This window comes from Aquirufa salirivi (assembly GCF_045310485.1).
In the GTDB taxonomy this organism is placed as follows: Bacteria; Bacteroidota; Bacteroidia; order Cytophagales; family Spirosomataceae; genus Aquirufa; species Aquirufa salirivi.
Window position 1 is genome coordinate 1 of record NZ_JBEWZH010000004.1, and the last position, 57,671, is coordinate 57,671.

The 57,671-nt window shown below is 38.7% G+C and carries 48 protein-coding genes; 21 read left to right on the plus strand and 27 right to left on the minus strand.

All coding sequences use genetic code 11. The features are described 5' to 3' along the window. The first annotated feature begins 448 nt into the window (after positions 1 to 448). A complete protein-coding gene (locus U0R11_RS06100; RefSeq protein ID WP_406750588.1) occupies positions 449 to 4,069 on the plus strand; it encodes a family 78 glycoside hydrolase catalytic domain in 3,621 nt (1,206 codons plus the stop codon). Positions 4,070 to 4,156: 87 nt separating this feature from the next. Next, on the plus strand, positions 4,157 to 4,609 hold the full coding sequence (locus tag U0R11_RS06105; protein ID WP_406750590.1) for an SRPBCC domain-containing protein: 453 nt from the start codon (positions 4,157 to 4,159) through the stop codon (positions 4,607 to 4,609). A 52-nt stretch (positions 4,610 to 4,661) separates the two neighbouring features. Here U0R11_RS06105 and U0R11_RS06110 read toward each other — a convergent pair whose 3' ends face one another. From U0R11_RS06110 to U0R11_RS06155, 10 genes are all read right to left on the minus strand, one after another. Beyond that, positions 4,662 to 5,192, minus strand: a complete 531-nt coding sequence (locus U0R11_RS06110; RefSeq protein ID WP_406750592.1) for a DinB family protein — start codon at positions 5,190 to 5,192, stop codon at positions 4,662 to 4,664. A 316-nt stretch (positions 5,193 to 5,508) separates the two neighbouring features. Next, complete coding sequence (locus tag U0R11_RS06115; protein WP_406750594.1) at positions 5,509 to 5,937, minus strand: DUF7689 domain-containing protein; 429 nt, start codon at positions 5,935 to 5,937, stop codon at positions 5,509 to 5,511. Further along, positions 5,927 to 6,370 (minus strand): hypothetical protein, encoded by a 444-nt coding sequence (locus U0R11_RS06120; protein ID WP_406750596.1) that lies wholly within the window; start codon positions 6,368 to 6,370, stop codon positions 5,927 to 5,929. The genes U0R11_RS06115 and U0R11_RS06120 overlap by 11 nt, the downstream gene beginning before the upstream one ends. Next, positions 6,367 to 7,095, minus strand: coding sequence for a TIGR04255 family protein (locus tag U0R11_RS06125; RefSeq protein WP_406750597.1), 729 nt, complete (start codon positions 7,093 to 7,095; stop codon positions 6,367 to 6,369). The genes U0R11_RS06120 and U0R11_RS06125 overlap by 4 nt, the downstream gene beginning before the upstream one ends. Before the next feature lie 215 nt (positions 7,096 to 7,310). Next, positions 7,311 to 7,478: a hypothetical protein gene (locus U0R11_RS06130; protein WP_406750599.1), complete on the minus strand. Its 168-nt coding sequence runs from the start codon at positions 7,476 to 7,478 to the stop codon at positions 7,311 to 7,313. Positions 7,479 to 7,518: 40 nt separating this feature from the next. Further along, positions 7,519 to 10,134 carry a DEAD/DEAH box helicase gene (locus tag U0R11_RS06135; RefSeq protein ID WP_406750601.1) on the minus strand — a complete coding sequence of 872 codons (2,616 nt, stop codon included), beginning with the start codon at positions 10,132 to 10,134 and terminating at the stop codon, positions 7,519 to 7,521. A gap of 3 nt (positions 10,135 to 10,137) precedes the next feature. Beyond that, positions 10,138 to 11,787 carry a site-specific DNA-methyltransferase gene (locus U0R11_RS06140; RefSeq protein ID WP_406750602.1) on the minus strand — a complete coding sequence of 550 codons (1,650 nt, stop codon included), beginning with the start codon at positions 11,785 to 11,787 and terminating at the stop codon, positions 10,138 to 10,140. Positions 11,788 to 11,790: 3 nt separating this feature from the next. Next, positions 11,791 to 13,635 carry an ATP-binding protein gene (locus tag U0R11_RS06145; protein ID WP_406750604.1) on the minus strand — a complete coding sequence of 615 codons (1,845 nt, stop codon included), beginning with the start codon at positions 13,633 to 13,635 and terminating at the stop codon, positions 11,791 to 11,793. Between the two features lie 11 nt (positions 13,636 to 13,646). Further along, on the minus strand, positions 13,647 to 14,738 hold the full coding sequence (locus U0R11_RS06150) for a HigA family addiction module antitoxin (RefSeq protein ID WP_406750606.1): 1,092 nt from the start codon (positions 14,736 to 14,738) through the stop codon (positions 13,647 to 13,649). A 25-nt stretch (positions 14,739 to 14,763) separates the two neighbouring features. Beyond that, positions 14,764 to 15,096: a type II toxin-antitoxin system RelE/ParE family toxin gene (locus tag U0R11_RS06155; protein ID WP_406750607.1), complete on the minus strand. Its 333-nt coding sequence runs from the start codon at positions 15,094 to 15,096 to the stop codon at positions 14,764 to 14,766. Positions 15,097 to 15,323: 227 nt separating this feature from the next. On the opposite strand from U0R11_RS06155, the gene U0R11_RS06160 reads away from it, so the two are divergent. Both U0R11_RS06160 and U0R11_RS06165 read left to right on the plus strand, forming a co-directional pair. Continuing rightward, positions 15,324 to 17,417 carry an outer membrane protein assembly factor BamB family protein gene (locus U0R11_RS06160; RefSeq protein ID WP_406750609.1) on the plus strand — a complete coding sequence of 698 codons (2,094 nt, stop codon included), beginning with the start codon at positions 15,324 to 15,326 and terminating at the stop codon, positions 17,415 to 17,417. 5 nt (positions 17,418 to 17,422) lie between these two features. After that, complete coding sequence (locus U0R11_RS06165) at positions 17,423 to 17,830, plus strand: GNAT family N-acetyltransferase (RefSeq protein ID WP_406750611.1); 408 nt, start codon at positions 17,423 to 17,425, stop codon at positions 17,828 to 17,830. A gap of 13 nt (positions 17,831 to 17,843) precedes the next feature. Here U0R11_RS06165 and U0R11_RS06170 read toward each other — a convergent pair whose 3' ends face one another. The 5 genes from U0R11_RS06170 to U0R11_RS06190 form a co-directional block, all read right to left on the minus strand. Next, positions 17,844 to 18,974 carry an FG-GAP repeat domain-containing protein gene (locus U0R11_RS06170; protein WP_406751095.1) on the minus strand — a complete coding sequence of 377 codons (1,131 nt, stop codon included), beginning with the start codon at positions 18,972 to 18,974 and terminating at the stop codon, positions 17,844 to 17,846. Between the two features lie 58 nt (positions 18,975 to 19,032). Beyond that, positions 19,033 to 21,891 (minus strand): PVC-type heme-binding CxxCH protein, encoded by a 2,859-nt coding sequence (locus U0R11_RS06175; RefSeq protein ID WP_406750613.1) that lies wholly within the window; start codon positions 21,889 to 21,891, stop codon positions 19,033 to 19,035. Between the two features lie 18 nt (positions 21,892 to 21,909). Beyond that, positions 21,910 to 22,545, minus strand: a complete 636-nt coding sequence (locus U0R11_RS06180; protein WP_406750615.1) for a 3-keto-disaccharide hydrolase — start codon at positions 22,543 to 22,545, stop codon at positions 21,910 to 21,912. A gap of 171 nt (positions 22,546 to 22,716) precedes the next feature. Next, a complete protein-coding gene (locus U0R11_RS06185; RefSeq protein ID WP_406750617.1) occupies positions 22,717 to 24,207 on the minus strand; it encodes a nucleoside hydrolase-like domain-containing protein in 1,491 nt (496 codons plus the stop codon). A 74-nt stretch (positions 24,208 to 24,281) separates the two neighbouring features. Beyond that, positions 24,282 to 25,346: a DUF3500 domain-containing protein gene (locus U0R11_RS06190; RefSeq protein ID WP_406750618.1), complete on the minus strand. Its 1,065-nt coding sequence runs from the start codon at positions 25,344 to 25,346 to the stop codon at positions 24,282 to 24,284. A 115-nt stretch (positions 25,347 to 25,461) separates the two neighbouring features. Between U0R11_RS06190 and U0R11_RS06195 the strand changes: the two genes are divergently transcribed. From U0R11_RS06195 to U0R11_RS06205, 3 genes are all read left to right on the plus strand, one after another. Beyond that, entirely contained in the window at positions 25,462 to 25,908 is a 447-nt protein-coding gene (locus U0R11_RS06195) for a DinB family protein (protein ID WP_406750620.1), read from the plus strand. Beyond that, on the plus strand, positions 25,908 to 26,372 hold the full coding sequence (locus U0R11_RS06200) for a GNAT family N-acetyltransferase (RefSeq protein WP_406750621.1): 465 nt from the start codon (positions 25,908 to 25,910) through the stop codon (positions 26,370 to 26,372). Before U0R11_RS06195 ends, U0R11_RS06200 begins: the two co-directional genes overlap by 1 nt. A 95-nt stretch (positions 26,373 to 26,467) precedes the next feature. Next, complete coding sequence (locus U0R11_RS06205; RefSeq protein ID WP_406750623.1) at positions 26,468 to 26,668, plus strand: hypothetical protein; 201 nt, start codon at positions 26,468 to 26,470, stop codon at positions 26,666 to 26,668. Positions 26,669 to 26,738: 70 nt separating this feature from the next. Here U0R11_RS06205 and U0R11_RS06210 read toward each other — a convergent pair whose 3' ends face one another. Next, positions 26,739 to 27,140, minus strand: coding sequence for a hypothetical protein (locus U0R11_RS06210; protein WP_406750624.1), 402 nt, complete (start codon positions 27,138 to 27,140; stop codon positions 26,739 to 26,741). A 10-nt stretch (positions 27,141 to 27,150) separates the two neighbouring features. Beyond that, positions 27,151 to 28,119 (minus strand): glycoside hydrolase family 43 protein, encoded by a 969-nt coding sequence (locus U0R11_RS06215; RefSeq protein ID WP_406750626.1) that lies wholly within the window; start codon positions 28,117 to 28,119, stop codon positions 27,151 to 27,153. Positions 28,120 to 28,189: 70 nt separating this feature from the next. Between U0R11_RS06215 and U0R11_RS06220 the strand changes: the two genes are divergently transcribed. The 6 genes from U0R11_RS06220 to U0R11_RS06245 all read left to right on the plus strand — a co-directional run bounded on the left by U0R11_RS06220 (position 28,190) and on the right by U0R11_RS06245 (position 34,056). Then, a complete protein-coding gene (locus U0R11_RS06220; protein ID WP_406750628.1) occupies positions 28,190 to 29,449 on the plus strand; it encodes a YeiH family protein in 1,260 nt (419 codons plus the stop codon). Between the two features lie 49 nt (positions 29,450 to 29,498). Next, positions 29,499 to 29,951, plus strand: a complete 453-nt coding sequence (locus tag U0R11_RS06225) for a nuclear transport factor 2 family protein (RefSeq protein WP_406750630.1) — start codon at positions 29,499 to 29,501, stop codon at positions 29,949 to 29,951. A 6-nt stretch (positions 29,952 to 29,957) separates the two neighbouring features. Then, positions 29,958 to 31,121, plus strand: coding sequence for a chromate transporter (locus U0R11_RS06230; RefSeq protein ID WP_406750632.1), 1,164 nt, complete (start codon positions 29,958 to 29,960; stop codon positions 31,119 to 31,121). Positions 31,122 to 31,327: 206 nt separating this feature from the next. Next, a complete protein-coding gene (locus tag U0R11_RS06235) occupies positions 31,328 to 32,056 on the plus strand; it encodes a superoxide dismutase (RefSeq protein WP_406750634.1) in 729 nt (242 codons plus the stop codon). Positions 32,057 to 32,168: 112 nt separating this feature from the next. Beyond that, positions 32,169 to 33,170 (plus strand): ThuA domain-containing protein, encoded by a 1,002-nt coding sequence (locus U0R11_RS06240; RefSeq protein WP_406750636.1) that lies wholly within the window; start codon positions 32,169 to 32,171, stop codon positions 33,168 to 33,170. 7 nt (positions 33,171 to 33,177) lie between these two features. Beyond that, positions 33,178 to 34,056 (plus strand): alpha/beta hydrolase, encoded by an 879-nt coding sequence (locus tag U0R11_RS06245; RefSeq protein WP_406750638.1) that lies wholly within the window; start codon positions 33,178 to 33,180, stop codon positions 34,054 to 34,056. On the opposite strand, the gene U0R11_RS06250 is transcribed toward U0R11_RS06245, so the two are convergent. Beyond that, positions 34,053 to 35,207 carry a LacI family DNA-binding transcriptional regulator gene (locus tag U0R11_RS06250; RefSeq protein WP_406750640.1) on the minus strand — a complete coding sequence of 385 codons (1,155 nt, stop codon included), beginning with the start codon at positions 35,205 to 35,207 and terminating at the stop codon, positions 34,053 to 34,055. The genes U0R11_RS06245 and U0R11_RS06250 overlap by 4 nt on opposite strands. A 220-nt stretch (positions 35,208 to 35,427) precedes the next feature. On the opposite strand from U0R11_RS06250, the gene uxuA reads away from it, so the two are divergent. Genes uxuA through U0R11_RS06265 form a run of 3 tightly spaced genes read left to right on the plus strand, consistent with a single transcriptional unit; the run spans position 35,428 to position 38,664 of the window. Then, a complete protein-coding gene (uxuA, locus tag U0R11_RS06255; protein WP_406750641.1) occupies positions 35,428 to 36,609 on the plus strand; it encodes a mannonate dehydratase in 1,182 nt (393 codons plus the stop codon). Between the two features lie 13 nt (positions 36,610 to 36,622). Next, positions 36,623 to 37,381 (plus strand): SDR family NAD(P)-dependent oxidoreductase, encoded by a 759-nt coding sequence (locus U0R11_RS06260; protein ID WP_166373659.1) that lies wholly within the window; start codon positions 36,623 to 36,625, stop codon positions 37,379 to 37,381. Continuing rightward, entirely contained in the window at positions 37,381 to 38,664 is a 1,284-nt protein-coding gene (locus U0R11_RS06265) for an MFS transporter (RefSeq protein WP_406750643.1), read from the plus strand. The genes U0R11_RS06260 and U0R11_RS06265 overlap by 1 nt, the downstream gene beginning before the upstream one ends. Here U0R11_RS06265 and U0R11_RS06270 read toward each other — a convergent pair whose 3' ends face one another. Both U0R11_RS06270 and U0R11_RS06275 read right to left on the minus strand, forming a co-directional pair. Continuing rightward, entirely contained in the window at positions 38,665 to 39,507 is an 843-nt protein-coding gene (locus U0R11_RS06270; RefSeq protein WP_406750645.1) for a VOC family protein, read from the minus strand. 63 nt (positions 39,508 to 39,570) lie between these two features. Continuing rightward, the gene (locus U0R11_RS06275; RefSeq protein WP_406750646.1) at positions 39,571 to 40,014 is read right to left on the minus strand and encodes a hypothetical protein; all 444 of its coding nucleotides are present in this window, start codon (positions 40,012 to 40,014) and stop codon (positions 39,571 to 39,573) included. A 275-nt stretch (positions 40,015 to 40,289) separates the two neighbouring features. On the opposite strand from U0R11_RS06275, the gene U0R11_RS06280 reads away from it, so the two are divergent. Next, a complete protein-coding gene (locus U0R11_RS06280; protein WP_406750648.1) occupies positions 40,290 to 42,701 on the plus strand; it encodes a TonB-dependent receptor domain-containing protein in 2,412 nt (803 codons plus the stop codon). A gap of 105 nt (positions 42,702 to 42,806) precedes the next feature. On the opposite strand, the gene U0R11_RS06285 is transcribed toward U0R11_RS06280, so the two are convergent. The 3 genes from U0R11_RS06285 to U0R11_RS06295 all read right to left on the minus strand — a co-directional run bounded on the left by U0R11_RS06285 (position 42,807) and on the right by U0R11_RS06295 (position 45,837). Continuing rightward, on the minus strand, positions 42,807 to 44,342 hold the full coding sequence (locus U0R11_RS06285) for a phosphatase PAP2 family protein (RefSeq protein WP_406750650.1): 1,536 nt from the start codon (positions 44,340 to 44,342) through the stop codon (positions 42,807 to 42,809). A 13-nt stretch (positions 44,343 to 44,355) separates the two neighbouring features. Then, positions 44,356 to 45,243 carry a hypothetical protein gene (locus tag U0R11_RS06290; protein ID WP_406750652.1) on the minus strand — a complete coding sequence of 296 codons (888 nt, stop codon included), beginning with the start codon at positions 45,241 to 45,243 and terminating at the stop codon, positions 44,356 to 44,358. Between the two features lie 72 nt (positions 45,244 to 45,315). Beyond that, positions 45,316 to 45,837 (minus strand): hypothetical protein, encoded by a 522-nt coding sequence (locus tag U0R11_RS06295; RefSeq protein ID WP_406750654.1) that lies wholly within the window; start codon positions 45,835 to 45,837, stop codon positions 45,316 to 45,318. A gap of 157 nt (positions 45,838 to 45,994) precedes the next feature. Here U0R11_RS06295 and U0R11_RS06300 point away from each other — a divergent pair, with 157 nt between their 5' ends. The 4 genes from U0R11_RS06300 to U0R11_RS06315 are packed head-to-tail and all read left to right on the plus strand — an operon-like array spanning position 45,995 to position 49,015. Beyond that, the gene (locus U0R11_RS06300; protein WP_406750656.1) at positions 45,995 to 46,327 is read left to right on the plus strand and encodes an ArsR/SmtB family transcription factor; all 333 of its coding nucleotides are present in this window, start codon (positions 45,995 to 45,997) and stop codon (positions 46,325 to 46,327) included. 53 nt (positions 46,328 to 46,380) lie between these two features. Next, positions 46,381 to 47,226 carry an arsenite methyltransferase gene (locus tag U0R11_RS06305; RefSeq protein ID WP_406750657.1) on the plus strand — a complete coding sequence of 282 codons (846 nt, stop codon included), beginning with the start codon at positions 46,381 to 46,383 and terminating at the stop codon, positions 47,224 to 47,226. 11 nt (positions 47,227 to 47,237) lie between these two features. Continuing rightward, a complete protein-coding gene (locus U0R11_RS06310) occupies positions 47,238 to 47,696 on the plus strand; it encodes a DinB family protein (RefSeq protein ID WP_406750659.1) in 459 nt (152 codons plus the stop codon). 11 nt (positions 47,697 to 47,707) lie between these two features. Further along, on the plus strand, positions 47,708 to 49,015 hold the full coding sequence (locus tag U0R11_RS06315) for an MFS transporter (protein WP_406750660.1): 1,308 nt from the start codon (positions 47,708 to 47,710) through the stop codon (positions 49,013 to 49,015). Between the two features lie 10 nt (positions 49,016 to 49,025). On the opposite strand, the gene U0R11_RS06320 is transcribed toward U0R11_RS06315, so the two are convergent. The 4 genes from U0R11_RS06320 to U0R11_RS06335 all read right to left on the minus strand — a co-directional run bounded on the left by U0R11_RS06320 (position 49,026) and on the right by U0R11_RS06335 (position 57,313). Further along, positions 49,026 to 50,708 (minus strand): helix-turn-helix transcriptional regulator, encoded by a 1,683-nt coding sequence (locus U0R11_RS06320; protein WP_406750662.1) that lies wholly within the window; start codon positions 50,706 to 50,708, stop codon positions 49,026 to 49,028. A gap of 315 nt (positions 50,709 to 51,023) precedes the next feature. After that, entirely contained in the window at positions 51,024 to 51,920 is an 897-nt protein-coding gene (locus U0R11_RS06325) for a glycoside hydrolase family protein (RefSeq protein ID WP_406750664.1), read from the minus strand. A 312-nt stretch (positions 51,921 to 52,232) separates the two neighbouring features. Next, positions 52,233 to 54,002, minus strand: coding sequence for a RagB/SusD family nutrient uptake outer membrane protein (locus tag U0R11_RS06330; protein WP_406750665.1), 1,770 nt, complete (start codon positions 54,000 to 54,002; stop codon positions 52,233 to 52,235). Positions 54,003 to 54,070: 68 nt separating this feature from the next. Beyond that, positions 54,071 to 57,313, minus strand: coding sequence for a SusC/RagA family TonB-linked outer membrane protein (locus U0R11_RS06335; RefSeq protein WP_406750667.1), 3,243 nt, complete (start codon positions 57,311 to 57,313; stop codon positions 54,071 to 54,073). Between the last annotated feature and the right edge of the window lie 358 nt (positions 57,314 to 57,671).

Consider the following 57,671-nt stretch of genomic DNA (forward strand, 5'->3'; position numbering starts at 1 on the left):
CAAATCTTGGTGGCTGCCCCAACCTCAGCCACCATCGAGAGAGAACTTCAACCACCGAAACAGTTTATTTCTTTTTTACACACGGTGGCTGAGGTTCTCGAAGCCACCGTATAATGAGGCCCTCGAAGCCAACATAATTGGGGAATGAATATACTGATTGAAAAGGTGGCTTTGGTTCTTGAAGCCACACACTATTATTTATTTAGCTGAGGCTCTCGATGGTGGCTGAGGTTCTCGAAGCCACGTACTATTACTTAGTTGGCTGAGGCTCTCGATGGTGGCTGAGGTTCTCGAAGCCTCCGTATAATGAGGTTCTCGAAGCCACCGTTAATGCCACACTATCCTTACATGCCTAAGGATAATTTTATCGCTTAAAAGAAGTCTTTCATCGAAATATTTTTTACAACTCAATGAAAGACCTCATATTTAATGAAAATATCCCTAATTGATGAAAAAACATGTATTATACGTCTTATTAAGCTTTATAAGTTTAGTAAATCTGCAGGCTCAAAACTCCTTGCAACACTTGAAAGTGGAATACCAATCCCAACCCATTGGATTGGATGAACAACATCCCCGATTTTCATGGCAAATGCAATCCCAAGCTAAATCCAGAGGAAATCAACAATATGCATATCGAATTCTTGTTCGTGATGCCAAAAACCAAGTGGCTTGGGATAGTAAAAAAGTAAACTCTCCCTTGTCTTTAGGAATCAATTATGAAGGCTTGGCCTTACAAGCGTCTCAAAAATACCAATGGACCGTTCAGGTTTGGGATCAACAAAATAAAGTAAGTTCGGCATCTTCTTGGTTTGAAACAGGATTATTAAATCCTAGTGCACAAGCATGGAGTGGCGCTGAGTGGATAGGCGAAAATGACTTACCGCTGTATTCTCATTATTTATCCATGTACAAAATTCAATTTGGTATACAACTGGATGAGGCCTCTAAATCCACGAAAGCATCATTTGTTTTTGGAGCAAATGACCCTCGATTGCAAAACAGAAATTTGAATATCATGGATGTGGCCAGCGGTCCCAATGCCTCCTACATTCAATTGGAATTGGATATTAACCGTGTGGCGGAGTCAGATTCAGGATTAGCCCAGCTAAATGTATATCGCCTAGGTTACGACAAAAAGGATAGCCCAACTAAGGCTTTTGCTAGTTTTAAAATAGCTAAATCTCTTATTTCTCCCGCAAACAAATACCAGAAACATACCATTTTTGCTCAATGTAATTTTGGTGTTTTTGATTTTTATATCGACCAAATAGACCCAGTTCACAAAATAAACGGAGCACCTGCTGGAGCTGCTGCTGCACCCAGAGGAGGCCAATCGGGACTTAATCTGAATCCAGTAGGCAGAGGAAACAACTTCATCAGTTTCCCGATGCTTTCAGAAATTGGATTTCAGGTACCAGCCAATCAAAAAGCCTTATTTTCTGGGGTCTTGGTTAAAAACTTCCGATACCCAAGTAATACCTTATTTGATGCGGCTGAAAACCCTAGTCTATTGACACAAAATGGCATTCAGTGGGATGGAAAGCAATTCCAAATTTCGGCATCTTCAGAAAATGTATTGGTTTGTGCCAATCCAAGCCGATTTGCCGCTCCTATGTTACGCACACAATTTGCCAGTGTTCCCAATAAAGCCATCAAACAAGCACGTATTTATTCGACTGCGCGTGGTATTTATGAATTATACTTAAATGGTGAGCGAGTAGGGAAAGACTTTTTTAATCCAGGTTTGACGCAATACAATAAAACACATTTGTACCAAACTTATGATGTGACTAAACTCATTAAATCAGGCGAAAATGCCTGGGGAGCTTGGTTAAGTGAAGGTTGGTGGAGCGGTAATATCACGTTTAGTGGTGATAGCTGGAACTTCTTTGGTGATCGCCAGTCCTTACTAGCTAAACTCGTGATTCAATATACCGATGGTACGGAACAAATTATTACCACAAATCCAGAAAAATGGACTTATAGCAATGATGGCCCAATCCGTTACGGTAGTTTCTTCCAAGGGGAAGTGTATGATGCTCGTAAAGAAGCTGCCATATCTGGCTGGTCTACGGCATCTTTCCAAGCGAAAGGTTGGAAGCCCGCTGCAAAAATTTCTCTAGAAGGAACAGCCTATGTAGGAGATGTGCCCAATGCCTTGAATTACAAAGATATGAAGCTGGTTGGTCAATTGGATGATGCCGTTCAAGTGAGAAAAGTGATGCAAGCGAAGTCCATGCATGAGCCAAGAAAAGGCGTGTATGTGTATGATATGGGACAAAATATGGTAGGCTTTCCTAAAATATTCATTCCCAATGGAAAAGCGGGTCAAACCATTACCTTACGTTTTGCCGAAGTGCTTTACCCTGATTTAGCAGAATATGCTTCGCAAAAAGGGATGATCATGCTGGAAAACATCCGAGCGGCATTGGCACAAGATGTCTATATCTTAAAGGGCGGAGATGAATACATTCAACCACGTTTTACTTTCCATGGCTACCGTTATTTGGAAATTACGGGATTAGATCAAGCGCCTGCTTTAAGTCAAGTGGCAGGTTTGGTGCTTTCCTCCATTCAGGACATAGGTTCCTACTATGAAAGCTCTGATCCTTTGGTGAATAAATTGTGGAATAACATCACTTGGTCCATGCGAGGGAACTTCCTTTCTATTCCAACGGATACTCCCGCTAGAAACGAAAGAATGGGCTGGAGTGGAGATATCAATGTCTTCTCTAAGACGGCAACGTACATGGCTCCAGTGAATAATTTCATGCGCCGTCATTTATTGGCGATGCGGGATGTGCAACGTGCCGACGGGCGTTTTACCGACGTAGCTCCAATGGGGGGAGGATTTGGAGGAACACTTTGGGGAAGTGCGGGTATCATCATTCCTTGGGAAACGTACCAACAATATGGAGATAAGAATATGTTGGTAGAGCATTATGATGCCATGAAACGCTATGTGGCATTTTTGGAAACGAAAGTGGATCCAGCCAATGGCATTGTCAATGAAGGTCCATTGGGGGATTGGTTGAGCCCAGAAAATAACAAAAATGATAATACCCTTTTCTGGATGACTTACCAGGCATATAACCTAAAAATCATGTCGCAGGTTGCAGGTATTTTAGGAAATAAGTCAGACGAAAGTGCTTATTTAGGTCAATACGAAAGCAAGAAGAAAACAATCAATAGTGTTTACATCGACCCAAATACACACAGAACCGTGAAATCAGGAGTAAGAGCGGCGCGTATGGGCCCTCCGGGAGCAGCACCTGCAGCAGCACCTGCCACGCCTCCTGTCTCCGACAAGGGACAATTGATGGACACGCAGGCATCTTATGCCATTCCTTTGGCATTGGGCGTGATTGATGAAACCAATAAACCGTACATCGTGAAGTATTTGGTGGAGACAGTTCAAAGATCCAACAAAGACGATGAAGGAGTGGCACGCCCTCCATATTCACTAATGACCGGATTTATTGGGACGGCTTCTATCGCCGATGCGCTTTCCAATAACCAGCAGCATGAAGTGGCCTATGCTTTATTAACGCAGAAAACCTATCCTTCTTGGTTGTATTCGGTAGCTAATGGCGCCACGACCATTTGGGAAAGACTAAATTCGTATACTATTGAAAATGGTTTTGGAGGGAATAATAGCATGAACTCCTTCAATCACTATTCTTTTGGGGCCATTGCGGCATGGATGTACCAAACTTCCTTAGGAATTCAACGCGATGTAGTTTCGCCAGGATTTAAGCACTTCCACTTGCAACCAACACCGGATGTATCGGGTAAAATCAATTTTGCCAAAGGTTATGTAGAAACCATGTATGGCAAAGTAAGTAGTGAATGGAAAAAAGAAGGGAATGTAATGAGCTATACATTTACAGTTCCTGCCAATACTACGGCACATTTGAAACTTCCGGCTAGTTCGGCAAAGGTGACAGAAGGTGGTCAAGAGGTAACAAAATCCAAAGGAATTTCAGGTATCAAGCAAGAAGGAAATTTCTTAGAAATGGAATTAAACTCAGGTTCCTATGAGTTCAAAGTCAGTCCGCTTAACTAGAATACCCCGCCATTAATCAACTAAGGGCGATTCGTAAGGATCGCCTTTTTTTGGTGGAAAAGGATGAGAGGAAAGAATAAAATCAAAATGATTGATAATTTCACGACAGATAAAAATTATGATATGACACAAATTCAAGTTTCCGCCAACATTCAAGCTTCCATCCAGCAGGTGTGGGATTGTTGGACAAAAGCCGAACACGTGAAGCATTGGAACTTCGCTAGCGATGATTGGCATTGTCCAGAGGCGCACAATACCTTAGAAATAGGGAAAGAGTTTCATTATATAATGGCTGCCAAAGATGGTTCCTTCAGCTTTGATTTTTGGGGCACATATAGCCAAATAGAACCCTTGAAAAACCTAGAAATTACCCTGGGAGATGGGCGCCGAGTAAGCGTTCAGTTTATTCCAGAGGGCGATAGCGTTTGGGTCAAAGAATCTTTTGATCCGGAAAGCGAAAATCCAGAAGAGATGCAGCAGATGGGTTGGCAAATGATTTTGGATAATTTCAAAAAGTACGTGGAGCAGCTACCCACATAAAACAAAAAAGGCAACCAATGAGGTTGCCTTTTCTATGCGTCAATAGATTTGACTAGAATAATTTCTCTTGTGGAGGTTTAGCTCCTGCCAAACGGATATACACAGTCGTTTGACCACGGTGATGCGCTTGATGCTCTAAGCATTTAGCGATGGCCGCTTCTTTGGTCATGTCGAATCTTCCGAACATTTTAACCGATTCCGTCATTTGAGCAGCCGTCATTTTTTTGACAGAACTGATGACAAAATCATAGCCATCCATCACCAATTGGGTTACATTGGCTTTTGATTTGTCGGTTGCTTTTTCAGAAGCACCCATGGCAATGGGACTTTTCTCACCGGATGCAGCTGAAGCAAAGCCATAATTGGCATCGGTTAAGTGCAACATTTGTTCAGCAAAAGAACGCATTTCAGGAGTGGGTTTTAGGGCATAACCCGATTCAGGCATAGCGTCTAGGTACTCTTTGGTATATGCTTTAGATCTTTCCCAATCTTTGACCATAGCATCAACAGACGATTGCGCCACTGCCATTTGGCAAAGGCCTAATACAAATAAGAGTGACAAGAATAAACGAGAACGTTTCATGATTTTTTTAGGTTGGTTGAAGCGTCAATATTCCAATAAAGAAGTCAAATTTCAAAGGAATTGAGGGAATATTGTGGGGGTGGGGTATTTATTATTAATAAGATTTTTGCAGAGGTATCAATTGAAATAAAACTGTAGTTATTTTTTTATTATTGTTTTGCTGTTTGATATATTCACCTCAAACATTTCTGGTATTTCCATCGTTAGTACTTGCGGAGTGTTTATTTGTCTTGCTAAGCAAAAGAATTTGCGGAAACGAAATTCTTAAACACAGAACAATTGAGCCAATTGCTCAGCCGACACATGTTGGAGGTAGTTATATTCTTTTTTTCAGAAATATAGCTACATTTCCATATGAGCCATCTTTCATTGAAAATATTGTGTGAGTTACGTCAAAATGTTGTCCTAACTTGCTTGTCCAATAGCCATTGTTTAATTGTCTTGCAGCATGAGTTGGTTTGCCAAATTCGTCGGAATAGATAGCAACTTTTAAATACTCAGGCTCAAGATCTTCGTTTTCGCAAACTTTATACCCAATTAATTTAAAAAGCTCAATAAAACTTTCAATTTTTTCTTCACGAGGAATTTCGGTTGGCCAAAAATAGTATTTAGCACTATCAGGCCAGTACCATTTTGTATCGTCACCGAATGCCCAAGCAATACAATTGTAATGTGCTGTTTTTGGGCTTGTAACTAGAAATGGGTCATGTTTACTATTTGGAAATGGAGAAAACTCAATTTTCATCGGTTAAATTATTATTTGTTGCCCACTCAATCCAATCTTTTTTCATCAATGGAACAATCCCTTTGTGATATTCTTTAATTGGGTTTTGCCCTGTCAATGCCTCCAAAGCATAAAACCAATGAGCGTCATTTATTTTTAAGTCGTTAATTATAAAAGGTAAAATATCTTGTCCTAAACCTATGATTGACCTGTAGGCAGAATTATTGGTGATTTCAGAAATGCTTGAAGAAAATATTGTTTCATTCTTCCATATTGAGTTAAAGAAGTCGAATCGTTTTTTTAACTGTTGGTTATACATTTCTTGAACTACGACACTTTGTCCCACGAATAAGACATGGCAAGTTTCAATATTGTTTCTAACAAAATTAGCTTCATATGAAACAGCGACTGGTCTTTGTCTTTCTTGAATAGTTGGATAGGCTGTATTTATCATATGAATAATTTTCTAGTTTTCTCTGTAATACAATTTTCAAAAATTTCGTTTTTAATATTACGAATTTCTGAAAAATTTTTAGTTAAGCTTTCAACCGAATTGTTAACATTAAGCTCTTGAAAAACGTCAATGTCTAAAATAAATGGCAAAGTCGAATTAAGTATTGGCTCAATTGTTTCAGTTATTACCACATTTCTATAATCACTTTTACATGGAACTTGAATTTGCATGAAAAAATTAGCAAATGTTTGAGGTAAGCAATTTGGAATAGGAGGCATATTTAAAACATATTCCTGAAAGTCATCAATAGGTAATGGAATTTCAATTTTGTTAATATAACGTGTAGCTATTCTTAAAATGTTATTAGGTGAAAATTGTTTATTGTAAATATTCCAATATTTTAAGAAGAGGTTAAAGTGTGTCTCCCAATTTTCGTATGGTTTTAAAATGTTTAATGTAAAGCCATCAATTCTAATTTGTAATTGCCTGGAGTGGTCTTCTGACAAGAAGATAAAGCCTGTTAAGTCACTATGGGTTTTACTTTCAATTGGTTTATCAGGGCTAAACTGAAACATACCTGTAATATTATGTCTCTTCTTCTCAATAGGAAAGTCATTTGAAATGGCCTCCTTAATATTAAGAAGTTCACTAACATCAATAATGTTTAGTTTGTCAATTCGAATGTCGAATACAGCTTCTCTTATTGGAGCTTTTGGATAATTCATAAGATGAAATTAGTCAAATTTTTTATCACTACTTTTTTGTCTATTGTACTGTTTTCGAGCATTCTTTTAAATACCTTCAACATTCTCTCGCCAGTCACCGTTGGTGTATGTGAAGTGTGTAATTGTCTTGCTAAAATGAAAAATTTACAGAAATGAATATATATGAACCAAAGTGCAAATTTGACAGCTGTCTCGTATTAATACTCATTGTTATTTTAGTATATAAGTCCAGCATACTTAGCAAAATCTTCAAAGTTATTTCTAACTTCTTTTAATTTGTTCTTTATTTCTTCGCTGTTAGGTCTTTTGATAACTTGTTCTTCTAAATATTTAATCTCTATTTGATCTATTGCCACTCTTAATCTAGTCAGTAAATTTGGCATAGCAATACAAATATATTCAAAATGATTTCAAAGTTATTAGTTAAATCTCTTTCATAATGTTTAAAAAGTCTTCTAGTTTATATGCTCCTTCAACATTACGTTTACCGTAAACCATGAAATAGCGATAATTATTTCCGGCTTTACCTGCCCAAAATCCGCCAAGTCTTATTTTTTGTTCGGCATCTAAGTGGTCACCTTTCGTTTCAAGTAAAATTGTCTTGCCGCTTTTTGTGTGAATGATGAAGTCAGGATAATGATTAATAAACCCGTTAATTCTAAATCCTTTTCGTTCTATGTTCCTTGTCCAGAAAGCAATATTTGTCATGTTCCCAACTTCATTGATAACATGTTCTTCAAAGCTGTTCAAACTTCCTTCTTTCTCGTAAAGCGATTTAGTAATATCTTTAGCAGTTTCGCCTGGAGAAATGCTATTAGCTAAAGTGAACGATGGTTTCATGAACACTTTATCTGTGTCCAAGAATTCCTTGAATTTCTTTTCTGCAAACTGTTCTGAAAGTGAAATTATTTTAAACTTAATTTTGTCTTTATAAGTGTATTCGTTAGCTGCTAAGTCGCTGAATTGCTCTTCATTAAAATCTTCTAAAATTCGATTAATGTATTTTTCAATTTCCTTGTCAGGAATTGGAAACATATTTCCAATTAAGTCCATCAGCCGTTTAGTGAAATTCTTTACTCGGCTGTCTTTGCGTGAAGGGTCAAGAATGTAAGTCATTACGCTTTCTTTCACTTCTCCGTCAAGTCTTACAAATGTTGGTGTATGTTCTTTTTTGGTTTCGTCCAAGTCAACTTTGTAGAGTTCAGAAGTTATGCTATCAAACGCTATGTTGGTCTCGGCTTTGCTCAATGGAAAACCTTCTAAAAGGTTTTCTTTTTCTAAAGGCAATTCTTCCTCTTTCTTACCAAATAAGTCGTTAGCAGGAACTTTTAAATAAAACTGCGGCAAATTGATTTGCTCTGCCTGTTCTCTGAAAATTTCTTTTATACTGAATGTTTTCACAAGTTGTTGTATTTCGTTTGGCAATGCCGTTTTATGGTTGGCTTCCATTTCTGAAACCGTTTTTTCAAAGGCTTCATTTTGTTCAATAGCAGTTTTTTCTATTTCTGAAACGGTTGTGTTTAGCAACTCTGTTTCTGATGGTGCAGAAATTCGGGTTATATCAATGTCTGAAGTAATATCTTCTGTTGGTGTTTCGGTTGTTGGAAAAACAGTCAATTGTTGTAATGGGTCTTGATTTTTGGCTTCTTCCAACATGGCAGGGTCAGCCAATTTATAATCCTTGTCGCTAAAACCTGCTTTGTTCAAACCTTTCACAATGTTGTCTAATGTGTCAAGGAATTTAGTTGATGCAGTTAATACATAACTCAAATTGAGCAATGGAAAATTATGTTTCATCACATACGGCTGGCGTAAAACCCTGCCTAAAATTTGCTCAACATCAACTGCCGAACTTTTATCTGCTAATGATGCCAAGATGTAAGCAAACGGACAGTCCCAACCTTCTTTTAATGCGTTAATTGTAATGATGTAGCGGACTTCACATCCTTTGCTCATCAGGTCTATGCCTTTTATTTCGTTGATGTTTGCCGTTTTGATTTTAATTTGCTCGGCAGGAATTTTCAACTCAAGGAGTTTTTCTTTCAGTTTTTGAACGTTTGATTTTTCTTCTTCTTCGTTCAAAAAGTCTTTGCCGTTTTTAGGCTGTGCTTGAAACAGTATAATTGGACGAATGTATTTTCCGCCTTTCTTTTCTTCTTCAAAGGCTTGCAGTTCCAAACGTTTTTGAAGTTGTAAAGCCGAATTGATTACTTCTGTTTTGTCCTGATGATTGTAAACAATAACAGGCAGTTTTACCATATTTTCCTTTTTCAACTCTAAGGCATCAATAAAACTGATGATGTTGCTGTTTTTGCGTGGCGTTGCGGTAAGGTCAAGAATGAAACAAGGGTTAAATTCTTTGATCATATCTACACTTAAATCCGTTTCGGCATTGTGGCTTTCGTCCACCACTATCATCGGGTTTAAGTATTGCATTACTTTCATTAACGAAATTTCTTCGTCTTTGCCGAGCAATGCTTCAAAAGATTGCAATGAGCCGTTTTGCTCAAATACTTTTCTGCCATCTTTATTTGCGGTACGTATACTGTCAAAACTCAATACAAAAATGTTCAGAGCTTCTTTTACTGAAGTGGCATTAAATCCGCTTCCCTGCAATAATTCTGCTTTGTCAAATACTTCTACTTTGTTGCCGAAATGTGAATTGATTTTTTGGCGGTAAGGGTGGTTGGTGTCTTTTAGGTTTTTAATAGTTTGGTCTAAAATGGTAATGGACGGAACCAACCAAACAACAGCTTTTGGTTTGTCGTAAGCCAAGGCATCAAAAATGGTTTTAATAGCATTGCAGGCAATAAAGGTTTTTCCGCCTGCCGTTGGCACTTTTACGCAAATGTGCGGAACACGGGGAACATTGTTTTTGTATGGTTCAATGGCTGTGCCTGAATACGGAAACAAAGGCGTTCTCGGGTGCTGTGCCCAAAAATTATAAAAAGCGTCTTTTACGTCTTTGGTTTCTTGTATGTTTTCCAAAAAAAGTGCAAGGTCGTTGATTACTTGTTGTTGATATGGTTTTAATTCCATTGCTTAAAATCTTGTTATATCTCTTGGTATTTTCTTGAAAATGATATTGTGCTTCGTCATGAAATCCTTTGTGAGCAAACAGTTGTCGGCATAAATCACATAAGCTTCGGCTTTGGTTTTCATGGTGGCTAAAAAAGCATGGTCTAAAGTGGTTATTTCGTCTTGCTCGTAATGGAAGTAATACGCTGTGTCATTGTGCTTGCCCAAGAAATGTTTGTTGTCTTTATGTTTGGTTGGTGTAAGTGGCGTTTTGGTTTCGGTGTAATAAACGTATTGGCGAATTTTCTCCACGCCTACCAGTTCATTCAACTTACCAGCTTCTAAAAACATGGGTTGTCCCAATTGATAAAAATCAAAACTTCCGCCAGTGCCTTCGGTTGTGCCAAAACCTTTGATTACATGTTTTACTCGTTCAGATGTAATCTTGTCAACATAGTCCATCATCTCTATTATTATAAATTTTCTATTACGGCCATCTATCTGATTGAGATTTAAAACTGCATGTGCTGTTGTTCCCGAACCAGCAAAAGAGTCTAGCACGATAAAATCTTCACCATTGATTATGCTAATTAAATATTGGATTAACGTTAAAGATTTGGGATAATCAAAATCAACTCCCATCTTTTTTAAGTCAGCACTCATGTTTTGTGTACTGCCCATATTGTAAAGTGAACTTACTACGTGGCTTGCTTCTGCCCTTGATTTTATATTTTCAATTGCACCTGACTTAGATATTACAAATGTTGTGTCTTGACCTTTGCTGTCTTTTACAGGTTTGAATCCTGATTTTATAAAGTCTTCAAGTATACCTTTAGAACTCCAGCCGCTTTCTACAATTACTTCATTTTTTAATTTGAAATTAGTTATTGAAGCTTCATTTTTATAGTGGGGCCAAGCAATTGTTCTTTTTTGTATTACACCATTTTCAATATCAGATGGGAATCCAATGGGTAATAATATTTCACTAATAGGATTCTTTGGCCCATTTTTAACGACAGTATTTCTTATTTCCGTCTTAAATAATTTACTTCCTTCTGGAATGTTAGGGTCAACTACTTTTGGATGCTCGAATAAACCACTATCTTTTGAATAACATAATATATACTCATGGTTAATTTTTATTTTGGCTTGGTTATCAAAATTACCATCAGTTCTCCATGTGAAATTTGTTATAAAGTTTTGTCTTCCAAATATTTCATCACAGATGTATTTTAAATTTTGATATTCATTATCATCAATAGAAATAAATATTATCCCTTCCTTTGAAAGTAATTTGTAAAGGAGTTTTAATCGTGGATACATCATGCAAAGCCATTTATCGTGCCTTGTCAAATCGTCTCCCTCCTTACCAACAGTCTCACCTAACCATTTTTTAATTTTAGGGTCATTGACACTATCGTTATACTTCCAACCTTCGTTTCCTGTGTTGTAAGGCGGGTCTATGTAGATACATTTTATTCGTCCTTCGTATTCGGGCAAAAGGGCTTTTAGGGCTTCAAGGTTGTCGCCATGTATTATTCTGTTTCCGCAGTTGGTTTCTTGTTCGGTTGGAGTTCCATTGTCAAAGCCGCAGGAGTGTTCCAATACTTTAAACGGAACATCCAAGTGATGATTGATTACTTTATCTTTTCCTATCCAGTGTAGTGTGGGCATGGCTTAATTCAATCGTTTCTTAATTTCTTCAAACCAGTTATTAACTTCATCAAAAGCAAGTCTTTGCTGTAAAACTGCTATTGTCATGTTGCCTGCCGTTAAGGTATTCAAATGCTTTTTTACGAAACCCATGCACTTTTCTTTATAGCGTGATGATTGTGATACCCAAGGATTAGCAGGATTCCTTTCATTGTGTCTTGCTTGGGCAATTAATTCTGGAATGCCAGAATTGTCATCTATCGTAACGGCTATAGTAAAACCATCATGATTTTTAAAACTTGGAATTACAATGCTTTCGTGAAAGTAATTTTCTATTTCACGTTTTTGTGTTAAAGTCGCAAAATGGTCTAAGCCCCTTTTATTCACTTCGTCCACAAAAGGCTGATATTTTGCATCTACATCACGGTCGTAAATGTGGACTTCTTGTTTGTTCAATTTCTTCAAGTAATTATTCGTTACCCATTGTCCTAGTGTTCCGCCTCCTAAACTTATAGCTACAATGCGGCTGTCATTAATCAAATCAACTCCAAAAAGAGGTGATACTTTATTGAAAAACTCAATATCTGTCGGACCTTCCAAACACAGAAATAGTTTTACTTCTTCGGGTTCTTTCTGTAAAGAAGGTAAAACTCCTAATGTATTAGCAATTGTGTCAAGATTATCATTATGGCCGTTTTCAATTTTATTCACTCCATCTTCTTTATAAATGAAGCGGATATTCTCTACTTCAACCAAACTTGCCAAGGAAGGGCTATGTGTAGTTGTAATAATTTGGGCAACTCCATTTTCAGCAAGCTCTTTCAAAGCATCCATCAATTTCTTTTGCCAGTCAGGATGCTGTGAAGTTTCAGGCTCTTCAATTGCGTAAATTACATTTGGAATGTTTTTTTCGAGTCTTTTTCTTTCTGCTTCCGCTCTGAAAAAGTTTATTAATAAAAGTCTTCTTACTCCGCTACCACGCTTGTTCATAGGGACATCATCACTCGTGAGTGTCGGTTTGAATAAGTCAGCCCATTTTAACTCAGGGGGGAAATGAGGTTTGAGTTGCTTTGCAACTTCTTCGTTCATTTCTTTAAGTTTGTCAATAGTCAAATTTGCAATTTCAGCAATTTCATCTTCAACCTGTTTTTTGATAGCATTTAAAGCGACAAGATGTTTTTTCAAAGCTTGTTCGGCTGCAACTTTTAAAGGGTCTTGAATTTCTTTATCCTTTTCGTCATTCTTTCTGTCAGACTGGAATAATGCAAATAATGGAAGCAACGGAGTTAATTTGTCCCAAACATCTTTTACTCCTTCTTGACTTATTTCTAATTCGGTATTAGAAAATGTCAGTGTAGCACCAAATGATTGCCAAATTGCCTTTCTAATTTCATTTTTTACACTTGCTTTAAAGTCGCCTTCAATATTAAGTTCTTTAATTCGACCTTGTAGTTCCTTAATTTTTAATGATAGTAAGTCATTTGCATTTTCGTTTGATGGATGATTGCATATAATATAAGTTTTGGGCTTTGTGAGGCTTGTAAAATCTTTCTTTATTTCTAAAAGTCCTTCTGAATTTAAAAGATATTCGTCATTTAGGTTTGTCTTTGCACCTGCATCTAAATCTATTTCGTCCGGTAGATTAGAAAATACAACTGTTAGTTTTGCTGTTTCTCCGATTTCTTTTGCTTCAATGTTGATATCATCTGTGTCAATTTTTCTATTCTCAAAGAAAATATCAAGTGCTTCTAAAATAGTAGATTTACCAATATCATTTTTCCCAATTAATACTGTTAGGTCATTGAAAGATATTTTCACTGGCGCTCTGTAACTTCTAAAATTTTCGAGTATCAAGCTAATTATTTTCATTACAAATCTTTTTAATTATATAAATCAATTTTTTGCATAAGTCCATTACACATATGAAAAGGCATGAGCCCTTCATGTTGTAATCGGCTGAGGATGACCCTTGCGGGCGTTCGGAATTTATGGGCAAAGGCTTGGATCATTTCTTCAGTTAATGGAGCCGCATCTAGGATTTGTTGCCATTCATGTTCTGGCAATAATAGTTTGGCTGCAAAGGCATTGGCTTCCTCTTCCTTCTCTTGGTCCATTTCTGTTCCTGCTACATTCTCTAAGAAAACATCCTTTTTCCCATGCAAAATAATGTGTGCTGCTTCATGGAAAAAAATAAACCAAAAATGGTCATTCGTTTTAAACCTGCCTGCCATTTGAATGATAGGTTTGTTATGAAACCAGCGCGTAGCTCCACGGATAGGGGCTTTGGGTAAGTTTTGCGTAAATACCAGCGCCACGCTACAGGAAGCACACATATTTTGCAATGTTTGGGTAAAATTTTCAGGCATCAAAAAAGCCAATTCTTTCATTTCAGTCAATGCTTCTTTGAATTTCTTTTTATCAAATTCGGCTATTTTTAATTGCTTGGCTTGTATTTCACCTTGGCGCAACCAGGCTGAAATAGCATGAGGACTTTGGGTATGTGCCAATGAGATTTTAAATGCAACAGATACCTGCTCATCTACATAAATCCGTTTCCATTCCTCAGCTGAGGCCACACTAAAAAACTTCAAGAGCTTGTCTATCAAAATATGCTTCTGTTTTGTGTTGGGTAACCAACCTAATTTACGCATTTCATGGATTGGAAATGCATCCAGCCAATCAATTTCTTTTTCTAGTTCTTCTCTTTGTTGTAATTCGTAGAGTTCTTGGCGGTAGCTCTTTTCTCTGTTGAGCCAAAAACTAGCCGGTATACCCAGCACTTTTTCCAATTGAAAGGCAGTAGCTGTAGAAATGGGTTCTCTACCTTTAATGACATCATTGATTTTTTCCTTAGGTCTGCCCATTCTTTCAGCAAGCTCGGCTTGGCTCATGCCCATCAATTCAATATGCTCTTGAATGGTATCACCAGGAGGGGAGAGTAATGATTTGGCTATTTCGAGTGCTGTTGCCATATTGATTCTTTTCTTGTTCTTTGTTTTAGTGGTAGTCTTCCATGTCAATAATCCGAATTCGGGTGACATTTCCCCAGTCTAATCCTCCATCAGCTTTTTGGGGTATGGGTTCATGATTTGGCTCAAAAATCAATCGGTAATTAGTTGAAACATTCACGGCTAATTCTCTCTTTCGGTCTCCTGTCAGCTCATGGCATCTAGCCGCTGGCAGGGTTCGCATCATCGCTAAATTTTCGGCCGCACTGAGGTCTTTGAGCCTTTGATTAATATGACGAGCCAACTGACCAAAGGATTTTGCCATCTCTTTGGGGTCGGTCAATTGCTTTTCAATTTTCCTGCTTTTGTAAATGATTTCCACCGCAATTTAAATATTATTAACGAAAAGGGTTAATGAAAACAATTATAATTTTTAAATTAATTGAAAAAGCGGGTCAATAAAAAGGTAGCTTACACATTATATTCTTCCATATTTAAACCTCTATGCTAATCAAACTATCCTACATCCTCAAGCATAGTTATTCATTTCCTAACCCCATCCTATCCATTTATCTCTTGAAACCCTTACATTTGACAAAATCCAATCCAATGAAAAAGCTTCTGTTCATGGTGGGGATATCCATCCTAGGAATCTTACTGGGATTTGCCTCTTGGCAAAATCGGATGCGTGTGGATTGGCCTACTTATCATGGGGGCAATAACCGCAATCATTTTTCTCCTTTAAAACAGATTAATACTTCCAATGTCAGTCAATTATCCCTCGCCTGGGATTACGATGCGGGCGGGGCGGATACCCTCACCAACGGCACCCAAATACAATGCAATCCCATCATCATCAACGGGATTTTATACGGTGTTTCTGCCAATACCCAGGCTTTTGCAATAGATGCTAAATCAGGTGTGGAACTTTGGAAGACTAACATCAAGATTAAAACCAATAGCACCACCAGTCGAGGACTAAGCTATTGGTCCAACGGCAAAAAGTCGCGGATCTTTTTTGGCTATGGGTCCTATTTGTTTGCCTTAGATGCCAAAACTGGCAAAGTCATAGCAAGCTTCGGACAAGAGGGCAAAGTCAATTTATTGACGGGCATTCAACGGGAAGGATCCGATGAATATGTGTCTCTCAATACGCCAGTGACCATTTTTAAGAATATCCTGATCGTGGGCACTCGGGTTTCTGAATCTGCCACGGCTCTGTTGGGCGATATCCGTGGCTATGAGGCCATTTCTGGGAAATTATTGTGGACTTTTCAAACCATTCCTAGTCCGGGGCAATTCGGATATGATACTTGGGAGAAATACAATTATAAAAATCTAGGCGGCGCTAACAGCTGGATGGGGATGGCTTTGGATGAAAAACGTGGAATTGTCTATGCGCCTACTGGCTCTGCGGCTTTTGATTTTTATGGTGGAAATAGAAAGGGCGACAATCTATTTGCTAATTGCCTGTTGGCTTTGGATGCTACCACTGGGAAAAGGCTTTGGCATTTTCAGACGGTACACCACGACATTTGGGATCGGGATATTCCTGCTCCTCCTAATTTGTTTTCCTTGACCATTCGGGGAGAGAAGAAGGATGTTGTTTCTGTCTTGAGCAAGCAAGGCTTTATGTTTGTGTTTGATCGGGTCACAGGTAAGCCCATTTTCCCCATTGTGGAAACTCCTTTTCCTGCTTCCGATGTACCTGGTGAATTGGCATCTAAAACCCAGCCTATCCCCACTTGGCCTGAGCCATTTACTCGACAAAGTTTTTTCGAAAAGGACATTAATCCTTGGGCTTCCAATTATGAGGATATCAAAAAAGAATTGGCTTTGTCAAAATCAGGTCATGCGTATATACCAGTGGGTAAGGAGAGAACCATCTTTTTCCCGGGTACGGATGGTGGCGCACAATGGGGTGGAGCAGCGGTAGACGAACAACAAGTGATGTACATTCCTGCCAAAGAAAATCCTGTGTACACGTCTTTGATACCCAATACCAAAAGCCTGAAAATGACCACTGCCAGTGTTATTTACGAACAACATTGCATGAGCTGTCATGGGCAAAATAAACAAGGGAATGAAGATGGGTCGATACCTTCTTTGTTACAAATAAAGAAAAAATATGGCCTACAGAGTTTTGTACAATTATTGAATCAAGGGCGCGGAAGAATGCCTTCCTTGCAACATATCAGTCAGGAACAAAAAGAAGCCATTTGGTCCTTTCTTCAAGGAGAAAATATAGCCGTAAAAGGCATCCTTAATTTGTCTATTTCCGATTATTTGATGACGGGCTATAATCGGTGGTTTGATTCAAATGGATATCCGGTCAGTCGGCCGCCTTGGGGCACGTTGACTGCTATCAATATGCATTCAGGAAAAAGATTGTGGCAAGTGCCTTTGGGAGAATATCCAGAATTGATGGCTAAAGGAATACCAAGAACAGGGACTGACAATTATGGTGGACCTGCGGTTACGGCAGGTGGATTGGTGTTTATTGCGGCTACCAAAGATGAATATATTAGGGCCTTTGATCGGGCGACAGGGGAAGAGTTATGGCGTTATCAATTACCAGCGGCGGGTTATGCTTCGCCCTCTGTGTATGCGGTGGATGGCAAGCAATATGTGGTCATTGCCTGTGGAGGAGGCAAATTGAAAACAAAATCGGGCGACCACTATTTGGCATTTTCCTTAAATTAAGTTTCATGCAAATTCAAGAAATCCCCATCGAACAAGTTTTAGTGATTCGTCAGGAAGTCATGTGGCCAGATAAAGACCTGGATTTTGTTAAAATCCCAGACGATGAATCCGCCATACATTTGGGTGTTTTGGTGGAAGGGGGAATCAAGTCGGTTATTTCGCTTTTTAAGGAGCATCAAAGTATTCAATTTAGGAAATTTGCTACGCTTGTATCGGAACAAGGCAAAGGCTATGGGTCTATTTTATTGAAGCATGTTTTTGAACAATTTAGTCAATCGGATATAGAACAGATTTGGTGTCATGCGCGCGTTCCCAAGGCTCAATTTTATGAGAAATTTGGCATGAAAAAAGTAGGGGAAACTTTCCTGAAAAATGGAATTGAATATGTGAAAATGGAGAAAAGAATTTCCTAAATTTTCCCTGATTTTATCTTTTCTTTTTGATTTGATTTTCGAATAAAAATACCCCGTTTTTATTCGAAATAATGATGTCTGCTTTTTTGTCTTTATTGACATCCAGCACCGTAATATTTAATCCCGCTCCAGAGTCTTGATCGATCAAATACTCTTTCCATAATGGGTCTCTATATTGTTGATTAAACTCTACATAGAAAAGTAAAGCAGGGTCGCTATCCCCTGCATCTCGCCCATGATGCGCTAAAAAACGCTTTCCTGTAATGTATTCTTTTCTACCATCTCCGTTTAAATCAGCCATGATCGATGCATGGGTTTGAGCCGTACGCGTACTCATCAAATGAGTTTTAAAGCTAATCTTTCCTTGATTCAAAATTTGCTCATGCCACCAAAGCCCCAAAGCATGAGCCGATGCGCTGACGACATCGTTTCTCCCATCCCCATTGACGTCCATCACTTGCATGTGGGAACAGGCTTCTCCTAGATTCGTTGGATGGAATTTCCAGTCCCCTGATTTGACATCTTTTTTTCCCTCAAACCAGCCTTCTCTGATGACCACATCGGCCAAGCCATCCATGTTGATATCTCCCATGCCGATACCATGCGAGAAACTTTCTGTGCCAGGGACTTTTTCTTGACTTAAGGCATGTCTTTGCCATAAGGTATCCCCTTTTTGGGTGGGTGCTTGAAGCCAAACAATTTGCTTTTTGTCTTTGTCTCCACATAAAATATCCAATCGCCCGTCTTGATCCACATCTATAAAGCCAGGAGATTCATTACTGATACCCATTCCTTGGGCGATGATGTGTTTAGTCCAACGTTCACTTTTGTTTTTTGGATTCTCGAACCAAAAACCTGCTTTACCAGGGAAATCAACGATGACTACATCCTTCCAGCCGTCTAAATTGACATCCAAACAAAGGTTTAGAAAGGATTCCGAATACTCTTTTCTTGGATCAAAGGTTCTGGACGGAGCCATTTCATGTTTGACCCAATGTGGAGCTTCAAACCAGTAATATCCCGCAATAATGTCTATTTTCCCATCTTTATTTAAGTCGCCAGCCGCCACTCCTTCCGAGATAAAATCACCCGTTATTTTCGTTTTCTTAAAGTCGGATGGGGGCTGCGACTTTAATGCCAGCATGAAAAATAATAGCAGCAATTCAATGCCTAAAATGGGGATAAATTTTTTCATCGGTGGGTTATTTTTGACTCAATACTTTGTCCAATAACATACTCACTTCATGGTTCTCATGGGAATGGCCTAATTTGGTTTGTAATTCCTTCAAGGACGAAAATGCTTCATCCGATTTCAAGGCAGCTACTCGCTGAATGGTGTAGGTTAAAAACTTGGGCATTTTAGCTTTTACACCTAATTGAATAGCGCGCTTTACATCCAAAGTCGCTAAAGGTTCGGCAGCATACCAAAGCATCAAAGGTAAATTATGGTCTGCTTGATCTTCTGTTTTCTGTACTAAAACATCCAACACATTCCAACGCTGCGCAGGATCCAATCGCAATAAGGCAGATACTAAATACAGTCGAACGAGTGCCGACTTATCCGTGCGAGCCATGGACTCAAATTGACCTAAAATGTCAGCGGAAACTTGTTTCTTTTCTGCAACCAATTGTATCGCCCAGCTTCGAACATTTTCGTCGGGATTGGTCAATAATTGAGCGACTTCTTTTTCTGTCAAACCTTTTGTCACATGTAAAGTCCATAAGGCTCTTAATTTTCTAGTCACATCTGGGTTTTTATCGATGATGTTTTTCAAAGCTGCGTGAACTTGGGGATTTGGCCCTCTTTCTTGTAAAATGGTTCTCGCTTGTCGGACATACCATTCATTGGCATGCAACTGATAATTCACTAAATCCATGTCGGAGGCTTTATGCAAATCCACTTGAACCCATTGATCGTTTTCATGCGTGATTTTAAAGATCCTTCCCATGGTTTTATCATGGACGTCTGGGTTGGTACTATGGCATTGGTTTTTATCGTACCAATCAATCGCAAAAACGGAACCACTGGGGTCATATTTGAAGTTGAGCCATTGCGACCAAGCATCATTCATGACAATGAAGTCCTTTTTATGTGAGGCATTGTAGCCCGAACCTTTCCTATTGAGTTGATCTACGTTTAATCGAGAGCCATTGATGTTGTTCATGAAGATGTTATTTCGGAATTCTTTAGGCCAAGAATTTCCCCCTAAATAAATCATGGCACCTGCATGCGCATGACCACCTCCAGCGGATGCTGAGCGGAAATTACCCGCATGTGGGCCTCTGTTTCCTACATAATGCCGATGGTCAGCAATGGTCTTGATGTCTTCGTAGGTGTAAGGATTAAAATGTTTTCCGGCTTGTCGTTCATAACGTGCTCCTTGGATGATGTGGAACATGTGCGGAATCACACAAACCGTAATGAAGGGATGTCCATAATCGTTGAAGTCGATTCCCCATGGGTTACTAGTTCCTTCAGCAAATACCTCAAACTGATGACTGATGGGATGGAATCTCCACACGCCAGCATTGATTTTGATTCGTTCTTGATCGGAGGCGCCCGGTTTTCCCACATTGGAATGGGTAAACACCCCATGATTCCCATACAACCAACCATCGGGGCCCCATCGTAAGCTATTGAGTACTTCATGGGTATCATGCACTCCCCAGCCGTCCAATAGTTTTTGGACAGGTCCAGTGGGTTTATCCGTTTGGAAATCAGTTGGGATGAATAATAGGTAAGGAGCCGCTCCTAACCAAACTCCTCCCATACCCACTTCAATGCCGCTGACTAAGTTTAGGCCTTCCATGAAGACTTTTCTTTTATCCAAGGTTCCGTTTCCATCTGTATCTTCAAAAATCAGAATGCGGTCTTTGCCTTGTCCTTCAGGGGCAGGAACGGGATAGGTATGGCCTTCTACCACCCATAGTCTTCCTTTGGCATCAATCGTAAAACTGATGGGACGAATTATGTCAGGCTCCGCTGCGGCTAAATTAATTTTGAAGCCTTTGGGCAAAGTCATGGCCTCGGCCGCCTTTAAACCTGAAAGTCCAGCATTCAGAACAGGATCTAAAGGAGGTAGCACAATGATGTCCTTTTGATGCAATTCATTCGGGTAATTAGGCCGAAGGGCATGGAACTGAAAGTTGTCAAAATTGATGTGAGCTAGTTTATCATGTGCCACGTAAGGAATGGGCGTGATACCCGTTTCATTGTCGATGATGCGGATAACGATTTCTTGTTGCAAATAGGGTTTAACGTTTGCCACAACAGGTTGTAAAGTAGCTCGCCCTTGCCCTGTGGAGCGGAAAATGACTTTTTTGCTTTTGGCTAATACCAATTCTACACGAGTATCTTGCAAGGCACCACCTGAAACCCAAAAACTAGCAAATGGCTGTGTGATTTTAAAGGGTACAGAGGTTAAAGTACCTGTAAATGCATAGTTTTTTGTGCCACCACTGGAGATGAAATGGCTTCCTTCTGGACCAATTTTCATGGTCTTATCATGTACGGGTGAAGGGTCTTGGTTAAAAATGGGATTAGCAAAGGCATCTCCTTCGGCTTTCCAATCTTCCAAGTTTCCTGTTTCAAAATTCAAGTTTAATGGCTTCCCGTTTTTGGAAGGACGAATACCTTTTACTATTTCGGAACCTATAGCCCCTTCCAAAACTTCAAATTTCCCTACCATGCCGGCCGCACGGTGACCCGGGATGGAGCAGAAATAGGTGTCGTTTGATTGAGCAATAAAAACGATGCTCGTGCTGGATCCTTTATCTAAAATGGTTGAACTCTTGATCCCCAGTTTTTCCATGGAAACATCATGCGTCATTTGCTCCCCATTGACAATCGTAATTCTTACTTTTTTGCCTTTATTGGCTTTTAACGTCGGATTTCTAGTGCCGTCTTTTGAAAAATAACCTAACATGGTCGCCTCTAAGGTATAGTCAAAGTCGACTTTACTGCTATCAGCCTGAGAGATCGTTCTGCTGCTTGCTATGGCAGGATTACCTATAAAAAGACATAGGATTAAACCGAGTAAATAGGTAGAAGGCTTCATCATAGAGGTAGATAGATTGTTTTAAGGTAATTCTTGAATCAGTAAATCTTTTACAGTAACTAGGGCTTTTCCTCCGCCATGGATTTGTATCCCAATGAATCCGGATTGAGGAATGGAGGCATCCGCTTCGGTATAGTCGACGCTCAAATGACCGTTGATGTATAATTGAATTCGATTGTTGATCGCTTTTATTTCATAGTCATTCCAATCATTGATTTTGATCCAAGTCAGCACCTCTTGATCATTGGGTTTTACCAAGGTTTTATTCCTTCTGGATTCATCATATAAGCTAGCCCAATAATCTTTTCCAAAATCCGCTTGATAACCGATCATCTCGTAAGCGGGATCTTTTAAACGCTGACTACGAAATTGTATTCCTGAATTAATAAAACCTTGACTACCCCTTAGTTTTATTTTTAGCTTTAGGATAAAATTGGCATAGATTTTTTTGGTACACAAGAAGTTATTGTGAGGAACGGTGGTATCAAGTGAACCTCCTACCAACATGCCATTTTCAATACGCCAAGTATGTAGTGTATCTCCTTCCCAGCCATGGAATGTTTTTCCATCAAATAAGGCGACGGTTTTGGGACTTTGTGCCAAACAAAGTGGAATACAGACGAAAGATAGGAATCCTATCCAGATCAATGATTTCATGGAGGGAAAGGAATCGTATAATCCTTGAACTTGATAATGAGTTAGGATACGAAGATTCGTTTTTTAGGTTTAGCTTAATTCGAATCTCAATATAAGAGAAAAAATCATAGCTTAAACCTAAACAAGCTCAAGAATGTGCTATTTTTTATTGAAAGCGTGCAACATTGGATCTTAAAGAATGTGAACCACCACGCGTCGGTATCCTGTCAGCGATGGCGTTCCATTGTCTTTTCCTTCAATAATCACATGGTAAGTTTCCCCAGCTTTGGCGGTTTCAGGTATTTTAACAAGAGCTTTGTCTCCAGAAATTTGAATGTCTGCAGCTCCACTTCCTGCTTCTTTATAAGGCCAAGCACTGAAAGCCACTGCATTTTTATCAGGATCAAGAGCAAACAGGGTTAAGGTGATGTTTTGGCCCGCTCTGGCATATACTTTCATCCCTTGTCTTACTGTAATTTGAGGAGCATGATTCGCCTCTTTAAAGTCCTTAATACACCAGTCGGCCCGAGCAGCAAAATCTTGTTGAAGGGCAATAAGCCAACGAGTTTGAGCGTAATTAATATCCAATTTCCCTAATTCGGGATTGAAATCGGCAGCCTCCTCATTGTCCTCATATCGATAAGGATTATCCTTTGCTTGTGCAAATCGACCACCCCAACCGCCATAAGTGGGGTTATTTAAATTATTTAAGCCAACCTCTACCAAATGTAAAAATGCAGGGGAATCACCTTCTGAAATGAAATCATAAGGGACAAAACTCCCCCATTGGGCATTCTTCAGTTTGTTGGGATCACCGTGGATATGCTCATCATCGCCCGCTTGTTTTTGACCGTCCCCATAGGCATAATACATCTTCAATAAGGGACCGTGATTCAGTATAATGTTCTTAGCCATGTAGGGACCTTCAAAATAAGGCTGAGCAGCTTTGGGCATGATTCTTTTCCAAGGATAAGCAAAACTTCCGAACTGATGGGCATTATAAAATACTCGAATTTTTGGCCAATGTAGCCCGATATACTTTTTATAGGTGGCATCTTGGTCCATGACCGTATAGATGATGGCTTTTTTAGACACTTTTTCTTGAATGATGGGCCAATCTTTTTGTTTGGAATAGGCTTCTTCAATGGATTTTAATGCCCTAGCAATGGTATTGGTTCCTCCCCACGCTTGCAAAAAAATAGCATCAGGGTTATTGTCTAATAATTTTTCTTTAATCAATTCGGACCCAGGGGTGATTTGATCCATTTCCCCCTCAAAGTCAATGTTTCCGACTTTCACTAAACTATGTAAATAAGCCGGAATGGGATAGTTTTTGGAGTGCTGACTTAGTTTGGGATAAACTTCTCCATAAGCTTTTAGTAAATCTTGAATCCAGTTGACACCCGGCCAGCGAAGGTCGGTTTTGGCTCCATACATTTTCTTAGTCATCTCCATTTCGGAAGTAAACAAAGTACCTTTTCCATCACCTTGATAGTGCCACATGGAACTGGAATAAATTAAACCTTCTAAGTGAAATTCATTGGAATACAATAGCATCCGAATGAAGGTATCCACATCATCGATTTCCCCATCCGTGGTAACAATGGTTCTAGGTAAATTTTCTTTCGCAAAAATGGGTGTGAATAGTCCCATGCAGAGCATAAAATAGAGGATTTTTCTCATTTTATGAAAGGAGTTATGAAATGGATGTATTTTGGTTTTGTTTACAATGGCAAAGATTAGTCTAATCCGATTAATCAATGTTTAGAATCAAGGTAGTGCATTTTTAATAAATCTGCACCAAAATCATTCCCTTTTTCACGTAAAATGGCATGAATGTGGTTTCCATCGTTTTGGAATCCGACATTGTCGTACTCAATTAAAAAATCTGGGCCATTGATGATGTAATAATGGGACTTATTATTCTCTAGACTACCCACCCATGCAAAATAGATTTTGTCCATTCCTGTGGCAGCAATTTTGTCCATCATTTGATGTGATTTTTCATGTTCAAAATTGTGGATGTATTCTTGAATTAGAATTTTTAACATCGCCTTTTGGGCATCGGTAAATTCTTTTACAGCAATCCCATAATAGGAGTCGATACGCTGTTGACTATTGGGGGAAGTAATGATGTCTTTAGGAACGGCTTGCTGTAAGATGGCCTTTGATTTTTGATTATCACTGAGCATATTGATCAACATAAAACCATAATCTTCTTCTTTGCTTAACACACGTAAACCCGCATATTTAGACGATTTCACTTCGGATGGATCGGTACCAATAAAATAGGGCGACATGCTTATTTTTTTACCATCTGAGGTAAGGCTAAGGGCCATGTGATGACCTCCAAAATTCATTCCCCAAGGAGCATCTCCAGGTGTGCCAAAAATGGAAATGTAATAATTTCCGTGCGCCCAATTTAATTTTTGCATTTGGGTTAAGAACTCCTTTTTGATTTCTCCTTTATCGTATGCCTCTTGATATAAGGTGTTTAAAATGTCGTCCAGCTGCATGATGCTGGTTGTTTTTAGGTAGCCTTGGGAGCTTAATAAAGCGCTTAATACGCGATGAAAAGCCAGCCTACTTTTGTCGGAAAGCGAACCATATTGAATTCCCGGTCTGGGTACCATACCTACGGGCAGATTGGTCCATTTTTTTCGTAAACTATCTTGAAAAGAATAGTTCACTTTTTTCAGTTCATCCTGATTTAGGGTGGCTAAAAAGGCCTTGGTCGCCTGATGAATGCGGTCGCTATTTTGTGAAAATAGGCTTAAAGGTAGAAGTAGAGCAATGAATAAGTAAGTGGATCTTGATTTCATGGTAAGGAATTTTATTAAAAGTATTCATTTTTAATTAAGATACTAATGCATTCCTCTACATTTTAGCATGGTATTTTATTCTATATTTGATTTTTAACACCTAAGCATATTGAAAATGATAACAGAAGATGTATTGAAGCTTTTTACTCGAGATTTAAACCGTTTAAAAACGGAGATTTCCCAATATCAAGATGAGGCCAATTTATGGAAAGTAGAGGGGGCTGTTTCTAATTCCGCAGGCAATTTATGTTTGCATTTGATTGGGAATTTACAAACCTACTTTGGTTCTGTGTATGGCAATACGGGCTATGTGAGAGATCGAGAAAAGGAATTTTCTGATAAAGCTGTTCCAAGAGAGCAATTACTCTTTATGATCGATGAAACCAAAGCCATGTTAGAGTTGGTTTTGCCGACCATTAGTCAGGAACAATTGGAAGAGGATTACCCGATGCCCGTATTTGATCATTCCATGAAATCAGGGTATTATTTTATTCATTTGGCGGTTCATTTAGGCTATCATTTGGGACAAATTAATTATCATCGACGCTTATTGGATAAATGATGAGTCAAATTCGTATTACCCATTTTGAGCCAGCCTATCGAGATGCCATTCGGAGATTGAATGTGGAATGGTTGGAAAAGTATTTCCATGTGGAAAAGATAGATCGGGAGGTTTTATCTAAACCCGAGGAGGTGATTTTAGCGCCTGGTGGGGAAATTTTTTATGCTTGGTATAGGGATGAAATTGTGGGGACAGTTTCCTTGATGAAAATCGATGATACAAGCTTTGAGTTGACTAAAATGGCCGTATCTGAGAATTTTCAGGGCTTAGGTATTGGTAAATTATTGATGGAATATTGTTTGGATTTTGCAATAAAAGCGGGAATCAAACAGATTATTATTTACTCGAATCGACGACTGGAAAGGGCCGTGGATATGTACCGAAAATTTGGTTTTAAGGAAATGGATTTAGGACCTGTAATTTACCAAAGAGCTGATATTAAAATGTGTCTAGATATAAGTTAGTTGGTAATTTTCAATTTGAGATATTAAAAGTAAGAGGATGAATTTTTTGGTAGGATATTTGTAGTATTTTCGAAAAACTAATTAGATCCGATTAAATGAGCATTTTAAAAGTAACAACAGAGTCAATTAGAAGGGCGAATAGCAAAGGTGTGGATTTTAATAAAATGCATCATTACAAGGGTATTATCGTAGTAAAAACGAATTTAAATGGAATTATAAGAGTACGTGAAATATCTAGAGAAATGATCAATGAAGCTTACGCAAAATCTTTAAGGCATTATGCTGAGGAACTATAATTTCAATTTTGAGCATTAACCTATTATTGAATTTAGAGGAGTGAATTTTTGGACTTCTTACATGCTCAAGTCAAAAACTATTTTTCTCCACGGCTATTCGTAAACTAATTAGAGCCAAAACCAAGGTGATGGGCGTAAAGATGAATCTTTCCATGGCATTTAATGCCTGCGTATTTCCCAAGGTGTTTAAGAAAAATAGGAGAGGAATGAGCCAAATTACATAGTCTGCTAATTCCGCAATTTGGAAGAAAACCCAACGCGCTTTTATAGCAACGATTAGCGCCATGAAGACCAAGATAAATAAAGAAATGGATTCCATTTTGATTAATTCTTCTTGACTTTGTACGCGGCCACCCCAAACGATATCAGGAGCCACCATGCCAGCCATGACCAACAAATGAAACAGAATAGCCAAAAAAATGAATCCCAAAAAGACCCGTACAGCAAGCGTAAATGAGATCCATTTTTTCATTGAATGATTTTTATTTGATTTTTTGAGCTTTCACCCCTTCAAAACTAAGTTTTACAGGTAAAATATCTCCTTTGTCATCAAAATACATCGGTTCTATGCAAGTCACCCGATGATTTCTATCCGTTTCACCCAAGGGTCTGCGGTGATACACCATATACCACTGATCTGTATTAGGTACTTGAATGACGGAATGATGCCCGGCACCCGTGGCTACCTGTGGGTCTTGTTTTAAGATTTTTTCTTTTCTTTCAAATGGGCCAAAAGGACTATCCGCTACGGCATAGGCAACCGAGTAGTTAGGACCTGTCCAGCCACCTTCACTCCACATGAAATAGTACTTATTATTTCGGATAAACATGAATGGCCCCTCCACATATCCGCTTGGAGTAATTTCTTTAAACATTTTCCCATCTTCAAAAGGGATGATGGATTTGAAATCTGGGCTTAATCGGGCTATGTTGCAATGCTTCCATCCGCCATAAATGAGGTAGTATTGTCCGTCCTTATCTTTAAATACAAATTGGTCGATAGGTTGGGCCCCATGATGAAATTGACTGATTAATGGTTTTCCAATTAAATCCTTGAATGGCCCTTGGGGCTTTTTGGCGACAGCTACTCCAATCCCTCCTGTTTCCTGATTACTTTGGATGTCGTTAGCTCCAAAAAACAGGTAGTATTTTTTGTCTTTTTGAATGATGGCAGGTGCCCACATGGCTTTTTCCGCCCATTTGATGGCTGATGTATCCACGATTTTGGCATGCTTTTTCCAATGAATCAGGTCTTTGGAGGAAAAGGCATCGAAGAATACTTGCTTTTGATAGACATCAGAATAGGTGGGGTATATCCAATATGCTTTATTGAAAATGATAGCTTCTGGGTCCGCATACCAGCCAGGGAAGATGGGATTTCCGGAAGTTTTTTGTTGGGCCTGAACCGTATGAAATAGAATTAAAAATATCGAATAGTATAGTAGTTTCATAGAGTTTTTAATAACTTGTCTGGGCAAAGTTAAAATACTCTTTTAATTTACCTAAACTTATCATTCAACTATGTCAACTAGTAAATCTACCTTTAGTTTAACAGAAGACTGGACCGTCGTGGTCTTTGGATTCTTAATTATTGCCTTAGCCCTTTTTGGAATAAAAATTCCTAGCCCCACGTTTGCTTGGGAAAACTCCAGTGAATTGCTTGAAAAGGTAGTGAGTACTTCCAATTTATGGAACGTTACTAAATTATTTTTATGGGTCTATGCCATCGCTATATTGGCCACCAAAACCTTAGGAAAGGATGTAATAGCCACTGCCAAAGGATTTCCTATTGTATTTATTTTAACAACTTTGGCTCTCATCTTAGCTGGGAATTCATTCCTAAAAAATTGGAATTTAGAAGCGGTTATTTTTAGCTTATCCATTGGTTTAATGATCAGTAATTTTTCAAACATTCCTGATTGGTTAAGAGAGTCTCTATCAACGGAATTATTTGTTAAAATTGGATTGGTCTTATTAGGTACCAGCATCATTTTTGGAGATATTTTAAAAGCTGGTTCATTGGGATTAATTCAAGCTCTTTTGGTGGTTGTTTCCGTGTGGTATTTTGCATTTTGGGTTTCTAAAAAAATGGGAATTGACGAGGAAATGGCCATTATTATCTCAAGTGCTGTTTCTATTTGTGGTGTTTCAGCCGCCATTGCTACAGCTGGCGCTATCAAAGGAGACTCCAAGAAACTTTCTTATGTTATTTCCATCGTTCTTATTACAGCCATTCCCATGATTATTTTTATGCCCATCATGGCAAAAGCTTTGGGATTGTCTGAAGCTGTAACGGGTGCTTGGTTAGGAGGAACCATCGATACAACAGGGGCGGTTATTGCTTCAGGTTCATTGATCGGAGAAGAGGCTTTGAAAATTAGTACCATTGTTAAATTTTCACAGAATGTTCTTTTAGGTTTAGCGGCATTCGGAATTTCGATCTATTGGACTTATTCCAATAATCAGTCGGATGTAGCCAAAGAATCAAAGCCAAGCTTAGGCATCATTTGGGAGCGATTTCCCAAGTTTGTGCTAGGTTTTGTGGCGGCATCTTTATTGTTTTCATTCGTTATTTCTGGAGATGTAATTTCAGAAGTAAAAGGTGGTTTAAAATCTCTTCAAGGTTTGTGGTTTGCTTTAGCATTTACGAGCATTGGTTTAGAGACTAAATTCGCGGATTTGTTCAGTAGCGAAGGCAAAAAACCTCTGTATGCTTTCCTCATTGCTCAAGGATTTAATGTGATGATCACCTTAGGAATAGCCTATTTTTTGTTTAATTAAATAAACTGAATTATTCATAAGGGAATAATTTTTCCTGAAAACATACTACATGAAAACTCTTTATATCGGATTCTTTTTTTTGGCAATTTGTTGGACGACTTTTGGACAAGCCCATAAATCGATGGAATTATTTCAACAAATTTCCCGACTGGATAGTGCCATGTTTCATGCGTATAATCAGCGAGATATGCCCACTTTTAAACAATTCTTTACATCCGATTTAGAGTGGTTTCAGGATAATGGTGGCCTGCTTCAATATGAAACGGTTATTTCTAATTTTCAAAATATATTTAACCGAGACTATGTATTAACTCGAAAATTAGTTCCGGGGACTTTAGAGGTTCATCCAATTAAAGATTATGGGGCTATTCATATCGGTCGACATACTTTTTCACATGTTGAAAATGGAAAATTAGAAGTAGGAGAATTTAAGTTTTTAATGATTTGGAAAAATGACCAAGGTCATTGGAAAATATCGAGAGTGGTAAGCTATGATCATTAAGAAAAGATGGAAGAAAAAGCAAGCTACTCTTTATGGCAAATGAGTTCCTATTTCTTGCAGCTAGGAACTACAGGATTTGGGGGACCAGTGGCTTTGGTGGAGTATATGCGGAGGGATTTGGTTGAAAGGAAACAATGGATTTCTGAAGAAGAATTTAAGCAAGGCTTAGCTTTGGCTCAGCTGGCTCCAGGCCCATTGGCGGCACAATTGGCTATCTATTTGGGCTTTGTACATTATAGTTATTGGGGTGCAACATTAGCAGGTATAGCCTTTGTCCTTCCTTCCTTTATCATGGTAGTTTTATTGGGAATAGCTTATCAAGCTTTTGGTGGTCTATTCTGGATGCAGGCCATTTTTTACGGTGTGGGCGCTGCGGTCATTGGGATTATTTTTCTGAGCAGTTACAAACTTACCACCAAAACTATTGGCTCCATCGACCTAGCCTCTTTTCAAAAAAATGCCTGGTTATGGTTATTCTTTTTGGTAGGAGCCGTAATCACCTATATCACTCAAAAGGAAGATATACTTTTGTTTGTTGGGATAGGTATTTTTTACATGCTACTAAAAGCCCCTCCTAATGGTTTAAACAAGCAATCCAATTCTTTTTTACTGGTGTCCTTTTTTTCATTTGAATATGATTCCCGTGTACTTTGGAAAATGGCGCTGTTTTTTTTCAAAGCAGGAGCCTTTGTTTTTGGGAGCGGATTAGCCATAGTTCCCTTTTTACAAAGCGGAGTAGTTGAAGAAAACCATTGGTTAACAGAACAACAGTTTTTGGATGCAGTAGCTGTGGCCATGATTACACCCGGACCGATCGTCGTAACTGTGGGATTTATAGGTTATTTGATAGCAGGTTTTCCAGGAGCGGTAGTGGCTGCCTTAGCTACATTTTTGCCATGTTATTTATTTACCATTTTGCCTGCCAATCACTTTAAAAAAATTGCTAATAATGTTTCTATAAAGGCATTTGTGGATGGAATAACTGCCGTTGTGGTGGGCGCATTATTTGGAGCCGTTTTAGTCATTGCCCAAAGGACATTGTTGGATGTAATGGGAGTATGCATTGCTCTCACGTCTCTCGTCTTATTGATGTTTGTCAAAAAGCTAAAAGAACCCTATTTATTACTAGCAGCCGCCATATTAGGTATCGTTATAAAATTGATTTTGTAATTCATTCAAATATAGTTGACATATTAACAACTGAAAATTTAAGAATCTTGGAGCATTCGTGATAATTTTCTTCTGGACAATTAAGAAAATATGTCCCCAGATATTTCATTGGAATATTTAATGGTATATTTCAAAAACAAACCCTTTAATTGATGCAAGCCTTGGCTTCCTGATTAATGGAAAATCCTAAACAAATAAGTTACCACATGAAAAGATCTGAATTCATTCAATCAACGGCATTATGGGCAGCAGGCTCTGTAAGTTCAATTAATGCCGCCTCATTTAATCAAAATCTGGTTAGCAATGACATGGATAAATTGGTTGATGCGCAGGGAAATTATATACTTCAAAGCCTTCCTTATCAGGAAAGTTTTTTAGAACCTTATATGGATTCTGAAACGGTTCATTTGCACTATACTTTTCATCATGGAGGAGCAGTTAAAGGAGCCAACAAAGACCTTCAAATGATTAAAAAAGCGCTGGACGAAAATAATTTAGAAACGGTTGATTACTGGACTAAAAAATTAACCCTGCATTTTTCTTCTCATATTCTACATTCTATTTTTTGGACCAATCTCACCAATAAAAAGTTAAATCCTACGGGAGAATTATTAAATAGAATCGAGAAATCCTTTGGTAGTTTAGATCGGATGTTAGCTCTTTTAGCAGAAACTTCAAAAAATTTGGATGGAAATGGCTGGGGAATATTGGCCTATCAGCCGTATTCAAACTCGCTGGTTGTTTTGCAATGCGAAAATCACGAAAAGTTGACGCAGTGGGGCTGCATTCCTTTATTGGTGATTGATGTTTGGGAGCATGCCTATTATTTGAAATATAAAAACAAGCGCGCAGATTTTGTGGATACCATGTTCCAAATCATTAATTGGGACAATGTAGCCCAGCGTTTAAGTAATGCTTTAAAGTTAACTCAATAGGGATTCGAATGAATGCCAAAAGAGAGAATTTTGATTTAGAATTCATTGTTTCCCTAAATTTTAATAAATAGCGTGTGAAACAATCCCATTATTTTTATAAATCTTAAAATCAATGAAGAAATTTTCCAAGCCTCTCTTTTTAATTTTTGCTCTTTTTCTCATTTTCATTTCAAGAATAGAGTCCATTTATGCCCTCTCTGAGCCTGCTGCTAAATCCCAATTGATTCGTACGCTGATTGTGGATGGACAAAATAACCATGATCAATGGCCGAAAATCACCTTCATGATGAAGGATTTTTTAGAGCAATCTGGAAAGTTTAAAGTCGATGTTCAAAGATCTCATTTTACGTGGAACGCAGCCGATTTGATACCTAAATATATGTTGCCGGGGCTCGAAAATACGGTGGCACTGGCCAAACCGAAGGCAGATTCTAGTTTTCACCCTAAATTCTCCGACTACGATTTGGTCATCTGTAATTTTGGATGGAATGCCGCTCCTTGGCCAACAGAAACGCAGGTAGATTTCGAAAAATTCATGAAAAAGGGGGGAGGCTTAGTGGTCATTCATGCCGCTGACAATTCCTTTCCTCAATGGTCCGCTTACAATGAAATGATTGGCTTAGGAGGATGGGGCGACCGTACGGAAAAAGATGGGCCTTATGTCTATTATGATTTGGAAGGGAAATTGGTCAAAGATACACAGGCAGGAAGAGCGGGTTCACATGGACCGCAAAAGGAATATCAAATAATCCTTCGTAACGCCAATCACCCGATCACTAAAGGTATGCCCTTAACGTGGATGCACACCCAAGATGAAATGTATGATCGCTTGCGCGGACCAGCAGTGAATATGGAAATTTTAGGTACTGCTTTTTCTGCCAAAGAAAATAGAGGAACGGGTCGACATGAACCCATGTTGATTGTGACCCAATTTGGTAAAGGAAGGGTGTTTCATACACCCATGGGTCATGCCGATTATTCGGTTTCTTGCGTAGGTTTTATCACCACTTTATTAAGAGGAGCGCAATGGGCTGCTACAGGGAAAGTTGATATCCCAATTCCAGCCGATTTTCCCAAAGCGGATGTTTCTTCTAAACGTGAATACACGAAATAAGCATTCAATGAAGCGAGTTCTTTTCTTTTGCTTTTTGATTTCTCTGAATATCAGTTTTACCTATTCACAAGAAAGGTTTTCTCTCTATCCAGGCAAAGCTCCAGGCTCAGAGTCTTGGGCTTGGAAAGAAGCAGAAAGCAGCTCCAATGGTTTTAATACTCGGTTGGTGTATAATGTAGTAGAACCTAGTATCACGGCTTATTTTCCAGAGAAATCCAAAGCGAATGGCACATCGGTCATCATAGCACCAGGTGGAGCTTTTCATATATTATCCATCGATAGCGAAGGCATTGAGGTGGCTAAATGGCTGAATCAATACGGAATTGCGGCTTTTGTGTTAAAATACCGTCTTGTTCATATTCTTTCGAATGACCCAGTAAAAGAATTGAGTGCGAAGATGCAGGATTTTAACAAATTGGATGTAATCAATGCGCCTGTGGTGGAATTAGCTACTCAAGATGGATTAAAGGCCATGGAATATGTACGTCAACATGCAAATACATGGGGATTGAATCTTCAGAAGATCGGATTTATGGGTTTTTCTGCGGGAGGTACGTTAACCATGTCGGTGTTACAAACGGCTAACGATGCCAATCGACCGAATTTTGTTGCCCCAATATATCTATACAAAAAAGCAGTTTTGGGCACTCAAATTCCCAGTCATAGAACCCCCATATTTATTGCGGCGGCAAGTGACGATAATCTAGGATTAGCGCCACATTCTGTCGAATTGTATTTGGAATGGCTGAAGGCTAAACAGCCTGCTGAATTGCACATGTATACAAAAGGGGGGCATGGTTTTGGTATGCGAAAAATGAATACGCCATCGGATCATTGGACGGTGGATTTCGAGCATTGGTTACGTTTCCACCAATATATTCCTTAAACCTTTTTCAAAGAAGATTTACGAATGATGATTTGTCCTTGGACAAGCACATCTTCTTGTTGATTTGAATGTTTGTTTGAAATAACATCAAACAGCAAAGAAGCGGCTACTTCACCTACTTTTTGAGGAAATAAGTGAAAAACGGTCAAAGCCGGTTCTATAATTTCAGCTAAGTATTCATCGCCAAAACCAACGATACCTAGTTGTTTGGGTATTTCAATGCCAAGCTCTTTGGAATATTGAATAATTTCTACGGCATTTAAATAATGTATAGCAAAAATGGCATCTGGTGGCTCAGGTAATTGTTGCCATGCATCTACACTCGCCAAAGCAAATTCTTTACTGAAATCTCCATGTAACATGTACTCGGATTTTACGGGTAATCCATGCTTTTCCAAGGCACTAATATACCCTTCTTTTCTTTTTTGACTGATCAATAATTCAGGTGGTCCAGCTAAAATAGCGATGCGTTGGTAGCCTTGTTGGATTAAATGTTCCACTAATTGATAAGCTCCTTCAAAATCCTCTTGCCGAATTTTAGGAGTTTCTACCTCAGTACAAATTCGATCAAAATGGACCATAGGTAAACCTTTTTCAAATAGATTTTTTATTTGGTTGAAACGGGTTGTTTCTTTGGAATGAGAAATTAAAAGCCCATCGACATGACTAGCTAAAAGCCCTTGAATATTGGTAACTTCTGTCTCATAGGATTCATTGGATTGACATATCATAACACGATAGCCATGTTCATTTGCTACTTCTTGTATTCCCGATAAGACACCCGCAAAAAAGGGTCTTTTTATATTGGGGATGACCACACCAATCGTTTTTGTTTCTCCCCGTTGAAAACCTTTGGCAAATAAATTGGGATTATAATCTAGTTCCAGGGCCAATTTTTGTATGGCATCTCGGGTCTTTGGACTGATATCCGTTTTATTATTTAAAGCACGAGAAACCGTGGCAATGGAAACACCCATGAGTTGGGCGATGTCCTTGATGGTGGTATGAACCTGTTTTTGTGGACTCGTTTTTACGGAATGTTCTTGGGTAAAATGATAATCACAGGATTTACAATGAAAACGAACTTTCCCTCGAATCATTCCTGCCCGAATGACGGATGTTGGTGTGGCACATTTAGGGCAGGTTTCCAATGGTCTGGTTAAGGTTTAATGAAGGGTATATTATTTCAAAGAATTTCATTACCTATCGGTAACGTTTACGATCAAGAATTGGAAATAAAAACCCTATATTAAGCTCAAATTAGGACATTTTCCTGATAAAAGCATATTTTATGTTTGAAAAATATATTTAAATGCTATCAGTATATTAGAGCTGTTTTTGACTTTTCACAAGAAATAACCTCATAGAATCATGTTACATACCATGCGTTGGTTTGGGCCACATGACCCAGTTTCTTTAATGGATATTCGCCAAGCTGGCTGCACAGGTGTTGTTACAGCTTTGCATCAAATTGCTGTGGGAGAAGTTTGGTCTAAAGAAGCGATTCAAGAACGGGTGGATATCATTGAGCAAGGGAATCAACAATACACTCCGCTTCATTGGTCAGTAGTGGAGAGTTTACCAGTCCATGAAGCAATCAAAAAAGCGTTGCCTGAAAGAGTGCAATACATTGAGAACTATCGAATTTCCTTGAGGAATTTGGCAGCTAAAGGAATAAAAACAGTTTGTTATAATTTCATGCCCGTATTGGATTGGTCCAGAACTAAGCTCGATTTTGAGATGCCTGATGGGGCTAAGGCACTTCGTTTTGTATGGACAGATTTTGCCATTTTCGATTTATTCATCTTGAAAAGGCTAAAGGCTGAACATGAGTATTCAAAAGCGGTGCAAGAAGCGGCGAAATTGAAATTTGAAGGCATGACGAATGCCGAAAAAGAAGAATTGCAAAATACCATTTTATTGGGTTTGCCAGGCTCCGAGGAGGCGTTTCATCTGGAAAACTTTCAAAGTTTACTAGATCAATACCAGGAGATTGGGCCAGATACTTTACAGGAAAACTTGCACTATTTTATACAACAAGTGGCCCCGCTAGCTCAAGAATTGGGGATTAATTTATGCATTCATCCTGATGACCCGCCATTCCCATTGATGGGATTACCCAGAGTGGTGAGTACGGAGAGCGACTTAGCCGCCTTAATGGAGGCTTCACCCGTTCGAGCGAATGGGATTACCTTTTGTACAGGATCCTTAGGAGTTAGACCTGATAATAATTTACCCTCAATGATTCGCCGATTCGCCGATCGGATTCATTTTGTGCATTTAAGAACGACCAAAAGAGAACAAGAAGAACCTCTGATTTTTCACGAAGCTCCCCATCTGGCGGGAGATGTTCCCATGTTTGACGTCATTAAGGCCATACATGAAGAGGAAATTAAACGAGGGGGCGAACAAATCCCGATGCGTCCAGATCATGGACATCAAATGCTGGATGATTTACATAAGAAGACCTATCCTGGTTATTCGGCTATTGGTCGTTTGAGAGGTTTGGCAGAAATACGTGGCATGGAATTGGCCATTGCTCGAATGATATAATGAAATTATAAAGATGGAGAACAAATTTTCATTGGCCGGAAAGGTGGCTTTAATTACAGGAGGAGGAACGGGTATCGGATTTGATATGGCAAAATGCATGTTGGCCAGTGGAGCTAATGTCATCATAACGGGTAGAAGAGAAAACGTCCTACAAGATGCGGTTCATAACTTGGGCGCTGGCGCTTTTTATTTTGTGCATGACATGGCAGATGTCAATGCTACTCCTGGTTTGGTAGCGGATATCATCCAATCACATGGAAAAATTGATATACTGGTGAATAATGCTGGGATTAACATGAAACGACCAGCGGTAGATGTGTCAAATGACGATTTTGCTCAAATTATTCAAGTCAATTTAAATGCCGTGTTTGTGTTGAGTCGAGAAGTAGGCAAACATATGTTGGAAAGAAAATCGGGTTCCATTATCATGATTTCATCCATGGCGGCCTATTATGGAATAGATCGAGTGGCAGCTTATGCCTCTTCAAAATCAGGCTTGTATGGATTGGTTCGGGTATTGGCTTCCGAGTGGTCGGCCCACGGTGTACGAGTGAATGCCATTGCCCCTGGATTTATAGAAACGGCCATGAGTAAAACTGCCATGAATTCAGATCCTGACCGTAAGCATAAGGCCATGGATAGAACGCCCATGGGCTATTTTGGTAAACCAGAAGACGTAGCTTGGACGGCGGTATTTTTAGCCTCAGATGCTGCAGGATACATAACAGGTGTTTCAATTCCCGTCGATGGGGGCAATTCAATCGGATTCTAATGAAAGAAAAAGTAGGAAATTTTCGCTGGGTAGTGGTCGCCTTATTGTTTTTTGCTACGACCATCAATTACTTGGACCGGCAAGTAATAGGATTATTAAAGCCAACCTTAGAAAAGGAGCTGAATTGGTCAGAAACGGATTACAGTTTCATTGTGATGTGCTTTACCGCCTCTTATGCCCTTGGCTTGTTGTTTTTTGGGAAGATCATTGATCATATTGGCTCTAAATTAGGCTATACCATTTCGATCATCATTTGGTCGATTGCTGCTATGTTTCATGCTTTGGCCAAAACCTCTTTTGGCTTTGGCGCGGCTAGAGCGGTTTTAGGATTGGGAGAAGCGGGTAATTTCCCTGCGGCAATCAAATCCGTTGCTGAATGGTTTCCCAAAAAAGAACGAGCATTTGCCACTGGAATTTTTAACTCTGGAGCTAACATTGGTGCGATGGTCGCACCCATTATGGTTCCTTGGTTGTTGGGAGCTTATGGCTGGCAAGAAGCATTTATAATTACAGGAGCCATTGGCTTTATTTGGCTTATTTTTTGGTGGATTTTCTATGAAATACCCACTAAGAAGCAAGGGATTAGTCAGTCCGAATTAGACTATATTCAGGAAGATGACCATGAAGACAATACGCCCATTGCTTGGTCTAAGTTGTTTACCATTCCTCAAACCTGGGTGTTCATTGTAGGGAAGTTTTTCACAGATCCTATCTGGTGGTTTTTCCTATTTTGGTTGCCATCCTATTTCTCCTCTACGTTCGCTTTAGATCTAAAAAAACCGAGCATACATTTAGCGGTTTTATTTACTTGTACTTCGATTGGAAGTATTGGTGGAGGCTATATTCCTGGTTGGTTGATGCGGAAAGGTTGGCCTGTGTATAAAGCTAGAAAAACAGCCATGTTATTTTTTGCTTTATTGGCTTTACCCATCATTTCGGCACGCTGGGCTACGGATATCTGGCAAGCTGTTATTTTAATCAGTATTGCAGCTTCGGCACATCAGGCTTGGTCGGCTAACATATTTACCTCGGTTTCGGATATGTTTCCTAAAAATGCGATAAGTTCAGTGGTAGGTATTGGGGGATTGGCGGGTTCTTTGGGCGGGGTCATTTTTCCTTACTTTATTGGAATTATTTTAGATACGTATAAAGCCAGTGACAATTTGTCTGGAGGATATAATTTAATATTCTTGATTTGCGGATCGGCTTATTTATTAGCCTGGTTACTCATCCATTTTATCTCGCCGAGAATGTCGCCAGTAGGGAAACCTAGCAAGGAATAATTAAAGTTTGCTAGCATTTTCGAGGGCATTAATGTCAATTTTCTCCATGTTCATGAACACGTTCATGAACATGGAATTATTGGAATTACGCATCAATCGCCCCATATTTTCAGGAATGATTTGCCAAGAAACACCAAAGGGATCTTTGAGCCAGCCACACTTACTTGGGCTTCCTCCATCTCGGATAAAGCTATCCCAGTAGAAATCAATTTCTGCTTGATTTTGGCAAGTAATGACGAAAGAAATAGCATCGTTGAAGATGAATTGATGCATATATGAACTTTCAAATGCAATAAAGGCCAGACCCGCTAACAAAAATTGAGCATGTTGAATATTCCCCTCTTCATCGCCACTTCCTTTGACATATCGATCCAATAAATTGACCTGAGAATGTGGGATTAAAGAGGTGTAATATTGAATGGCTTTTTCTGCTTTTCCATTATTGTGTTGAGTAAATAAGAGTGCAGGGATGATTTTATCTGGAAGCGTATCATGAATCATCAATTGCCAACTAATACCATTTTTATCCTCGCACCATCCGTACATGCTACTCCAAGGATAGCTGTTTAATTCCATTAAAGTTTTACCCTCTTTTGATAAGGCGTCCCATTTTTTCTCTAGCTCTTCTTTGGAATGGAAAATGAGAAAAAAGGAAATAGAAGGATTAAATGAAGCATGTTTGACTCCTCCTAAAAAGGTAAAATTTCGTCCATGTATTCGAACAGAACAGACCATGGAATTTTCAGATTGTATAACAAAATCCTCAAAAATCGATTGGTAAAAGTCCCGTGCTTCATGTGCAGTTTGTTTAAACCACAGACAAGTATGAATGGAGTTAGACATAAGTTCCATGTTTTTTGTTAGACATAGGAATTTTACGAAAATAATTTTAGAAACGCATCATTTTTAGAAGGCTATTCCTAATTGAACAGTCAAATTGGCAGAAACTGGTCGATCATTCCCGAATCGAATGGGAATCGGGATAGCCAAGTAATAACTGCTGAATTTGTTTTTTTTAAGGACTCTATTTAATACAGGAGTCATGCCATATCGACCGCTTGTTTCAAAAGCTGCGCGACCAGCGAAGGTATAACCCTTACCCAAGCGATATAGGATACCTGGGTGAAATGTCACATTGTTTACCTTATGGCTACCATTTTCACTTCGAATGGCAGGGATGACCTCCAAGGAAAAGCCCACCTTTTCTGTTTTCCAAATGTTGAGGGCTACTGGAAATCCAACGGAATAAGAACTCCCGAAATTACCGGTGGTGATACCATCAGAAACCGTGATGATGGAATGAGCGATTCCCATGTGTCCTGCTATCTTAGGGAATTGTTCTTGGGCCATTGTAGGGAGTGAGAATAGTAGAATCGTGAAGAATAGTAGATTTTTCATAACACAAAATATAAAGTCTATGGTTTATATAGATATATGCAAATATAGCAAATGAATTTAAATCAACTAGGGTAAAAGCTTGATAAGTGGGAACAGTCAATTTCCATAATGCTTTATTTTAAAGATGGAGGAACCAAAAAATTTTGTGGGGGTGGATGTCTACACTTCTTGGATTATATTTGTATCTGTATTTATTGGAGTTAACTTAAATACCTTTTATAAGAAAAATGCCTAATAAATTCACCATACTATTTTTACTACTTTGTAGTATCGTTTTTTCCGTAAAATCTCAAGTTTCCCAAGTTACCTTGTCAGGAGTACTTAAAGATCAAGGAAATGGAAGTTCCATGGCATATAGTAATGTCTTATTAAAAAAATCCAAAGACAGCAGTTTTGTTCAAGGAACCATTAGTGATGCAAATGGCAGGTTTCGTTTGAACAACATAAAACCAGGTACTTATTATCTTCATATAAGTATGGTGGGCTATCAACTAAAAAAGCAAAATGTATTTATTGGGAGTTTAACTGAATATCTCGATGTCTCAACGATTCTCCTTGTTCCTGATCAGCAGCAATTGGAAGAGGTAATTGTTAGCGCAAAGCGTGATGAAATTGAAAATAAGCTGGATAAAAAAAGTTATTCAGTTGAAACGATAAATTCTCAGACGGGAGGTTCCGTTTTGCAGGTCATGCAAAGTTTGCCTGGAATAACAGTACAAGATGGGAAATTGAATTTGAGAGGTAGTTCTCAAGTAGCGGTTTTAGTTGATGGGAAACAAACGGCGCTTACGGGTTTTGGTGCTCAATCTGGCCTAGACAATATTCCTTCTTCGGCCATTGAAAAAATTGAAATTATCAATAATCCTTCTGCTAAATATGATGCGAATGGAAATGCAGGTATTATCAATATTATATTTAAGAAAAGTAAGCAAGAAGGATTTAATGGGAAGATAGGATTGAGTGCTGGATTAGGAGCATTAGGAATAAAAAAAGAGAATTTACCCAGTATTCGACCACAGTTTCAAGCTACACCCAAGTTTAATCCATCGCTTTCTCTGAATTATAGAAAGAAAAATGTGAACCTGTTTATGCAAGGGGATTTTAATTACACACCCACATTAAATAAAAATGAGTTTGTTACTAGAATCTATGATTCTGGCGACGTTATTCAGCAACAGACTAAAAGGAATAGGAGAACCAATATTGGAACATTCATGGGGGGGATTGACTGGAAAATGAATGAGCAAAATTCATTTAATTCATCCATTTTATTTAGTAGTGAAAAAATCTTGGATGATGGGGACGAACCCTTTTTTAATCAAAATATGACAGAGAGAAGGAGGTTATGGCAGTTTTTGGAGGATGAATTGAAAACCACTGTCACTGCTATGAATAATTTTCAGCATCGATTTGAGCAGCCTGGTCATGTCTTCAATTTCAGCTTGAATTACACTTGGCATCAAGAAGATGAAAAGTACTTTTTTACCAATATTTATCCAAGTTATACAGGGCTGGATGCTTTTAAATTAATGTCGGATGAACATGTTACCGATTTGAATGTTGATTATGTTAGGCCTTTGAAGTGGGGAAGAGTGGAGGCGGGTTTAAAGTATCGCTATCGTTTTATTCCTACGAGTATGCTATTTATTCCAGGATTAAATTCTCCACTCGATGTAACTGCGGGAGGTTGGGCTGATTACAAGGAAACCATACCAGCCATTTACAGTAATTATATTTTTGAAAATGAGAAATATGAAGTGGAGGCGGGTTTGAGAATGGAATACGTTACGGTCAAATATGATATTGACCCCAATCATAATACCTATAAAAGTGATGGCTATCAATATGTGCAACCATTTCCCAATGTTCGTTTAGGGTATAAACTTAATGAGAATAATAAATTATCCTTTTTCTATAGTCGACGCGTGGATAGGCCAGCCGAATTGGATATTCGAGTATTTCCTAAATATGATGATGCCGAAATTGTGAAGGTGGGAAATCCTGCCTTGAAACCGCAGTTTACAAATACGATGGAAATAGCGTATAAATCAAGTATTAATAGGGGATATTTGTATACGGCTATTTATCAGCGATTAGCCGATGCGACGATTACTCGTATAGCTACGACCATTCCAGGCAATACCTTGATTTATCATATCATGCAGAATGCAGGTAAGAGTTCCAATTTGGGGCTTGAAATTGTTCTTTCTCAAGAACTTTCGAAAGTGCTTTCCTTCAACCTTAATTTGAATGCGTATCAAAATCGGATAAATTCTTTTTCTGTATTTAATCAATATCCTATTCCTACAAGCTATACTTCCGAGCAAGAAGAAATTTTTTCAGGTAGTGCCAAATGGATAGGATTTGTTCATTTACCGAATCAATGGAATGTGCAATTTTCTGCTATTTATTTAGCACCTGATCTCATTCCACAAGGCAGAATTGGTCAGCGGTTTAGCTTTGATGTTGGAATTAAGAAAGCGCAAAAAAATGGAAAGGGAGAATATTTCATTAATGCCAGTGATCTATTCAATACCATGGTCATACATAAAGATATATTAGCCAAAGGATTCCGGATGTCGTCTTCAGATTATTATGAAACGCAAGTTATTAGAGCGGGCTATCAACTAAAATTTTAAATTTCACCATGAAACAAAAATAGCCGACTGAAACTCGCCAGTCGACTATTAAAAATTACCCCTTAATTATAATTTTATAGGCAGATTGAATAAAGATTCAATGTGTTAAAGTGCGCCATCTTGGCTAGCTCTTTTAACAGCATATTGGCCAATGATTTTACCGTGTTTTAAGCCCATGGTACAATCTAATCTCCAGTGTATTAATCCATAAACTCGCGAATCAGAAGCTTGCTGGGCATAGGAATTAAATGTGCTGGCTTTTTGTGGAAAGAAGGCGGATAAAACCTCCGCACCCGCTGCTGAAAAAGTAGAATGCCCAGAGGTATAACTGGGGAAATTGGGTAGTCCAACAGAGGTTTTAAGGCCATATTGCTGTGGGCGGGGACTGTAATAATAATATTTGGTATCCCAGCACCCAATCCCAGCATCCATTTCGGCAGTACCTAAATAGGCAAGCATTCTGGCCATGCGTACTTCACTGTATTTAGCTTCAAAACCAGCATTGGCGCCGTAGCGATGCCAGTGTCCTGGAGGAGTATAAGTTCCGGGGCCATCCGCCCAAAAGTTGGCAATGGCAGCTTGTTCTCGAGTTTGATTTTTATCAACTTCTACCAACTCTTCATAGTCTTTTTTGAACTCAGTAGAACCTTCTATATAAGGTATGGCAGGGCGAATGGCCTCCAAAGTAGCACGATCGAAGTTCCAGGTTTTTACATTTCCGAATGTCGGCAGCATCGGCGGTCTTGCAGGGCTTTCTTGGCTTGTCCATACTTTCGTAAATCCTAATGATTTGGAACGAGCAATCATATCTGGTGTAGCCGCTTGATTGTTGGCAGCCCCCATACCATCAGCTCTGGCTTTTACCATAACTTTTGCGGCTACTCCAGCACCCAAGCTTACACCAGCTTGGATATCAGAACTTACGTTCATACCAGCCCAAAGTCGCGCGTTTTTGCATTCTTCCAATTTGGATTTTAAAAAGGGCCCTTCCCCTGGAAACATGGCTAATAAAATAACATAACTAGCCTGTGCTACCACGGCATCCTCTGAAGGATAAGAGGGCAAAGAACTTGCCGGCAACAAGGGTTTAATGGCTTTATCCACGACACCGGGCGCTTGTCGATTGTATTGGTATTTATATTTCCATGCGCTCACTAATGCATCATATTGAGCCACACTCAAATAGGCTAAAGCTCTTGATACATAAGGTGGATTGGCAAATGGGAATTTAGGATCAGCTAATGGATTGGTAGCATCCGGTACCGGGTATTTCCCTTCCGCATTTGCCGCAGGTGCTGAGTTATAGCGAGCAGATAATTCTCTGGCTAATTCATTCCATCGGTACACGGCGCCTGCTCCCCAATAGGCTACGATTTGTCTTTGTTCATTGTTTATATTGGGGGCAACGATGTTTTTAAGGGAATCAATTTCTTTTAAGTAAGCCGGGTCATTGGTTCCGGCTGGAGCGACAATGCTTACCTCCGTTGGAGAAATAAGAACAAAGGTTTTCCAAGAACCTGCATTTTCATCCACATTGGCAGGTACATAAGGTGCCATTAAAGCTTCAGATAGGTTGTTTTCACAGGAAAGTAAAAAACTAAAGCACAGGATAGTTATAAAATAGTATATGTATTTTTTCATGATTTTCTTATGATTATTTAACCTTAAATAAGTACAATACGCCTACGGTTACGTTGGTACTTTGTCCAGCATTTTGTCCATCTATGACATAGGATACTTTGGCGCTTATACCCAGAGATTTTGGCTGGTATTTGGCATAGGCTCCTACGGCGGTCATCGTCATGTCATTGGTAAGAAACGGCATCGAATTACGACGAATATTGTCTCCCCCAGCACAAGAAAAATGCTCGGCGAATACTTCCAATTGGTTTTCTTTTTTGATGTAACCTAATCGAAACATGGCGTCAAAGGCATTGGGCACGACTACGGAACCCGAGTTTACTAGTTTTTCTCCGTTCAAATAGGAGTCGCGATCAACCATGACCTGACTTCTTACGATATAGGAACTCGTGGCACTGATGAATAAGTTGGAAGGTAAGTTATAGTGTAGAATGGCTCTGGCGCTGAATGTTTTAGCTCCAAGACCAATGGACATGGGCATAAACTCAGTCACATAATTACTCATAGGAGTACTTAGTCCTAGCGTGGCATGTCCATGTAATTGTTTGTAATTAAATACTTGTGCTTTTAACCAAAGGCTGACATCTTGAAATCCTTGTTGGCCCATCAAATTTCCTTGGCTAGCCTGTGTTTTAACATAAGGAACCATGACCAAAGCATTTATTTTTTTGGTAATTCCATAGGCAATCATAGCAGATAAGGACTCTGTGCTTAGTTTTCCAATATTGGGATTATCCCTTTTTAAGGAATTTTCCCAATAATTTGTCCAGGAGGAATTCCCATACATCAGGGCCCCACAGGCAATATTTTTATTCATGTAGATTTGATCATGTGGCATTTGTGCCATGATCGTATTCATACTCAACATAGAGATGAATACACACAGTAACGTATGTTTCATTTTGCTTAATTAAATTGAAATACAACAATCAGGAAAGAAGGGTCTTCTTTCAAGCTATTTTTCCAGAAATAATTAAGCTTGCCGGGGAGGGGAAAATAAAGCATCCTTGAATGAGGATGTCTGTAATGGAGCATGATTAGGTATTGTCGATTCACTTGGCCATTCTAAGATATAGAATACCCAGGCAGCACCGGATTGACAATACTCTTTAACCAGCGTTTGAATTAATTTACTTTTTGCTGGTTTTTTTTCAGGCTGATCACCTAAATGTTCATTCACTAAATCTGCCAAATCCAAAAATTGATCTCGGGCATTTTTATCATTAACTACACGCGTATACAAGGTGTCATTTTCTATCTTTTGATCTAGCATTTGATAGAAATCATCCCCTTGTTGTATTGCCCCTGAAACTTCTTGAGAAATTTCCCGATTGCTAGGATAGGGTAAAGAAATAGGGATTTTCACTACATAAGAATCATTTTCCGAGTCACTAATGGCTAGGTCAGTACTTGAATTAGCCACATAACGTAATGCAAATCCCCCCGCTTGGTAGAGGAGAATAAACAATAGCAATATGGAGGCTAGTCTTTTCATGAATTTGCAAAACTAGCACAAACTGGTATAATTCCAACTATTTATATGGATTTTGTGCGATGTATCACACACTAGGTCAAGTTTTTTCAATCATTATGAAAGAAATTGATCCCAGAATTTTTCTAATAAAATTATTTATCGTAATATTACGATTGATATGGGAGCAAGTAAGATTATTGATTATACCGAAGAGCAGATTTTAGTAGCAAAATACGCTAAGGCCTTGTCGCATCCTGCCCGTATGGCCATTATGCAATTGTTGTTATCGAAACATTCTTGCATTTGTGGTGACATTGTAGACGAGTTGCCCATTTCTCAATCGACGGTATCTCAGCATTTGAAAGAATTGAAAGAGGCGGGTTTGATTCGAGGTCAAATTGACGGGGTTTCGATTTGTTATTGTATTAATGAACCTGAGTGGGCCAAATTAACAGAATTGTTAGGTCATTTTTTTGAAAAACGACATGTAAAAACAAGTAGTTGTTGTTAAATTTTTTTGTTTAAATCCATCGTAAAATTACGATTAATTAAAATCAACATACCATGAAAACAGAACAGGAATTAAAGGAAATTGTCAAGCAAAAATATGGCGAGATTGCCATGCAAGGAAAAGAAGAAAATATGGCTTCATGCTGTGGAGCGGGAGGCTGCTCAACGGAGGTGTACAATATTATGTCGGAAGACTATACCACTTTAGGGGGATATCATGCGGATGCAGATTTAGGTTTAGGCTGTGGATTACCTACGCAATTTGCTGACATGAAAGTGGGAGATGTTGTCGTGGATTTAGGAAGTGGAGCAGGAAATGATTGTTTCATAGCCCGTCATGAAGTAGGAGAAACAGGTAAGGTGATCGGTGTAGATTTTACTCCACAAATGATAGAAAGAGCACGAATTAATGCAGAGATTCGAGGTTTTAATAATGTGGAGTTTCGCCAAGGGGATATAGAAAATATGCCTATTTCAGCCAATGTGGCAGATGTTATAGTGAGTAATTGTGTATTAAATTTGGTGCCAAATAAGGCAGGGGTTTTTCAAGATATATACCGAGTATTAAAGCCAGGAGGGCATTTTAGTATATCCGATGTGGTACTTGTTGGTGAATTGCCATCAGGATTGCAAAAGGATGCGGAAATGTACGCAGGCTGTGTAGCTGGAGCTATTCAAAAAGAAGATTATATGCAATTAATACAGGCAAGTGGATTTGTCAATGTGCAAATTCAAAAAGAAAAGCCTATTATTATACCAAATGATATTTTGAGTCATTATTTAAGTGCTCAAGAAATAGAGGAATTTAAATCAGGTAAAACAGGTATATTTTCGATTTCGGTGTTTGCCCAAAAGCCGCTGGAGGCGAATGCCTGCAAGCCAGGTTCAGGATGTTGCTAAATTGATAAATCATGCATTCTAAAACGGAATTATTATTGGAATTGTGGGTCGAGTCTAGGACTCGATTCACCAAATTATTGGATGGGATAACAGAGGCAGATTTGGGCAAAAAGTTAGGAGATTCTCCCAATTCAGCAGGTTTTTTGATTCGTCACATAGGAGATGTAGAATTGCTTTTTGCCAAGAATGTGTTTGGTGACCCTTCGGTAAAAGTGGTGGCTAAAACGGTCATAGATCAACGCGATACTGGGGAATGGACTAATTTGGAAGAGTTAAATTGGTATGTACAGGATTCGTTTAAAAAATTGTATTCCATTGTTTCTCAGCAAACTGACGAGGATTGGGAACATATCATTACGACCAAGGAATTTGGAACGAAAACAAAATCGGAGGCCTTTGGGAGAATTGTTTCGCATACGGCTTATCATGCAGGGCAGTTAGCCATCGTACTTAAATACGGACATAAGTAAATATCACTACCATGGAGCAGGTTAAACTGGGTTTAAGAGAAAATTGGAAGCAGTTTAGTTTATTGGTGCTAATCAATGCCTTTGTTGGTGGAATGGTGGGTTTAGAGCGCAGCATTTTACCACAAATAGCGGAGAAAGAATTTGCTTTAGCGGCTAAAACAGCCATCCTCTCATTTATTATTGTTTTTGGCGTTGTCAAAGCCTTTTCTAATTATTTTGCAGGTAGTTTAGCCAATCGTTTTGGCCGCAAAAACCTCTTGGTTTTTGGTTGGATCATGGCCATTCCCATTCCATTTTTACTCATGTTTGCTCCTAATTGGAATTGGATAATTGTAGCCAATGTTTTTTTGGGGATAAATCAAGGCTTAGCATGGAGTTCCACGGTCGTGATGAAAATTGATTTAGTGGGCGAAAAGCAGCGTGGATTAGCCATGGGGATTAATGAATCGGCCGGCTATTTGGCGGTGGCACTTTTTGCTTTTTTATCTGGATATATCGCCAATCAGTATGGATTGCGACCTTATCCATTTTATCTAGGTATCGTGTTGGTCATTTTGGGTTTATTGGGAAGTTATTTCTTCATACATGACACACGGCAGCATGTGATACAAGAAGAACAGACTAGTCGAATCCCACGATTGAAAGATATTTTCTTAGATACAACCTGGAAAAACCGGAACTTGGGATCGGTTACTCAAGCTGGATTGATTAACAATTTAAATGACGGCATGGTATGGGGGATATTTCCCATTCTATTAGCGAGTAAAGAATTTGAACTTCAGGAAATAGGAATTATCACGGCGATATATCCAGCTGTTTGGGGTTTGGGGCAATTATTAACAGGTAAAATGTCGGACAAATTTTGTAAAAAAGACATGTTATTTGTGGGAATGCTTTTGCAAGGAATCGCATTAATACTGTTGATTTGGGCTGAAACAGTGGGTCAATATGTGGGGATTTCTGCCTTGCTAGGCTGGGGAACGGCGATGGTTTACCCTACTTTTTTGGCTACTTTGGCAGAGAATACGCATCCCTTAGATCGCGCTAAAAGTATGGGAATATTTCGCTTATGGAGAGATTTGGGATATGCTATTGGTGCCTTGATGACGGGTATCATAGCGGACTATTTTGGGGTACTCACAGCAATTATTTTTATTGGACTCTTGACATGTTTCTCCGCCATTATAATTAAAATCCGAATGCGCTGTGGAGAAGGGGAATCTGTAAAAATTTGGGATTGGTTGATTGGTAAGGACGTTCAATCCACTTGTACCAATTCGCATTCCATGGTTCAGCCATTAGATAGGCTGTCTTTTTGAAAGGAGAATACTATTTTTTTAGAAAATGTTGCTTGATGTACTTGCTTGTATAACCAACGCGTTGACTGATTTTTTCAATAGGTGTTTGTTTGCTTTTAAGGTCTAACACAATTTCCTGCTTAATCTGCTTGATTAATTCCAAGGTATTTTTATCGTGCTTTTTCAAGACTCGATTTAAGTGTACACGTGAAATTTGGTAATACTCCGCAATACTTTCCACACTGATTAGATGTTCATTTTTTAACATGTCTTCCCGTATTCTTTCGGGGGTTATTTCCACCTTCGGAGTTTTGTAATGATCAGGTTTACCTTGGTTTTTATATCGGATGAATACGGCACTTCCGATAATGACAACCAGCGTAAATCCTAAAGCAATGAGTAAGGAGGTATCCAATTTACTTTCATTCAATATTTCAGGATCCAAGCTGGGTAAAATTTCATTGATTAATTGTGGGAGGTTGATGACATAGAGGCCTTCAGTAGAGCCTGCATATATTAGATCATTCCAACTATTTAGAGCTCTTTTATTGAATTCAACATTATCAATGATTTTAAAAACCTCATGGTTGTTGGTATAAAGAAATAGACCTTCAAAGCTGGTGAATAAGATATTGTTACCTATAAAAATGGATTGAATGATGTGCTTGTGTCGGAAGAGTAGTTGGCTTTTTTTCGTCTTTAAATCGAATTCATATAGTCCGTCATTGCAGGAAAGAATGATTTGTTGTCCTTTAATGGTGATATCATAGATAGAAGATCCAATGTGCACTGTTTCCAATTTTCGATGGACAACGTCATAGAGGTATAATTTCCCATTGGCATTGCCCAATAAAAGCAAGTTCCCTAAGTTTTCCATATCATGAAACTGGGAAGTATGCGTGATGATTTTTTTGAGTGTTAGCTTGTTTAAGTTGATCCAACCAATAGCTTCGGTAGACTGAAAATAAGTCTGTTTGCCAATTTTCAACAGTTTTTTAAAATGTTTGATATCTGTTTTCAGTGGAAGTATTTCCCACTGATTATTTTTTAATCGATAAATCGGGTCTGAATTCAAATAATATTGACCATCAATTTTAGTGGTTTCTCCACTGGCAAAATTGGCTCTAGGAATGGGTTTATTGGTATACACAGCCTTGGTGGAATCAATGAATATTCCAGCATAGGTGGCTATAACACGAAAATTGTCATCATGGTAAATATGGCGAATGGATTTACCCCGGTGTTTGATAGAATAAAAATGATGTATTCGATATTCTAAAAGGATACCATTGTAGGCCAAGTAATATAAATTACCCATGGAAGCCTCCGTCATATTGTATTGATCATAGCCAGGTACAAAATTGTCTAATGACTGATGTTTCACTTGATGGCTTTCTGGAAATTGCAAGGTACTATAGGTGCCAAAGATTTCAGGATTATCGTTTTTACTAATCCATGTAAAGCGGTCATTCTCTTTGGGAGTGAATTTTAATTCGTCAAATCGGCCCGCATAGAATTTATATAGGTGATTATCCGTTCTGACGATCAGATTTCGTCCATCTCCATCAATATTGACTATTTTCTCGGGTAATGAGTATGTTTTTACAAAAACGGTATCTTGGGCATAGCTGAATGCGCTTATGAATAGTCCGAAGAGGCTGAAAAGCAGTCTTTGACAAATTGTTTTGACAAGGACTAAATCTTTTAGTTGCATTGCTATAAATGAATCACAAATTTCTCTAAAAGTAACATAATTTTACTTTTTAGTAACAAATGTTCCTGATTTAGTACTCCAATTTAAAGTTTTATTTACTGTGTTTATTTAATTTTGTAACTCAATTTAATTGTATTAGAAATCAATTTGGTTGAAAAATAGATTGTAATCAATTTGAATGATTGTTAGATAGAATTTTATTCAGGTCTTTCAAGAAATTTGATTAATTATTAGAGAAATATGTAGAACACGGGTTTTTAAAGCCTAGACTTGATTGGAGTCTAGGCTTTTTTGTTTTCAACCTGATGGTGAAAGCTATTTGGACTGATACACGTGCACCTTGGAGTGCATGGTGTATAAACGATATCCTCGTGCTTCTGGAACCAGGATATTACTGGATTGATTATTTCCTATGATGGGGTTATGTGGGTATTTAGTCCAATGGACAAGGTCTTTAGATACCGCAACATTGCTAGACCATTCTCGCCAGTCTTTGTAGGCCGTAGCATGATAATAGCCATAATAGTATCCTTGGTAGTAGATGACTTGGTTCATGGCTACACCGAACAAATCATAAGGCTCTGGGCCCATTTCCAGCACGGGTTGATCTTGTACATTGACCCAGTCAATCAGATTATTGGATTTTGCCAGCCAAATTCCCAAATCATCTCGTTCATAAAATAGGTAGTAGATGCCTTTTACCTCCATGACACAGGGTGTTCCAAATGCCCCTTTATCAATGGGCTGGCCAGTGGTCTTTTTAATTCTAAGATTTCCCAATTCCTTCCAAGTGGTTTTATTCGTTGAAACAAGTAGGTGAGTGGTGTCACCTTTTCCTTCGGCAAACATGTAATATACGGCCCCTTTTTTGAAGATAAATACATCTTCAATCCATTGTTTGGGATTGATGGGGTTAGCTGGATGTCTTTTCCAATTTAAGCCATCTGATGAAGTGGCATAACCCAAGCGCTTGATCGGATCATTTTTAGTATATCCTGTATACCACATGTGGTAGCCATCTTTCTCTTTTAAGATGTAACCTCGTTCACGAATTTGCTCATCCCAAGTTTGGGTTCCAGTGCCTGAGAATACAGCCTCTTCGACCAAAGGCATAAACTTAACCAAAGCATCGGGAAAGATCGATTGGCATAGCGCATTGAATGGAATGAAAAGGAATATAAAATAGCCTACTTTTAGCATAGTAAGTTTCATAGCATGGGGAGGTTTATAGGTTGAATTGACATTGCTTCCATTGTATGATAAATCAAAAAAAGTCACTTGAATATCAGGTGACTTTTTTGCATTACACTTCATCAACAAACTAAATTCTTAAAATTGATACACTCAAATTAGATAGATTCTTTTTAATACACAATAGTTAAAGGGAGAACATCGAGGTCCGAACGATTATTTTTTATAAAAATTGTTAAAATCGCTCACAGATTAATGCAAACGACAAGTTTTATTCAATTCTTTTGATAAACGGTCAATAAAAAAGGCCTACTTTCAAAGTAGGCCTTCATTTTACCATCCAGGATTTTGTGCTAGCTTGGGGTTAGTAATGATATCCCCTGCTGGAATTGGGTATAAATAGTGTTTGTTTTCCCATTTCCTAGGGATGTTATTGAACCAGGTTAATTCTCCTGAAGTACCGTTTGCAAGTAATTGAGGATTGGCTTTTCCACTGATTAATGGAGACACTTCTACATAAGTCACACCCGATACTTTGGTCGGTAGTTTTTGGTAGAATGCCACATCCAATTTGCCATCCTCATTTAGGTCCAAGGGAGTATCCAAGCTCGGAACATACATACCATTCCATTCCATTTGCATGAGTTCTCCTCTTCTCCAACGTACGATATCGTCAAAACGGAAACCTTCTAAACATAGTTCGATACCTCTTTCTCTGCGGACTTCTAGAATTATTGGGTCACTAATGGCTGGGAAATAAGTACTTTGAAGGTAGGTGTCAATAACCTTTGGCAAGGCACTTGTTCCACCTGTGATACCTGCTCTCTTTCTCAATAAGCCAATGCTCGCAGCCCAATCTCCATCCGTTAAGGAACCTAATTCCGCTTTTGCTTCTGCATAATTCAGTAATACCTCAGCATATCGGATGATGGATACAGAGTTGATGTTTAAATCTCTAGTATCATAATACATGTCATCCAATGCCCACTTAATAGGTTGATAACCAGTAAATGTATACGAGAATAAAGGAGGGGCGGCTTCTAATGCTCCATTGTTTAAGCGTTTGTAATCACCTGAACGAATGGTTTGTTGTAAACGCTTATCACGTCCTTTCACTTCATCTTTAAACAGCATCGCTTTATAGGCTGGATTATTCGTGAATGGGGTGCCATCGATATTCAAATATGTATTGATGAATGATCGAATGAAGTTGGCCTTATCTCCATACGTTCCTGAGGTCCAATACCAGTTCCCATCATTTAGGTTGTTCAATGCCAAGTCACAAACAGCGGAAAGTATCACTTCAGTAGCTACTGGGGCAGGATTGATGAACACCTGACGGTATGATTTATCTACTCCAGCACCATCGTATAATTTATAACCAGCTTCGTCCATGACTACTTTGGCTGCTGCCGCCGCTTGCGTTAAGAGGTTTGCCGAGCTTGAAGCCAAATTTAAGTTGGTATGGTATTTTCTCAAGGTTCCTTCATATAAACAAACGCGTGATTTATATGCAAAAGCGGCATATTTTGTTACCAAACTTCGGCTACCTTCGGTTTTAGCTGTGATATTGGCACAAGCAAAATTTAAGTCGGCAATGACAGAGTCCATGACCATCACACGGGAATCTCTACCTTTGGTCAATAGTTCTGTATCTGATACGTCCAAGGGTTTATTGATCCATGGGACATCGCCAAAGCGTTTTACTTTTTCATAATAAAACCAAGCGCGAAAGAACCGAGCGATACCTATGTAGTTATTTCTAACGGCTAAAGGGACCTTAGGGTCATTGCAGTTTTTGATGAAATAATTGATATTTCTTAGATCGGACCAGGTCCAACCTGAACTCACTTCCGCAGAAAAGTTACCGGGTGTGATGAAAGGGGGAGTATCCTTTCTAGCTAGGTAGTCTGACATCGCATCAGCGCGATGTAGGTTTTTACCATTCATCATATTATAAAATGAATTGGTATATAAGATAAGGCCGCTTTCGCTACTGAAGATGGGACCTTTGGTGGTAGTTGCCTCTGGAATTTCTTCCAAACTACATCCAAAAAATAAACTGGATGTGAAAAGTAGGCAGAAGATATAGTTAAGTTTCATGATCTTTTGTTAAAATTTTAAGGTTGTTTTACCTGCTAAGAATTTCTTGATTTTTGATTCTCAGCACATTAAAATGTAATAGATAAACCAAGTGTTACACTTTTCATCAAAGGATAGTTATAACCATCGCCGGAGTTTCCTCCAGGAGAGAACACTTGATCAGATGCTACGGCATTTTCAACATCTATATCACGAGTAATATTAAATAGCGGTGAAGCTGTCCAAATGTTTTCGGCTGAAACATATACACGAGCGGCAGAAGAACCAATTTTAGAAGCGATCTGACTCGGTAAATTATAACCTACTTGGATGTTTTTCAATCGGATATAACGTACATCCTGCATGTATTTGGTTTGAGGAGCGGATAAAGTTCCATTCGCATTACTAGCGATACGAGAAACATATCTCGGGAAGTAAGCATTGACATTATCTTCTTTCCAAATATTGCCTAATTGACTCTTTGGAATATCTCCGTATGGTCTATTGTATTGACCCCAGAATAAATTAGCCTCTCTACTTGGATACCAATCTTGTTGACCTACACCTTGGAAAAATGCTGAGAAAAAGAAGTCTTTCCAATCCGCACCTAACATAATACCATAGGTATAACGTGGCGTAGAATTTCCAATGATGGATCTGTCTCCAGGATTACTTACACGGCTAGTACCCGGAGTAATTCTTCCATCTCCATTGGAGTCAACAAATTTAATATCTCCAGGGAACCATAAGCCACTGTTGGCACTACGAAACAAATCTTGTTTAGCACTTTTGGCAACATCATCCGCCGAAGTAAAATATCCAGCAGTGGTATAGCCCCAAATTTCACCTAATACTTGTCCTTCATAATAATCACTCAATAACTTTTGAGGATTATTGTATTTTTTAATAGTAGCGGTATAATCAGAAAGGGTTAAGCGAACATTGAACTTTAGTGGACTTGAACCCACATTGACTTGGTCATTATAGGATAGTAACATTTCCCAGCCTTTGGTTTCTAAGTCGGCATAGTTTCCTTTCGGGGCTGTTGCTCCAAATACAGCAGGTAAAGTTAAACCTACAGTAAACATATCGGTTGTCGTTCTAATATACGCGTCTGCATTAAAATGCAAGCGATTATTTAACATAGATAAGTCTATTCCAATGTTTTTTGTCGTAGCTGTTTCCCAAGTTAAGCCTTCTGGAATCACTGTGGGATTCGTGGTAAACTGTGGTCTTTGGCCGTTCAAAACTAAACCGGATTGAGCAATGTTAAATTGTTCCAAATAGGCGTAGGAATTGATATTTCCATTACCCAAAGATCCATAAGAAGCGCGAAGCTTTAAGTCGGTAATTAATTTTTCAGGCACATTCCAAAATGCTTCTTTCGAAAGCCTCCATCCTAAGGAATATGATGGGAAGAAAGCAAAGCGTTGGTTACTTGGGAACTTAGATGAGCCATCATAACGGGCATTCACTTCCAATAAATATCGGTCTTTAAACGAGTAGTTTAGTCGAGAGAAACCTCCCATGATTTTCCAAACTTCCCAGCCTCCACTTGTTACGATGGATTGACCTAATGCTAAGTTTATGTCATTGGCTCCCTCAAAAATCAAACCATTTCTTTGGGCAGATAATCTTTTGAATCTAGATTCTTCGTAGTTGTATCCCGCCATCACTTTTAAGTAGTGATCTTCATGAAATGTATTTTCATATTCCGTATACAGGTTGGTTGTCATGTAATTCGTTTCTCTGTAGACGTCATTGATAGAATTAGTGGTCGTTCCCACATAAGAAATAACTCCAGGTTTTACACTGTATGGCACAGGTACAGCCTTGGTTCTATCATTATTGTCTGTGCTTTGAATGGTGACATCACCTTTAACGCGTAATTTGTTTTTGAAGAAATCAGCGGCAAAGCCCGTCGTATTTCTAAATACTCGCTTATCATTGTCAATTCCATTTTTACCATAATAAAAATCACCAATGCTATAAGCAGCAGAAAACGATATGGTACCATCTGGATTTAACATGGGGGACATTGGGTGCCCTTCATCCGCAATATTTCTCCAAATACCACCACCTTCACCTACGTTAAGTGGGTTGTGGTATTTCATGTTGGAGAATTGAGTGAAGTTGGTCACTTTTAACCAAGGATATAGCTGTACACTTCCTTTTCCCGAGAAATTAAGCATTTGATAGTCGTCCGAATTGTATCTGAATAAACCATCCTGACCGAAATAGCGACCGGTTAATAAGTAACTCGCTTTATCACTACTTCCTGAGATACTTAGGTTATGTTCTTTAGAAGTCGTTACCTTTTTGTATAAATGACCATAGTAATCTGTGCTGCCATAATAGACATATTCCCCAGTTACAGGATCAATCTCATAATCGGGTAGACCTCCTACTTCTTTTCTTCGTTTGAATTCATTCAGGTAGGCCTGAGAGAATTTCATGGTTTTGTTGACATTCTGAGGAAAACTTCCTTGAAAGTTGACAAATGACTCCGCAAACATGGATGCAAAGGTGTATCCATCAGTAACAAGGTCAGGTACAGCAATGGGGTTTTTCAAGGAATAATTAGAGGAATAGGTTACTGAAGTCTTTCCTTTGGTTGGATTTTTTGTCGTGATTAACACCACACCAAATACTCCTCTTGCTCCATAAATGGAAGCCGAAGCGGCATCCTTCAACAAGGTTATGGAAGCGATGTCGTTGGGATTTAATAAACTTGGGTCTCCCTCGACGTTATCAATTAAGACCAAAGCATTTCCTCCTTGACCAATGGATGTAGTACCACGAATATTGAAACTAGGTGCTTGATTTGGCTTACCATCACCCATTTTAATATTTAAGTTGGGCATGACACCTTGAAGACCTTGATTTAAATTGGTAAGTGGGCGGTTATCGAATACCTCACTGCTGACTTGGTCTACTGCTCCTGTAAGGTTGGCCTTTTTTTGGCTTCCATAACCTACCACAACCACTTCCGTTAATAATTTGGTATCTACTTTTAACTTCACCGCAAGATTGCTTTGGCTCCCTACTACTATTTCTTGGGGTATGTAGCCTACAAAAGAGAAGGCTAAAATGGATTTTTCATTGTCGACATTGATTTTGAAATTACCATTGATATCGGTGGTAGTTCCACGAGTACTACCTTTTTGAGTAACGGATACTCCTGGAATAGGAGCACCATTTTCTTCCGTAACGGTACCTGTGACAGATTTTTCAATAAGGGATGCGGCGCTTGCCCAGGTGGAGTGTACTACTCCACACAGCAGAACAAAATAGAGAATGCACATTCTCAGGTACGAGACGTGTTGTCTCATGGGCTGATTTTTTTTCATAGAGTATAGATATTAGGTTGATTGGATGTTTCCAGATCCTCCAGAAAGGAGAATGGGAAAGGAAGATTGGTTTTTATAGTTGGTGTAATTAATCGATATAGAAACCAAATTACATAATAATAGCAAAAAACAAAGATTGATTTGGATAAATTTCTTTTTAGGCATATAAATAAAGGAATTTTACACAAAAGTGCCACCTTGGTTTAAACTAAAGAGAAGAAGCTTATTAAGTAATGATGAAATTTCTATTTTGATCCAATCTTTTGATTGTTGGATTTTTATTCATGTAGATTAAGTTTTATTAGCGACTAAAGCCTGTAAATTCGTTTCATTAAATCAT

Bases quoted from the DNA above. Each gene is read 5' to 3' on its own strand.
- U0R11_RS06100 (WP_406750588.1), top strand. From the start codon at position 449: ATGAAAAAACATGTATTATACGTCTTATTAAGCTTTATAAGTTTAGTA.
- U0R11_RS06105 (WP_406750590.1), top strand. From the start codon at position 4,157: ATGATTGATAATTTCACGACAGATAAAAATTATGATATGACACAAATT.
- U0R11_RS06110 (WP_406750592.1), bottom strand. From the start codon at position 5,192: ATGAAACGTTCTCGTTTATTCTTGTCACTCTTATTTGTATTAGGCCTT.
- U0R11_RS06115 (WP_406750594.1), bottom strand. From the start codon at position 5,937: ATGAAAATTGAGTTTTCTCCATTTCCAAATAGTAAACATGACCCATTT.
- U0R11_RS06120 (WP_406750596.1), bottom strand. From the start codon at position 6,370: ATGATAAATACAGCCTATCCAACTATTCAAGAAAGACAAAGACCAGTC.
- U0R11_RS06125 (WP_406750597.1), bottom strand. From the start codon at position 7,095: ATGAATTATCCAAAAGCTCCAATAAGAGAAGCTGTATTCGACATTCGA.
- U0R11_RS06130 (WP_406750599.1), bottom strand. From the start codon at position 7,478: ATGCCAAATTTACTGACTAGATTAAGAGTGGCAATAGATCAAATAGAG.
- U0R11_RS06135 (WP_406750601.1), bottom strand. From the start codon at position 10,134: ATGGAATTAAAACCATATCAACAACAAGTAATCAACGACCTTGCACTT.
- U0R11_RS06140 (WP_406750602.1), bottom strand. From the start codon at position 11,787: ATGCCCACACTACACTGGATAGGAAAAGATAAAGTAATCAATCATCAC.
- U0R11_RS06145 (WP_406750604.1), bottom strand. From the start codon at position 13,635: ATGAAAATAATTAGCTTGATACTCGAAAATTTTAGAAGTTACAGAGCG.
- U0R11_RS06150 (WP_406750606.1), bottom strand. From the start codon at position 14,738: ATGGCAACAGCACTCGAAATAGCCAAATCATTACTCTCCCCTCCTGGT.
- U0R11_RS06160 (WP_406750609.1), top strand. From the start codon at position 15,324: ATGAAAAAGCTTCTGTTCATGGTGGGGATATCCATCCTAGGAATCTTA.
- U0R11_RS06165 (WP_406750611.1), top strand. From the start codon at position 17,423: ATGCAAATTCAAGAAATCCCCATCGAACAAGTTTTAGTGATTCGTCAG.
- U0R11_RS06170 (WP_406751095.1), bottom strand. From the start codon at position 18,974: ATGCTGGCATTAAAGTCGCAGCCCCCATCCGACTTTAAGAAAACGAAA.
- U0R11_RS06175 (WP_406750613.1), bottom strand. From the start codon at position 21,891: ATGATGAAGCCTTCTACCTATTTACTCGGTTTAATCCTATGTCTTTTT.
- U0R11_RS06180 (WP_406750615.1), bottom strand. From the start codon at position 22,545: ATGAAATCATTGATCTGGATAGGATTCCTATCTTTCGTCTGTATTCCA.
- U0R11_RS06185 (WP_406750617.1), bottom strand. From the start codon at position 24,207: ATGAGAAAAATCCTCTATTTTATGCTCTGCATGGGACTATTCACACCC.
- U0R11_RS06190 (WP_406750618.1), bottom strand. From the start codon at position 25,346: ATGAAATCAAGATCCACTTACTTATTCATTGCTCTACTTCTACCTTTA.
- U0R11_RS06195 (WP_406750620.1), top strand. From the start codon at position 25,462: ATGATAACAGAAGATGTATTGAAGCTTTTTACTCGAGATTTAAACCGT.
- U0R11_RS06200 (WP_406750621.1), top strand. From the start codon at position 25,908: ATGAGTCAAATTCGTATTACCCATTTTGAGCCAGCCTATCGAGATGCC.
- U0R11_RS06205 (WP_406750623.1), top strand. From the start codon at position 26,468: ATGAGCATTTTAAAAGTAACAACAGAGTCAATTAGAAGGGCGAATAGC.
- U0R11_RS06210 (WP_406750624.1), bottom strand. From the start codon at position 27,140: ATGAAAAAATGGATCTCATTTACGCTTGCTGTACGGGTCTTTTTGGGA.
- U0R11_RS06215 (WP_406750626.1), bottom strand. From the start codon at position 28,119: ATGAAACTACTATACTATTCGATATTTTTAATTCTATTTCATACGGTT.
- U0R11_RS06220 (WP_406750628.1), top strand. From the start codon at position 28,190: ATGTCAACTAGTAAATCTACCTTTAGTTTAACAGAAGACTGGACCGTC.
- U0R11_RS06225 (WP_406750630.1), top strand. From the start codon at position 29,499: ATGAAAACTCTTTATATCGGATTCTTTTTTTTGGCAATTTGTTGGACG.
- U0R11_RS06230 (WP_406750632.1), top strand. From the start codon at position 29,958: ATGGAAGAAAAAGCAAGCTACTCTTTATGGCAAATGAGTTCCTATTTC.
- U0R11_RS06235 (WP_406750634.1), top strand. From the start codon at position 31,328: ATGAAAAGATCTGAATTCATTCAATCAACGGCATTATGGGCAGCAGGC.
- U0R11_RS06240 (WP_406750636.1), top strand. From the start codon at position 32,169: ATGAAGAAATTTTCCAAGCCTCTCTTTTTAATTTTTGCTCTTTTTCTC.
- U0R11_RS06245 (WP_406750638.1), top strand. From the start codon at position 33,178: ATGAAGCGAGTTCTTTTCTTTTGCTTTTTGATTTCTCTGAATATCAGT.
- uxuA (WP_406750641.1), top strand. From the start codon at position 35,428: ATGTTACATACCATGCGTTGGTTTGGGCCACATGACCCAGTTTCTTTA.
- U0R11_RS06260 (WP_166373659.1), top strand. From the start codon at position 36,623: ATGGAGAACAAATTTTCATTGGCCGGAAAGGTGGCTTTAATTACAGGA.
- U0R11_RS06265 (WP_406750643.1), top strand. From the start codon at position 37,381: ATGAAAGAAAAAGTAGGAAATTTTCGCTGGGTAGTGGTCGCCTTATTG.
- U0R11_RS06270 (WP_406750645.1), bottom strand. From the start codon at position 39,507: ATGTCTAACTCCATTCATACTTGTCTGTGGTTTAAACAAACTGCACAT.
- U0R11_RS06275 (WP_406750646.1), bottom strand. From the start codon at position 40,014: ATGGCCCAAGAACAATTCCCTAAGATAGCAGGACACATGGGAATCGCT.
- U0R11_RS06280 (WP_406750648.1), top strand. From the start codon at position 40,290: ATGCCTAATAAATTCACCATACTATTTTTACTACTTTGTAGTATCGTT.
- U0R11_RS06285 (WP_406750650.1), bottom strand. From the start codon at position 44,342: ATGAAAAAATACATATACTATTTTATAACTATCCTGTGCTTTAGTTTT.
- U0R11_RS06290 (WP_406750652.1), bottom strand. From the start codon at position 45,243: ATGAAACATACGTTACTGTGTGTATTCATCTCTATGTTGAGTATGAAT.
- U0R11_RS06295 (WP_406750654.1), bottom strand. From the start codon at position 45,837: ATGAAAAGACTAGCCTCCATATTGCTATTGTTTATTCTCCTCTACCAA.
- U0R11_RS06300 (WP_406750656.1), top strand. From the start codon at position 45,995: ATGGGAGCAAGTAAGATTATTGATTATACCGAAGAGCAGATTTTAGTA.
- U0R11_RS06305 (WP_406750657.1), top strand. From the start codon at position 46,381: ATGAAAACAGAACAGGAATTAAAGGAAATTGTCAAGCAAAAATATGGC.
- U0R11_RS06310 (WP_406750659.1), top strand. From the start codon at position 47,238: ATGCATTCTAAAACGGAATTATTATTGGAATTGTGGGTCGAGTCTAGG.
- U0R11_RS06315 (WP_406750660.1), top strand. From the start codon at position 47,708: ATGGAGCAGGTTAAACTGGGTTTAAGAGAAAATTGGAAGCAGTTTAGT.
- U0R11_RS06320 (WP_406750662.1), bottom strand. From the start codon at position 50,708: ATGCAACTAAAAGATTTAGTCCTTGTCAAAACAATTTGTCAAAGACTG.
- U0R11_RS06325 (WP_406750664.1), bottom strand. From the start codon at position 51,920: ATGAAACTTACTATGCTAAAAGTAGGCTATTTTATATTCCTTTTCATT.
- U0R11_RS06330 (WP_406750665.1), bottom strand. From the start codon at position 54,002: ATGAAACTTAACTATATCTTCTGCCTACTTTTCACATCCAGTTTATTT.
- U0R11_RS06335 (WP_406750667.1), bottom strand. From the start codon at position 57,313: ATGAGACAACACGTCTCGTACCTGAGAATGTGCATTCTCTATTTTGTT.